General features: G+C 33.8%; 56 protein-coding genes (1 of these 56 running past the window's edge). 20 read left to right on the top strand and 36 right to left on the bottom strand.

Going from position 1 to position 57671, the window contains the following annotated elements:
• The 15 genes from MHH71_RS30125 to MHH71_RS30055 form a co-directional block, all read right to left on the bottom strand.
• A protein-coding gene (locus MHH71_RS30125; protein WP_340725698.1) for a VirB4 family type IV secretion system protein crosses the window boundary here: on the bottom strand, window positions 1-948 show its 5' portion. The gene continues 993 nt to the left of window position 1, outside the view; the window shows 948 of its 1941 coding nt (coding positions 1-948); the start codon lies at window positions 946-948; its stop codon lies off the left edge, out of view.
• A 9-nt stretch (window positions 949-957) separates the two neighbouring features.
• Complete coding sequence (locus tag MHH71_RS30120; protein ID WP_078212174.1) at window positions 958-1815, bottom strand: hypothetical protein; 858 nt, start codon at window positions 1813-1815, stop codon at window positions 958-960.
• A gap of 13 nt (window positions 1816-1828) precedes the next feature.
• Window positions 1829-2119: a DUF5592 family protein gene (locus MHH71_RS30115; protein ID WP_078212175.1), complete on the bottom strand. Its 291-nt coding sequence runs from the start codon at window positions 2117-2119 to the stop codon at window positions 1829-1831.
• Window positions 2120-2182: 63 nt separating this feature from the next.
• Complete coding sequence (locus MHH71_RS30110) at window positions 2183-4315, bottom strand: pLS20_p028 family conjugation system transmembrane protein (RefSeq protein WP_078212176.1); 2133 nt, start codon at window positions 4313-4315, stop codon at window positions 2183-2185.
• An 18-nt stretch (window positions 4316-4333) separates the two neighbouring features.
• Complete coding sequence (locus MHH71_RS30105) at window positions 4334-4534, bottom strand: hypothetical protein (RefSeq protein ID WP_003203030.1); 201 nt, start codon at window positions 4532-4534, stop codon at window positions 4334-4336.
• Window positions 4534-7191 (bottom strand): VirD4-like conjugal transfer protein, CD1115 family, encoded by a 2658-nt coding sequence (locus MHH71_RS30100; protein ID WP_367946543.1) that lies wholly within the window; start codon window positions 7189-7191, stop codon window positions 4534-4536. The genes MHH71_RS30105 and MHH71_RS30100 overlap by 1 nt, the downstream gene beginning before the upstream one ends.
• Before the next feature lie 125 nt (window positions 7192-7316).
• Window positions 7317-8573 (bottom strand): hypothetical protein, encoded by a 1257-nt coding sequence (locus MHH71_RS30095; protein ID WP_340725697.1) that lies wholly within the window; start codon window positions 8571-8573, stop codon window positions 7317-7319.
• Window positions 8574-8589: 16 nt separating this feature from the next.
• Window positions 8590-9675: a hypothetical protein gene (locus MHH71_RS30090; RefSeq protein WP_078212078.1), complete on the bottom strand. Its 1086-nt coding sequence runs from the start codon at window positions 9673-9675 to the stop codon at window positions 8590-8592.
• Between the two features lie 100 nt (window positions 9676-9775).
• On the bottom strand, window positions 9776-10069 hold the full coding sequence (locus MHH71_RS30085; protein ID WP_078212076.1) for a hypothetical protein: 294 nt from the start codon (window positions 10067-10069) through the stop codon (window positions 9776-9778).
• Window positions 10070-10094: 25 nt separating this feature from the next.
• A complete protein-coding gene (locus tag MHH71_RS30080; RefSeq protein ID WP_078212074.1) occupies window positions 10095-10334 on the bottom strand; it encodes a hypothetical protein in 240 nt (79 codons plus the stop codon).
• Between the two features lie 25 nt (window positions 10335-10359).
• Entirely contained in the window at window positions 10360-10809 is a 450-nt protein-coding gene (locus MHH71_RS30075) for a hypothetical protein (RefSeq protein ID WP_078212072.1), read from the bottom strand.
• A gap of 583 nt (window positions 10810-11392) precedes the next feature.
• Window positions 11393-11641, bottom strand: coding sequence for a hypothetical protein (locus MHH71_RS30070; protein ID WP_078212070.1), 249 nt, complete (start codon window positions 11639-11641; stop codon window positions 11393-11395).
• Between the two features lie 137 nt (window positions 11642-11778).
• Entirely contained in the window at window positions 11779-12354 is a 576-nt protein-coding gene (locus tag MHH71_RS30065) for a TraM recognition domain-containing protein (RefSeq protein ID WP_078212068.1), read from the bottom strand.
• 26 nt (window positions 12355-12380) lie between these two features.
• Complete coding sequence (locus tag MHH71_RS30060; RefSeq protein ID WP_078212066.1) at window positions 12381-14621, bottom strand: SpaA isopeptide-forming pilin-related protein; 2241 nt, start codon at window positions 14619-14621, stop codon at window positions 12381-12383.
• A 144-nt stretch (window positions 14622-14765) separates the two neighbouring features.
• Window positions 14766-14966, bottom strand: a complete 201-nt coding sequence (locus tag MHH71_RS30055; RefSeq protein ID WP_078212064.1) for a helix-turn-helix transcriptional regulator — start codon at window positions 14964-14966, stop codon at window positions 14766-14768.
• Between the two features lie 165 nt (window positions 14967-15131).
• Here MHH71_RS30055 and MHH71_RS30050 point away from each other — a divergent pair, with 165 nt between their 5' ends.
• The 6 genes from MHH71_RS30050 to MHH71_RS30025 all read left to right on the top strand — a co-directional run bounded on the left by MHH71_RS30050 (window position 15132) and on the right by MHH71_RS30025 (window position 20400).
• The gene (locus tag MHH71_RS30050) at window positions 15132-15629 is read left to right on the top strand and encodes a helix-turn-helix domain-containing protein (RefSeq protein ID WP_078212062.1); all 498 of its coding nucleotides are present in this window, start codon (window positions 15132-15134) and stop codon (window positions 15627-15629) included.
• A 346-nt stretch (window positions 15630-15975) separates the two neighbouring features.
• On the top strand, window positions 15976-16941 hold the full coding sequence (locus MHH71_RS30045) for a Replicase RepFR55 (RefSeq protein ID WP_078212060.1): 966 nt from the start codon (window positions 15976-15978) through the stop codon (window positions 16939-16941).
• Between the two features lie 647 nt (window positions 16942-17588).
• Window positions 17589-18140 (top strand): DUF3967 domain-containing protein, encoded by a 552-nt coding sequence (locus MHH71_RS30040; RefSeq protein ID WP_078212058.1) that lies wholly within the window; start codon window positions 17589-17591, stop codon window positions 18138-18140.
• Window positions 18141-18368: 228 nt separating this feature from the next.
• A complete protein-coding gene (locus MHH71_RS30035; RefSeq protein WP_078212056.1) occupies window positions 18369-19559 on the top strand; it encodes a ParM/StbA family protein in 1191 nt (396 codons plus the stop codon).
• Window positions 19560-19568: 9 nt separating this feature from the next.
• Window positions 19569-19997 carry a hypothetical protein gene (locus tag MHH71_RS30030; RefSeq protein ID WP_254853745.1) on the top strand — a complete coding sequence of 143 codons (429 nt, stop codon included), beginning with the start codon at window positions 19569-19571 and terminating at the stop codon, window positions 19995-19997.
• 139 nt (window positions 19998-20136) lie between these two features.
• Window positions 20137-20400, top strand: a complete 264-nt coding sequence (locus MHH71_RS30025) for a hypothetical protein (RefSeq protein ID WP_078212053.1) — start codon at window positions 20137-20139, stop codon at window positions 20398-20400.
• A gap of 91 nt (window positions 20401-20491) precedes the next feature.
• On the opposite strand, the gene MHH71_RS30020 is transcribed toward MHH71_RS30025, so the two are convergent.
• Complete coding sequence (locus MHH71_RS30020; RefSeq protein WP_139358616.1) at window positions 20492-20626, bottom strand: Phr family secreted Rap phosphatase inhibitor; 135 nt, start codon at window positions 20624-20626, stop codon at window positions 20492-20494.
• Window positions 20623-21720, bottom strand: a complete 1098-nt coding sequence (locus MHH71_RS30015) for a Rap family tetratricopeptide repeat protein (protein WP_078212051.1) — start codon at window positions 21718-21720, stop codon at window positions 20623-20625. Before MHH71_RS30015 ends, MHH71_RS30020 begins: the two co-directional genes overlap by 4 nt.
• 307 nt (window positions 21721-22027) lie before the next feature.
• On the opposite strand from MHH71_RS30015, the gene MHH71_RS30010 reads away from it, so the two are divergent.
• Entirely contained in the window at window positions 22028-22276 is a 249-nt protein-coding gene (locus MHH71_RS30010) for a hypothetical protein (protein ID WP_139358615.1), read from the top strand.
• Window positions 22277-22519: 243 nt separating this feature from the next.
• Here MHH71_RS30010 and MHH71_RS30005 read toward each other — a convergent pair whose 3' ends face one another.
• Window positions 22520-24217, bottom strand: coding sequence for a helix-turn-helix domain-containing protein (locus MHH71_RS30005; RefSeq protein WP_078212049.1), 1698 nt, complete (start codon window positions 24215-24217; stop codon window positions 22520-22522).
• Between the two features lie 1060 nt (window positions 24218-25277).
• On the opposite strand from MHH71_RS30005, the gene MHH71_RS30000 reads away from it, so the two are divergent.
• From MHH71_RS30000 to MHH71_RS29980, 5 genes are all read left to right on the top strand, one after another.
• Window positions 25278-26978, top strand: a complete 1701-nt coding sequence (locus MHH71_RS30000) for a hypothetical protein (protein WP_078212048.1) — start codon at window positions 25278-25280, stop codon at window positions 26976-26978.
• A gap of 909 nt (window positions 26979-27887) precedes the next feature.
• Entirely contained in the window at window positions 27888-28184 is a 297-nt protein-coding gene (locus tag MHH71_RS29995) for a hypothetical protein (RefSeq protein WP_078212192.1), read from the top strand.
• Window position 28185: 1 nt separating this feature from the next.
• Complete coding sequence (locus tag MHH71_RS29990; RefSeq protein WP_078212191.1) at window positions 28186-28371, top strand: hypothetical protein; 186 nt, start codon at window positions 28186-28188, stop codon at window positions 28369-28371.
• Between the two features lie 104 nt (window positions 28372-28475).
• Complete coding sequence (locus tag MHH71_RS29985) at window positions 28476-29660, top strand: FtsK/SpoIIIE domain-containing protein (RefSeq protein ID WP_078212190.1); 1185 nt, start codon at window positions 28476-28478, stop codon at window positions 29658-29660.
• The gene (locus MHH71_RS29980) at window positions 29599-30216 is read left to right on the top strand and encodes a replication-relaxation family protein (RefSeq protein WP_078212188.1); all 618 of its coding nucleotides are present in this window, start codon (window positions 29599-29601) and stop codon (window positions 30214-30216) included. Before MHH71_RS29985 ends, MHH71_RS29980 begins: the two co-directional genes overlap by 62 nt.
• A gap of 39 nt (window positions 30217-30255) precedes the next feature.
• Here the strand turns inward: MHH71_RS29980 and MHH71_RS29975 are convergent, their stop codons facing one another.
• Window positions 30256-30480, bottom strand: coding sequence for a helix-turn-helix domain-containing protein (locus MHH71_RS29975; RefSeq protein WP_078212186.1), 225 nt, complete (start codon window positions 30478-30480; stop codon window positions 30256-30258).
• 377 nt (window positions 30481-30857) lie between these two features.
• On the bottom strand, window positions 30858-32180 hold the full coding sequence (locus MHH71_RS29970) for a hypothetical protein (RefSeq protein WP_078212184.1): 1323 nt from the start codon (window positions 32178-32180) through the stop codon (window positions 30858-30860).
• A 191-nt stretch (window positions 32181-32371) separates the two neighbouring features.
• On the opposite strand from MHH71_RS29970, the gene MHH71_RS29965 reads away from it, so the two are divergent.
• Together MHH71_RS29965 and MHH71_RS29960 are read left to right on the top strand one after the other, a co-directional pair.
• Window positions 32372-33643 (top strand): Y-family DNA polymerase, encoded by a 1272-nt coding sequence (locus MHH71_RS29965; RefSeq protein WP_340725696.1) that lies wholly within the window; start codon window positions 32372-32374, stop codon window positions 33641-33643.
• Between the two features lie 12 nt (window positions 33644-33655).
• Entirely contained in the window at window positions 33656-33985 is a 330-nt protein-coding gene (locus MHH71_RS29960; protein WP_170927973.1) for a YolD-like family protein, read from the top strand.
• A gap of 117 nt (window positions 33986-34102) precedes the next feature.
• Here the strand turns inward: MHH71_RS29960 and MHH71_RS29955 are convergent, their stop codons facing one another.
• The 14 genes from MHH71_RS29955 to MHH71_RS29890 all read right to left on the bottom strand — a co-directional run bounded on the left by MHH71_RS29955 (window position 34103) and on the right by MHH71_RS29890 (window position 48976).
• A complete protein-coding gene (locus MHH71_RS29955; RefSeq protein ID WP_170927972.1) occupies window positions 34103-34399 on the bottom strand; it encodes a hypothetical protein in 297 nt (98 codons plus the stop codon).
• 73 nt (window positions 34400-34472) lie between these two features.
• On the bottom strand, window positions 34473-34772 hold the full coding sequence (locus MHH71_RS29950) for a hypothetical protein (protein WP_078211989.1): 300 nt from the start codon (window positions 34770-34772) through the stop codon (window positions 34473-34475).
• Window positions 34773-34848: 76 nt separating this feature from the next.
• Entirely contained in the window at window positions 34849-35085 is a 237-nt protein-coding gene (locus tag MHH71_RS29945) for a DUF2187 family protein (RefSeq protein ID WP_078211987.1), read from the bottom strand.
• Window positions 35086-35109: 24 nt separating this feature from the next.
• Window positions 35110-35349, bottom strand: coding sequence for a hypothetical protein (locus MHH71_RS29940; RefSeq protein WP_078211985.1), 240 nt, complete (start codon window positions 35347-35349; stop codon window positions 35110-35112).
• 22 nt (window positions 35350-35371) lie between these two features.
• Window positions 35372-35611 (bottom strand): hypothetical protein, encoded by a 240-nt coding sequence (locus MHH71_RS29935; RefSeq protein ID WP_078211983.1) that lies wholly within the window; start codon window positions 35609-35611, stop codon window positions 35372-35374.
• Between the two features lie 82 nt (window positions 35612-35693).
• Complete coding sequence (locus MHH71_RS29930) at window positions 35694-35942, bottom strand: hypothetical protein (protein WP_078211981.1); 249 nt, start codon at window positions 35940-35942, stop codon at window positions 35694-35696.
• A 601-nt stretch (window positions 35943-36543) separates the two neighbouring features.
• The gene (locus MHH71_RS29925; protein WP_078211979.1) at window positions 36544-37533 is read right to left on the bottom strand and encodes an excinuclease ABC subunit C; all 990 of its coding nucleotides are present in this window, start codon (window positions 37531-37533) and stop codon (window positions 36544-36546) included.
• A gap of 338 nt (window positions 37534-37871) precedes the next feature.
• Window positions 37872-39413, bottom strand: coding sequence for an SIR2 family protein (locus MHH71_RS29920; RefSeq protein ID WP_078211977.1), 1542 nt, complete (start codon window positions 39411-39413; stop codon window positions 37872-37874).
• Window positions 39414-40993: 1580 nt separating this feature from the next.
• Entirely contained in the window at window positions 40994-43189 is a 2196-nt protein-coding gene (locus tag MHH71_RS29915; RefSeq protein ID WP_078211975.1) for a CRISPR-associated helicase/endonuclease Cas3, read from the bottom strand.
• Window positions 43190-43220: 31 nt separating this feature from the next.
• Window positions 43221-43892, bottom strand: a complete 672-nt coding sequence (cas5b, locus tag MHH71_RS29910; RefSeq protein ID WP_078211973.1) for a type I-B CRISPR-associated protein Cas5b — start codon at window positions 43890-43892, stop codon at window positions 43221-43223.
• A complete protein-coding gene (cas7i, locus tag MHH71_RS29905) occupies window positions 43882-44799 on the bottom strand; it encodes a type I-B CRISPR-associated protein Cas7/Cst2/DevR (protein ID WP_078211971.1) in 918 nt (305 codons plus the stop codon). Before cas7i ends, cas5b begins: the two co-directional genes overlap by 11 nt.
• Entirely contained in the window at window positions 44799-46505 is a 1707-nt protein-coding gene (gene cas8a1 / locus MHH71_RS29900; protein ID WP_078211969.1) for a type I-B CRISPR-associated protein Cas8b1/Cst1, read from the bottom strand. The genes cas7i and cas8a1 overlap by 1 nt, the downstream gene beginning before the upstream one ends.
• On the bottom strand, window positions 46502-47221 hold the full coding sequence (gene cas6 / locus MHH71_RS29895) for a CRISPR-associated endoribonuclease Cas6 (protein WP_078211967.1): 720 nt from the start codon (window positions 47219-47221) through the stop codon (window positions 46502-46504). Before cas6 ends, cas8a1 begins: the two co-directional genes overlap by 4 nt.
• A gap of 1134 nt (window positions 47222-48355) precedes the next feature.
• Window positions 48356-48976 carry a recombinase family protein gene (locus tag MHH71_RS29890; RefSeq protein WP_078211965.1) on the bottom strand — a complete coding sequence of 207 codons (621 nt, stop codon included), beginning with the start codon at window positions 48974-48976 and terminating at the stop codon, window positions 48356-48358.
• A gap of 361 nt (window positions 48977-49337) precedes the next feature.
• On the opposite strand from MHH71_RS29890, the gene MHH71_RS29885 reads away from it, so the two are divergent.
• The 3 genes from MHH71_RS29885 to MHH71_RS29875 all read left to right on the top strand — a co-directional run bounded on the left by MHH71_RS29885 (window position 49338) and on the right by MHH71_RS29875 (window position 51578).
• Entirely contained in the window at window positions 49338-49751 is a 414-nt protein-coding gene (locus MHH71_RS29885; protein WP_078211963.1) for a hypothetical protein, read from the top strand.
• A 470-nt stretch (window positions 49752-50221) separates the two neighbouring features.
• Window positions 50222-51172 (top strand): tyrosine-type recombinase/integrase, encoded by a 951-nt coding sequence (locus MHH71_RS29880; RefSeq protein ID WP_078211959.1) that lies wholly within the window; start codon window positions 50222-50224, stop codon window positions 51170-51172.
• Between the two features lie 211 nt (window positions 51173-51383).
• A complete protein-coding gene (locus MHH71_RS29875) occupies window positions 51384-51578 on the top strand; it encodes a hypothetical protein (protein ID WP_003205237.1) in 195 nt (64 codons plus the stop codon).
• A 583-nt stretch (window positions 51579-52161) separates the two neighbouring features.
• Here MHH71_RS29875 and MHH71_RS29870 read toward each other — a convergent pair.
• Window positions 52162-52710 carry a GNAT family N-acetyltransferase gene (locus MHH71_RS29870; RefSeq protein ID WP_078211957.1) on the bottom strand — a complete coding sequence of 183 codons (549 nt, stop codon included), beginning with the start codon at window positions 52708-52710 and terminating at the stop codon, window positions 52162-52164.
• 255 nt (window positions 52711-52965) lie between these two features.
• Here MHH71_RS29870 and MHH71_RS29865 point away from each other — a divergent pair, with 255 nt between their 5' ends.
• Window positions 52966-53559: a DUF4030 domain-containing protein gene (locus MHH71_RS29865; RefSeq protein WP_078211953.1), complete on the top strand. Its 594-nt coding sequence runs from the start codon at window positions 52966-52968 to the stop codon at window positions 53557-53559.
• Between the two features lie 915 nt (window positions 53560-54474).
• On the opposite strand, the gene MHH71_RS29860 is transcribed toward MHH71_RS29865, so the two are convergent.
• On the bottom strand, window positions 54475-55902 hold the full coding sequence (locus MHH71_RS29860; protein WP_000720967.1) for a serine hydrolase domain-containing protein: 1428 nt from the start codon (window positions 55900-55902) through the stop codon (window positions 54475-54477).
• Window positions 55903-56278: 376 nt separating this feature from the next.
• On the opposite strand from MHH71_RS29860, the gene MHH71_RS29855 reads away from it, so the two are divergent.
• Window positions 56279-56839: a recombinase family protein gene (locus tag MHH71_RS29855; protein ID WP_078211951.1), complete on the top strand. Its 561-nt coding sequence runs from the start codon at window positions 56279-56281 to the stop codon at window positions 56837-56839.
• A gap of 239 nt (window positions 56840-57078) precedes the next feature.
• Window positions 57079-57573: a hypothetical protein gene (locus MHH71_RS29850; protein ID WP_078211949.1), complete on the top strand. Its 495-nt coding sequence runs from the start codon at window positions 57079-57081 to the stop codon at window positions 57571-57573.
• The last annotated feature ends 98 nt before the right edge of the window (window positions 57574-57671 follow it).

Here is a 57671-nt window from a genome sequence, read left to right as displayed (position 1 = left end):
TGGATTGATTTGTCCTTGTGATCCATCTAATGCAATTTGCTTCCCGTTATACTCTTGCACAATATCTTCAAACTCACCTGTAATATCAAAGCCTCGAATCTTATACCCCTTCATTGCATTATCACTCATGATTTTTTTCAGTAAAGTAGATTTACCCGCACCCATCTTTCCGATAACCACGCCATTGTAACTTTTACGTTGTTTATCTTTATGGAACAAATCAAAAATGACACTCCCCTTTGTCTTGGTTGTGCCATAGTAAATACCATATGGGTCATTTAGAAATGTAAAGTGAAATGGGAATCCCCCTGCTAAAGCAAGAGCTGGTATTTCTTTCCCATTTCGTTTATTAATATATTTCTTCTGCATCTCAAAACTTGATGTTAAAGAAGCCCATTCATGTTCTTGTTCATTTAGGAATATGGCACCTCTAAAATTATAAGATTCTAGTGTTTCCATGACTTCTTTTGCTTGTTTTTCTAGCTCTGCCATCGTTCGTGCTGAAATATAAATGCGTAAATGTACTCGCTTCAGCACCTCGCCTTTTGATACTTGCTGATATAACGTTTCTAACTCACTAAACTGTTGTTCCGCTTCAATTCGCTCAATATTATCTTTAGCGTTCGCATGGCGAACGCTTTGTTCTGCCATTGATTTATTAATCGATTCAACCACAATTTTTCGGCTATCACTGATAATATCAAGCGTTGTAATAACATTTGGCATATTCATGATTGGTTCTAACCAAAAATCATTTACCGTTGTTTGATACCCATATACATGAATGCAGGTTTGTAATCCATCTCCACCTTGAACATATACTTCTTGGAATTTAATCCCCCCTTGTGGTTGAACCTTGGCAACCAATTCCTTATTGATTTGTTTCTTTTCTTTTTTCTCTTCGTTCTTTTGTTTTCTCTTAAAAAACTGAAATACAGACACGTTCATCACCTCTTCTTATTTTTTCGTACCAATTTTTGAATTTTGATTATGCAATTTATATAAAATTTCTATCTTCTTTTCCTCTTCCATCTCTAACAATGGGATGCATCGTTGCAAGTACCGTTTTGACGATTCCACCCGCTCTTTCACAACAAATTCGTTCTCACCATACACGAATAAAAAGTACTCCCGGTTTGTACGCCCCCATTCTAAATACTGAAGTTCTTTCAATTTTTGTACGAGGAAACGTTCATATAACGGATTCTGGCACGTTTCAATCTTCTTGAGTAAAAAACGTTGTTGCGGTTCCGTAGAAACTGGAAAATTCATAGATACAATTTTGATAGACTCTTGGTATGATTGATAATAGTGTGCAAGGTGATAAATCGCATATTCTGCTTCTTCTTCGTTCATGGAATAAATATCTGTACCCTGGATCTGTAAGATATCTACAAAACCTTGTTCTTCTCGAAATTCAAAAACACCCGATTCCGTCATATCAATAATCGGTATCACCTCAGCAATACTCTTTTTGATATGAGGTGGCTTCTCTTTCTTTTTGGATTTTTTTCTTTTTTTCTCTTTTTCCGTCTTCCCTTTGCTTCCCGAATCCTCGTCAATCTTCGCTGTTTTTTTCACAACATCTTTCTTCTTTCCAAGATGTTGCATCAAGTTTTTCTTCTTTTTCTTTACTGGCATCTCTTTTTCTCTCAGAGGTGCAACCGTTGGTTGTGCATCTTTCTTTTCCTGAAATCCTTTTATTTTTACGACTCCCCCTGGCTTTTTTTCTTGCTTTGGCAACTCCAGGGACGGTTTGGCTTCGCTCTTTTTTTCTACTCCTCTATTCATTTCTTTTTCATTGAATAATGCCATGCCATTTCCTCCTTTAATCTTGTTCCTGGTCAATTGCACAATACGTAGAACGTTTTCTAGCTAACATAATAAACAGCACCTCAAACATTCGTTTTTGTGGGTTTGTATTGGGACGAACTATTAAAAGGACACCTACAATCAACATGAAAATATAAAAGGGAATTTGTAACATCGGATGAACCAAGGGCTTAGTCGTCATAGTGAAAACCACAAGCCCTATAATGAACAAGAGATCAAAAAGATATAACACTTTGTTAATTTTCAATTCCGTTCGTATTTCTTTTGGAATTCGATAGTTTGCCATTTTCATTTCCTCCTTTTCAAGCGAAAAAAATAAGCATTCCATGTATGCTTACTGTGTTGTAACCTATGCATCTTTTCTACGATTTTTGGGTGGATTTTGATTTGTATTTTGCCCTTCATTCTTATTTTGGCGTTTGTTTCGGAAACTCTCCCCTGTATTTTGTCCAAGCTGATAAGAACGTCTTGTCTTTTGAACCGTTGGAGAATTATGAAATGCGTTAGAGAGACGATCCTTCGCATATTGACCAATGGTACGGTTTTCTCTTTGCGGTGCTGGAATATCCTCTGTAGAAGTTGGTGCCGTATCTACAGGACGAGATGAACCAGACGAGCTTTCACCACTTGAAGTTGTTCCGCTATGACTTGATTGTGACGGTTCTGATACGCTTGATGACGCTCCGCTACTGCTTGGTTGAGTTCCGCCTGTTGTACTTGATGGTACTCCACTACTACTTGATTTAGAGCCGCCTGTTGTACTTGATGGTGCTCCGCTACTACCTGATTTAGAACCGCCTGTTGTACTTGATGGTGCTCCGCTACTACCTGATTTAGAACCGCCTGTTGTACTTGATGGTGCTCCGCTACTACCTGGTTGAGATTTTCCTGATGCGCCTGATGCACTTGTTGATGTTCCACCACCTCCAGATTGCGTTCCGCCGGATACATTCGCTGAAGAACCCTGCCCTTCATTTTTAGCCTCTTTATCAAAACCAGACGATTTTATTTCATCTTGCAAAGACGTAGCGCCACCGCCTGCCTCGCCTTGGGACGCTTGACTTTTTTCTGTTCCAGAACCTGATTGACCCATTTCATCTTGTATAGATGAATGACCGGTTCCATTTGCCCCGCCATCGGCATCGCTTTGCTTTTCTTTCCCTTCTTTTCCATTCTCTTTACCTTGTTGTTCTTTTCCTTGCTTTTGCTCCTTTTGTTCACCACCATTTGTTTTCCCTGCATTCTTATATCCACTTGCCATACCCGCGGCACCTGCACCTGCTTGTAATGCACCATTACCTGCACTTTTTAACATGTTTCCAGCTTTGGATGCAATATTACTAGTTGCTTTACTAAGCCCTTTTCCAAGTGCGTATCCACCAGCAACGACTCCCCAACCATTTTTAAGACCTGCATCAATTCCAAATAGACGCTCACAAATAACGGGACCATCTACAACCGCAAGGCTCAAACAAATTAAAGCCACGATATAAGCAATTCCATTTACATTTTCATGAATATAGTTCATACCAATGAGATAGAGCTTTAATGAAAGAAAAATCATAATCATGATAAGAAACGCATTTAAAATATTCATCAAGATATGCTTTGTTTTTTGCCCATTTGCCACATCTGCCGGTGCAACTAAGTTTGCTAGAATGTAGCTGAAGGCTAGTTCAAAGCACAATTTCCCAAGTTTGATTGCTGTAAACAATAGCGTCATCCCAATTACAAATAAAGAAGAAGCGATTTTCCAAAACTCCCAGTCCCAGCGGTAATATTTATCTGGCCAAAAATCAAACCAACCATTTTTTAAATCTATCAGTACTTCTTTTCCATCTGGTGCAACGCTCAGTTTCTTTTCTACTATTTTTTGTCCATTCTCTGAAAGCTTGGTATCTTTATCAATTTTAAAATCTTTATCAATTTTTTCTAGGATATCAATCCGTCTGATATTCTCTTGCGGAATTTTATTTGGTTCTTTTAATTTGCTAGTTTTCCACTTTTCTATATCAAACTGTGCTACATCCGTGAGACCATCTTTTATAATCTTTTCACTTGTTGTTCCACTTCCTTTGAGATCCACTGCCTTAATTGCCTTATCTGTAAATTTATCCGCTTGCATCATCGCTGTACTTAATAACACAATTACACCCATACTGATAAAAATATTCACCGCAATCTGTTCACGATTTGTTTTCCGATTGAATATTAAAGTGTATCCAATATAAATGAGCGAAAACGCAAATAACACATAAAAGAGAGGCTGAAAGTCTCGCACAAAAGATTGTACTTCTTCTGATGCAAACAATGTTTTGACTAACAAAATTTTATCTGTAATTCCTTCTAACGCATCTACCAAATACGATAACCCTAAAATAATCATCCAACCAATCGAACGGAGGATATAATTCGTAAACCCACCAATTTCTAAGTACTCACTAAATGTTTTTAGTATTTCTAACACTTTCTCATCATTCATGGTTTCACCCGCTTTCTCTTAAGCTTCAAATACTTCTTGTATCGTCATATCAAGATACTCATCCACTTCGTCTACTCGTATAACAATCGGCGCTTCACCGGTTCCTCCTGGTTGTAACACCACAACGCCATTTCTAAGTCCAATCATTACTTCTCTCCCCGCCATTACTTGATTCCCGTAAACTTGTAAAATTTGTTGTAAGGAATTGGTTACTTGCATCATACTTCCTCCTTTACGCCTTCTTTTTCTAATAAACCATCCATAATTTCACCGTATTTCCCATTAATCAAACGATACGTATTCTTATCAATTTGTCCTGTCGTCACTAATATTTTCAAATCGTCAATAAAGCTTTCCATTGTACTTGCCTGAATATCCGCTAATGGTCTATTCCATTGCTTCACACATTTCTTTTCAATCACACTCCAAATGGAACGATGTGTTTCAAAGAATTCTTCTGCTGTTTTTTGTTTCCAATTTTCTAAGGTTAGTGGTTCAAATACATGAACTGATTCTGCTACTACAACAGGTTCTGATGAATGTGCTTCTTCAGGAATTTCAATCTCTTCATCAATATCCGCAAATTGTGGTTCCTCTGGCTCTTCCTCCGATGGAATTGGTACAGGCTCTGGTTCAGATTCTGGTACAATTTGTTTTGGCTCTTCTGGTTGCCCAGTTGGCTCCTCTTCTTGTTTTGGGAAGAAATCAATTATGAGATCCCTTGGATTCACATATTCATGTAAAGAACGAATGTCGATATCTAAAATGGATTGATCCGTATCAAAGTCATCTCCTAAGTACTCCCAACGGTATTTCATGACCGTTTTCCCTCGGTTCAGAATGGGAAACGGCTCTATCTTTTCAAACTTATTATCCCGACGCTTCATAAAGCGTATTACTGCACTTTCTCCTTCTTGGAACCTCATTAACTCAGTTGGCGTTAATAATGGTTTCGTATCAATCCCTTCTGTCTTACTCTTATCAATTGATAATCCTTTTCCACTCCGAGATAATGAATTGATTGTTTGATTCCCTAACTTTTCAGATATTTCTTTTGCGGTTTCTTTATTACCCGATTGAATATAAATTTGATTCCCGCAATTGTCTTGAATGGTGGTACTTGCATCTCCATATTTCATTTTCAACTGCGGAAGAGCTTGCACAATGAGGTTAAATCGGATGTTTCGTCCTAAACATACCGTTACAATATTCCCCATATCATCAATTGCAGGCATATTTCCAAATTCATCCAATAAATACACTACTTCTCTATGACACTTCCCACCACGAGCTAAACCAGCATACTTGGAGAGCACAAAATATAACTGTCTAATAAAGATTGAGGCAATGACATGATTACTAGAATCATAGTCTGGAACGATCATAAAGACCGCAATTGGTTTTTCAAAAATGACAATGCTATCAATTTGTAATCCATCTTGTTTCTCGACAACTTTGAATGTTGTTTCACCTGTATCCTTGTTGATTGTTTGGATCTCTACAATCATTTTCTTCTTCGTTTTACTCTCCATCACATGAATACGCTGACCTTTTTTTACATTTTGCTGGAAATTCAGTTCAAAACGACCTGCTGTATCTGTTTTGATACTTTCTTTCGAACCATCAGGGAAGATAATCTGTACACGTACCCTTGGTGTTCCTTTTCCTTGCAAGCTCTTCCCAAAGCCTATTCGTTTTAAATCGATACTATTACGAGATGTCATTTTCGCAATGCCATCAAAAGTAAAGATGGATAGTTTACTCATTGTAGTACTAAAGATACTCCCTCGTGTGGTACCACCTTTTGCAAAGCTAGAAGTTGCAAATTGCATCTTCGCAACACTCTCAGCAGGAAGCATTTCAAAATATATATCTAATGCATTTTGGGTATTTCCTTTTGCATCAATTACAATTTCTTTTGAACCAAGCTCGGATAACATGTTTGCGACTGCATACATCGAAATTTTATCTTCTGTTTTTTCTGTAATACATATATCTATAACCGCTAAGATTAATGCATTACATAAGCTCATCGCACTGTTATTCCAGAAAGGATCCTTTACATTTGGATTGTAATAAAGTGAAAAGGATAATGTATTACAAAGTGTCTGAGCTGTTGCTGTATCCCCTTGTTTGTAGGCGTCTTTGATGAGCTGAAGCAAGTTGTAACTCATCGACTCTAACGGGTTAATTAAATTTAAAACTTCAATATGGAAGCCCCGTTTTTCCAGCGTTTTTTTCGATGCCGCTAGCAACTCGCCTTTGGGATCATTTACGATTAAAGACGGCTGAATTTCAGCACGAGAATATGCATCAATTGTTGGAAATACATAGGTTTCCCCTTTACCAGACCTTGTTGTCCCGATGATTAAATTACTAACAGCCCCATCATCTATGAGTAGCCTTCCTGCCTTGGCACTATCTTTTAAATTTTTAATTTCTTGCCACTTTTCCATACCTTTTGCTTCCATCACTTTTTTCGCTTGCTGTAAAATGGATTTCAATGAAATCTCATCATACCTAGAGATGACCACACCACCTTTTCCTTCATATCGTTCCGTTTTTTCAGGAATTGCTCGATATTGCCTTTTCACCTCATCAAGTGTTGCAAAACGAGAAGAATCTTTTTGATTCTGATTTAAATCTTTAAAACTCGAACGAATCTTGTAGGTGAATTGCATGGTACATACACTCGCAATCAGGAATAATACCAAATAAAGTAACAACGGATGTTGAAAGGTATATAGATCCTCTATCCCAATATGAAAGGGCTTTGGATGTAATAAGTCTGAAAATGTTGTCTTCACCAGTTCTACGATGACGTTCCCCAGAAAATTTATGATAAGAAAGATTCCACCAAATAAAAAAGCACACATTGGGATGAGTACTTTCCATTCAGCTAATTTGTATTTCAATGGTGCTTTTTGATGCACATTATCCCCTCCTTTTTAGAAAATAAAAGAGCTGGTTGAAGGTTCAACCAGCTTGTTACCTTTTACTATTAAACTAAAACAGATGATTTGGGCTTATCTCCTCCGTCCTTTGGTGGATCCACTGGCGGTTTTGGTTTATCTCCTCCATCCTTTGGTGGATCCACTGGCGGTTTTGGCTTATCTCCTCCGTCCTTTGGTGGATCCACTGGCGGTTTTGGTTTATCTCCTCCGTCCTTTGGTGGATCCACTGGTGGCTTCGGCTTATCTGGATCCGTTGGCGGATCTACTGGTGGTTTTGGCTTATCTGGATCCGTTGGCGGATCTACTGGTGGTTTTGGCTTATCTGGATCCGTTGGCGGATCTACTGGCGGTTTTGGCTTATCTGGATCCGTTGGTGGATCTACTGGCGGTTTTGGCTTATCTGGATCCGTTGGCGGATCTACTGGTGGTTTTGGCTTATCTGGATCCGTTGGCGGATCTACTGGTGGTTTTGGCTTATCTGGATCCGTTGGTGGATCTACTGGCGGTTTTGGCTTATCTGGATCCGTTGGCGGATCTACTGGCGGTTTTGGCTTATCTGGATCCGTTGGTGGATCTACTGGCGGTTTTGGCTTATCTGGATCCGTTGGCGGATCTACTGGCGGTTTTGGCTTATCTGGATCCGTTGGCGGATCTACTGGTGGTTTTGGCTTATCTGGATCCGTTGGTGGATCTACTGGTGGCTTCGGCTTATCTGGATCCGTTGGCGGATCCACTGGCGGTTTTGGTTTCTCTGGCTCTGTTGGTGGTTCTACAATCGCATCTGGTTGTTTCTCCGTTGGAGCCACATCTACAATGCTTGCTAGTGATAAGTCTGTATTTTGATCACCAAATGCAAATTGGTCACCTTTAACTGTTACTTGCGGACTTCCATCTGTAATAACTGCAACCACATTGTCCTTCGCTGTATCATGAATCGTTTTATCTGAAGTTTCGTTGTCAAATAGAGCTAGAACACGAGAAGTTGTTTCATCACCATTTTGAAGATTACTTGCAATTGTCTTATCCTTATAATTTACTTTGTTTTTATCAATGTCTAGGACGTATGCAACATCTTTATCCTGACTTTGTATCGCATTTTCTGTCATTGTTTCAAAGTCTTTTTTATTTATATCTTCTTTCTTTTCTTCTGGTTTATTTTTATCAACTTTTTTGGTTATAGCTGGCTTACTTTTTGCTGTTTCCTTACTTCCAAACCAACTACAACCAGCACTACCTAATAACAATGAACCACCTACAGCTACAATTCCCATCTGTCTAAAAAATTTCTGATAATTTAATGGCATAGCGTTTCTTCCCCCTTTAGATCTCGCTTAATTCCTTATCAATTTTTTCGATTTTCGCTTTCTTTTCTTCTTCGCTAAGAGTGGATTGCCCCACATCCTTTTTTTGTAACTCTTTTACCTCTTTCATAAGAGTTTTATTTCCTTGTGTTTTTGCAAAAGTAAAGCAATCATCAAATTTCTTCTGATTCACATAAGCTTCAGCTACAAGTTTTTCACGTCTACCATCCATATTGACTTTGGCTTTTAATCGAATTACATCCTCATATTTCTTATTGAGTGCCGCCTTTTCAAAATCAATCACATCATTTTTAATATTTATCTCATTTATTTTTTTCATATTGTCGATACCGATATAGTAAGCTACTACACTCTCAGCAAATTTTGCTTCATACTGTATGGCCTTATTTGCTTTTCCACTTAATAAGTAAGAAAAAAGGACTGCTTTTTGACTCTCTTTATCTAGTTGTTTATAATCCAACTTTTCAAACTCTTGAATTGCCTTGGGATATTGCTGAATAGAAGCTTGTTGAAGTCCTTTCACTAAATGCGTATCTGGCTGATTCGTTCTTGCCTCAACTGAATTCGTTGGGACAGTATACAAGGAAAAAACACTTACAGCTCCTACTACAATCCCTCCAACTGCTCCTCCAATAATTTGAAACAGATGTTTTTTGTTCCTGTTTCCTTTTTCTAAAGGAAGCTCTTCATTAGCATGCTGTTCCTTTTTAACTCTGGTTTTCTCTTCTGACTTTTTTATTTCTTCAGGTGGAGCAATTTCCTTTAAAAACTCTTCAATATCTTGTCGCATTAGTTCTAACAGTTCTTCTTTTTGTTCCTCTTGTTCTTCATCCATTTCCATGGCAGACAGTTTGTTTTCTACATGTTCATACAAATGTGAAGCATAACCAGCCCCTAGAGACAATGTCCCTGCATACAACTCATTGTCTTGATCTAAAATATGAAAATCTACATGGACAATATTTTCTTGCTCCTGTAACGTTTGTTCGAGTTGGTACGAAATCTTACAAGCATTCTGTAACGACATCTTCTGAAAACTTTTAATCTCTGGTATTGTGCTTTTGGTAAACATGACTTCTAACATAAATTGTGTCCTCCTCCCCTTTCTACCGCTCTACATTGGCATATAAAAAGAAGCTATACAATTGCATAGCTTCTTTACCAAAACGTATTTTGTTGTATCTTCACATCCAAAAGAACAAAATAGATCCAAACTTGATATTACTATTAATGCCTTCTGCCAATCCTTTTGCACCCATTACAATGATTAATCCTACTGCTGAACCAATGAACCACCCTTTACTCTGATGTCTCCCTCGTTCTCCCCCCCAGATTAAGTAATAACCACCAATACAAAATGCGATAGCCGCACTGATGATTCCTAAACGTTGTGCCCAGGTTAATACCGATTCACCTGTGCTAACTAGGCTAGACATTCCATCGCCAGCACCTAAAATCAAATGGTTTAATTTAAACATAACCTACACTCTCCTTATATTTGTGTTATACAACTTTACTTGACTGCGAAAGATCCGCCGGACGTTCAGGTGCTCTACCGGAACCTTTTTCTTCTTCTACAAATAGAGTGAGTGCTTCTAATATTAATTCTTGATTTCCTTCAATGAACTGTTGATGTTGTACGTGTAACCAATTTTGATAGCTTTCTCCTTTGACTTTCAGCAACTTTTCTACCAAGTCCCTGGACTTCTTTAAATCACGTTGAGTAACAGTTGGATTAGACAATTTATTACACCGCCTCTCTATCCACTTATTTATCGATATACATTTCCTTCATATTACGTACAAACACATCTAATTCTTTTTCTAACTCTGATGGTTTGTATTTATCTAATGCAATTTGTTTTTTTAGCTTCCCTTTTTCATAATAAGCTAATGTTTCTCCATTTTGTTCTAAACCATAATCTGCTTGACTTTTCTCACCATCAAAAGTGGAGTGATTACTATCTAATTCCTTACCACCTACATTATTATTCTTTAATGCTCTTTGAACTTGATTTATATACCCCTCGCGATCTTCTTTGCGGAAAGAATACATGACAAATCCGGTTCCATCCTGTGACATGAATTTTTTCATCTCTTGAGGGCTTAGTTCTTCAAGTTCTCCTTTCTTGCTATTAGAAAATACCAGTGTAGAACCAATCCCTAAAACGGCAACCAATGCAACTATAACGGCAATGAGTTTTGATTTCCGAGTCATAATTTGACCTCCCTATTATTATTAAACAAGCGATTTTGGAGTCTACTGAGAGTTCAGATCGTTTCTCCACATCTGGATATTATTATAGCAAGAATTTTGGGAAAATAATGAAATATTACCATTTATGGCGGATATGGTAAACCCTATATTGGTATGCATAGGAGAGTCCATCCCGACCTGACTCCCATAAGCCCAATACTGCACAACGTTTTGGCATGTACGTAGAACCTTGTGTATCTACTGTCCTTTGTTTTCACCGCTTCTTCAGAATGTCACACTGGGATATTCCTCACGAGTACTTACTCCTACAGATGATGGATACACCGTATTTTTCCCGTGGTCACAGGTGTGTTTTACGTACGCACACACCGAACAATGAATCAATCGTATACCCAACCCTTCTAGTGACCATTTCAAAAGGGGGCACGCATGTGAAATTGTCAAAGGACAGTTGTGCATCGAACAGGAAAAACTTTCGTTTGGAACGACTATAAAAATAGTTACGAAATTGTTTGTTTTTCCAATATCGGATAAACCTATCTCAGCACACTCCAAAACCGCTTGTTTTTTCTCGAAAATCATCTTATTTCCGTCGTTGGCACACAGTCGTCAATTCATCATCCTGGTTTCTTCTCTTGGCAATTACTTTTTGTTTTTCATCCATGACTGAACGAACACGGTAATAGATCTCTGCAATCCTTTCAATATTTCCTGTTGTATTTTCTACCGCTACCGCTCCTTTTAACTGATACACTTTGCCATCGAATGTTTTGACACTTTGTGCACGTGACGACGATATATCATAGAATGCAAGTCTCTGCTCTTTTCCCATGTGTATCGCCTCCTTCGAAAAGGGGAAGGACTTAAAATCCCCCCTTTCATCTTGTATAGTTTTCTAGCCATCTATATATCATGAATGGCTGTGAAATCCCTAAAATCCTGATAAAAGCCTGTATTTGAAAGGTAAGACTATGCTAGAACCGTTGTCTGACATGAGGTAGCAATTCGGTTTGCTCCGTGTTTTCCGTATATACGCTGTAAAACGGAATGAGATTCTACAACAATAGAAGTTCGAATATCATAAGTAGCATTCTTCTCTAAAAACTGCTCCATATGAGGGATGGGGTAAAGATTGAATTGATAAAACACCAGGTGAATCGGTCGGATCTTCTTCTTCTCTGTTAGGAAATGAAGAAAATGAGATAACGCTTCTCCTCGATCTTCATAGGTGCTATTACTTGTATCTATGCTGATATACGTGACAACCTTTTGATGATCTTCATAATCTAAAGAAACTGTTTCGCTTAACAAATCATACTTTACAATGCGATAGCCTTGTTTTAATTTCTGTTGATGTGTATCTTCGTAAAATTGACCCGTTGGATCAAAAATGAAGATAAATCTTTGCTCTGCTTTTCTTACCCCCTCTATCACTGTTTGATACGCCTCTTGGGAAGCTCTGATTACATCTACACCCTTTTCCTCTTGATTCGAACTCTTCATTGCCTGTAGAAGCCCTGAGCACCTTCGAATGACTCCTAGCATGTCTTTCTCTCCTTTCATACTTTGAATTATTGAGCTTTTTTTCGGTTCCTTACTGCAAATACAGCTCCAATTGCGCCAAGTACGACACATGCAAGCCCAATCCATTTTATGTACGGATTTTCAGCTTTACCGCCTGTTGTAGGAAGGTTTGCATCTACTTTTTCTACTTTCTTTGGTGTTTGTTCTAGTTGTGGTTGTGTAGCGATTTGTTGTGGTTTCTCTGGTTGTGGTGTAACAGGTTTTTCTGCTACTTTTGGTTGTTCTGGTGTCTGTGGTTGTGGTGTTTCTGGCTGTTCTGGTTGATGTGGTGTCTCTGGTGTTGGTTTCTTTTCATCCTTTACTGTATGTTTGATAATCTGGCCGTCCTCTTTTATTTCGAAACGGAATGTTTCTTCGTTAATTAAATATCCGTCTGGTGCAAATGTTTCTTTATATGTGTACTTTCCATATGGAAGCTTAAATTTTGCAATACCATTTTTATCAGTTTTTCCTTTTACAACTTCTTCGCCTTTTTCATTAAAGATAGTAAACTCAGCATTTGAAAGTTTGTTATTTCCATTAGCTATATCTACCTTGGTAATTTCGAGGTCCCCTTTGATTTGTTTATTCTTCGCTGTTAGCATGATTGTTTTGCCTTGCTCTGTGATACTAAAAGGAATAGCGTCTTTTGTTAACACATATCCGGTTGGTGCCTCTTTTTCAACAAATGAGTATGCCCCAAATGGTAAGTCTTTTACTTCAATCAAGCCGTTTTTATCTGTTTTATGTTCACTAATCTTTTTACCTTTACTGTCCTGTAGAATGAATGTTGCTCCTTCTAATTTCTTATCTGGATTCTCTCCATCTACTTTAAGTAGTTGCACATTCCCTTTTACCTCTTTGTTTTCAACAGTAAATGTGAGCGTTTTTCCTTGTTCTTTGATCTCGAATGGGTATTTTGTCTGGTTAAGAAGATATCCTTCTACCCCTTTTGTTTCTACAAAATAGTACTTCCCATATGGAAGATCTTTTACTTGAACAATCCCTTGCTCATTTGTAGTGGCTTTAGAAACTTCTTTTCCATCCGCTGTATATACCGTGAACTCTACTTTCGGAAGAACTTTTCCACTGTCACTTAGCTTTTTAATCTCGATGTTTCCTTTTACTTTAGTGTTCGCTACAGTGATTGTTGCGACCTCACCCGTTTTCACTTCAATCTTTTGCGGTTGGTTATTCAGTACATAACCAGTAGGAGATTTCACTTCTTTCAAAGTGTACTGTCCACTCTCTATACCGGAAAGGCTTGCTGTACCTTGCTCATTTGTAGTCATTGTGCCTACTTTTTCGTTTGCACTGTTGAAGACTTCAAATACAGCACCTTGTAACACTTCTTTTTGCTCTCCTACTTTTATAACCTTCAATCCACCAAGGGACTTCCAGTGTACTCGTAGATCAGTACTTACTTGTTCCTCATTTCTTTCTAATAAGACCGTTGCATCTTGCACCTTATCAGTACCTTTATAAGCTACTGCATGCAACTTAGAAAGGTTAGAGGATACTTTCAAGGAAAAAGTACCACTTGGAGAGGATTTCGGTACAAGGATACGGAATTGTTCTCCTAGGTTGAACTGTTGTTTCTCTTCTCCGTTTGTTGAAACAACTTTTGTTCCAGTTGGTGCATGAGTTAGTTGGACTGCAAATACACCGTTCTTTGCGTTACTTTCTACTTGATAGGTTGTCGTCTCAAAGTACTCACCGTTTAATTTTGCTTCTTGATTGTCAGTTGGTGTTACATTCATGTACAGTTCTTGTGTTTCTTGACTCGCATCTGCCCCAGCAATAATTGCCTTTACAGCTTTGGCAACATTCGCATTCTTATGCTGAACTTCATTAATGTCAATTTGCCCTAATGCCGCCCAAACAGACATCTGCGTTGCATAGTGTGCTTCTTTCCAGTTAGAAACACCTAGTTCTTCTGGACTCTTTTGTGGATATCCATTTAGAAGAACACGATACACAACATTATCTGTGCGCCCCATCTCTGGAAGGTCATTGCCATTTGGACTGAGTTTTCCATACGTTAAGCAATACGCAATTTGACCATTTGTATCCTTCAGTAATTCTGTCCGTAGTTCTTTCCCGTACATAGGACTATAACTCCATTTCATTTCATATCTCTCACGATTAATGACTTCAGCACTCGCTTTCGTCAGCGGAAATACAAAATTCAGAACAACTAGAAGCATACTCATAGCAATGAGTAACGTTTGATACGATCGTTTCAACATGACTAACAGCTCCCTCATATTATGCAGTTTTCAAAGATCAGTTTTTGAATCATTAATTCTATTTAAATTACTAATATTTTTTACTATAATTAATCTTATATAGTTACTTTGTACCTTTATTAAAACAAAGTAACTCTTTTTAAATTATGCTCGAACCCTGTAATACGTTGGTACAAAAATGTATTCTACTGGTTGATTAAAAATAGCGGAGATCTTTTCTGCTCGTTCTGCATTCACTCCAGATTTCCCTTTTTCAATAGCGTGTAATACTTGGGGTTTAATGTGTAACTTTTGGGAAAGTTTTTCTAAAGAAAGCGATTTATTCACCCTTTCTCGGTATAACATAGTTAACTCAACCTCCTTTCTTTCGATTTAACTACATTGTACATCACTTAAAAAGTGAAATCAACTACTTTTTAGTAATTTTTCAGAAATTAAATCTAAAGTAGTTAAAAATAAACTACTTTAGACTATATCTTCATAAGATATTAATTAGAAAGGAATTGAAATATGAGTATTTTTGGTGCCCGTGTAAAAACTTTACGCTTAGATCGCGGATGGAGTATGAAACAATTGGGAGAGGAAGTTAGTAAATTATCTGGATCTCCCTTACCACAAACAACTATATCTAACTGGGAGAACAAAGGCTCAGAACCTCCATATAATATCCTAGTTTTTACTGCTACAGCATTAGAGGTAAGTACAGATTATTTACTTGGAAAAACAGAAGAATTACAATTTGAACAACATACTTTAAAACATGCTGAACCAGTACATCCAAACTACACAGAAAATGTTATCAACATAGATAACGATATTAATTCATCTTTACAATCCTTAATACAAGAATTAAAACAAGAAATAAATAATTTACCCATAACAAAAAAAGATTCTATAGATGGTGATTTAAAGGAATACTTAGAGTTCTTAGAGTATAAACAAGAGAAATTGTTAACTGATTTTAAAACATTTTCAAAATACATTAAATATCAAATAAAAAATCTCTAGTAATAACTAGAGATTTTTTAAATTCATATGGTATTTGCTGTAAATAAAACCATAACTATTATTGATATCCGTCAATAATAGTTATACAATAGAACATATACATAAAAACAACTATAATATAGTAAAAAAACAAAAAAATAAACCCTACCGCACACATTTTTAATTGGCATATCACTTTGGCCGGTGAACCAATTAAAAATCAGATTAAAGTAGGGGATTTATCTTTTATAATTATACATGTTACATATCCATTATAGCATGTGAAAATTATAATGTGAATAAAAACCTCTACTTTTCCAGCGTTTTTCTGTTTATTCGCGGTGGAAAAAAATAGGAGGTTTTTTCTGTGTTATTGAACAACTTTTTGCTTAGTCGAGCAAAAACTGAATTAAGTCCTCGAATTAAACACTTGTCCAAAACACCAGGGACTATTAATCAAGCAATCAAGAAAGTTACTACTTATATTGATAATATTGTCCTTGAAGATGAAGGTGTTACCACAAAAGATTACCTTACCAAAAGACAATATGAAGCCTTAGAGACTGTTTTATCTTATTTGGTACAAGAAGGGTATGCCCAAGTAAGGCAAGTTCGTATTAGCAAAAAATCTGGTATTTCTAAACCTATTATTAATTACGTGTTAAATTGGTTGCAAGATTTGGGAGTATGCCAACAGATTAAGGTACGAAGACATGGTAAAATTGCCCCTTCGATTTACATTTTAACCATACATAACAATTACTTAAAGATTATAGAATACTTCAAGGTAAAATGGGCTGTAGCAATTGATGTTTGCTCTACTTTCACTGGAATTTTAAAGGAAAACCTCTTTAAGAAGGCGGTTGTATCTAAGCATGAGGAAAAGAACATAGTTTCTAACGGCATAAATATTTTGAATTTTGAAGAACAAGAAAAAGAAAATACAAATGTACATGACTCTACTGATAGATCACAGGATTTAAATGATTATTTAAGTGAAGATCAGAAAAGAGCATATCATCATATAATGTGTCAACGTTTAACAAATTTAACAGAAAAAGATGCTTACATAGTCGCTTTAAGGTTGCCACCAAATCTTGAAAGTATGGGAACATCTGCGAAGTGGGCTTTCGAGGAATCTGTAGATTGGTTTAATGAAAATAAAGCTGATCTTAGCAATCCGGCTCATTTCATGAATATGTTTACTCAAAAACTCAATAATTATCAAGAACGTAGAAATCGTGAAGCAAAAGCAATCTTATCCAATATACCATACGACCAAACGTTCAAAAGCACAATCCAATTTTATGACTGGGTAACGATTAAAAAGTGAGAATTGTTTAGCTTTGATTTTTAAAAATTCATAGTATAGTAGCCTTGCTCAAAAAAACATATATAGCAAGGCTATTTGTCATGTCTTAATATAAACCCTTCAAAAAATCTTCTCCTTCCTTCAGCTTTTTTATTATTTTCTTAACTATTTCTCTATAAAATTTTCACTTTATGCAAACTGAAAATTCTACTATTTACTCTCAGTTTAACTTTGAATTTTACTAAGAAGAAATCTTTGAATGCTTATCAGAGTAAGAGTCACGGTTAAAAAATGAAGCCTAATGTTTTTATTGAGTTTAATTTTTTAAAAACAAGAATTAATAAATAAGATGATCTTAAATCAGCCTTAAATTTTAAAAGGAAATTCTGTCTCTTTTTAGGGAGAACCTACATACCTTGTCTAAAATGTATATAAGAACTTGAAATAGACATGATGGTTCCCTAAACAACTACAATATTAATAGGTATATTGTAAATTTAATATTTTAACCTTATCAATATTTGTAGAAATTAAGTTGCCTTATATTTAATATAGCAACTTATAACGAGGCATGGGGAATCTTTTCATTTAAAAAATGACTATAAAGTGTAGGAATTTTACCAATTAATGTGGAAGCGTTCTATATAAAAACTAAGGAGGTAGAACAGTTGCAAGAACGCTCGTTTTGGACGAAGGAAGTTGCCGAACGCTTAGAAATAGGAACCAGTACACTTAGAAAGTGGTGTATTACCTTGGAGCAAGAGAACTACTCTTTTGTTAAAGGTGCAAAAAATAGTCGTGCTTTTGTTCAAAAAGATATTCAAGTACTAGAACAGATGAAAAAGCTGATTCAAGAAGCTGGGATGAGCATTGAAAGTGCTGTGAAGGTTGTTTTATCTGTTCCGTTTGTTGAAAATGAAGAAGACAAAATTTCTGAAAAAAATAGTAGAACGCCTAGCGTTCTTCCTGAGAACACAATAATTATTAATCAAGAGTTTATAGAAAAATTACTACAAGAGCAAATATTACTGAAAGAAAAAATCCAACAACTCGAACGCATAGAATTAATGAATGCAGAACGCCTAGAACGCATGGAGAACAGATATGATGAACGTGATTCGTTACTATTAACGCATGTTAGAGAAATTCAAGAAACAAAAAGGCTTATTGCAGCATCACAAAATAAAGAAGAAAAAAAATGGTGGAAGTTTTGGGAATGAGGTAAATGATTTTGAGTTAAAATTAATAATAATAAATTATTAAAAATTGTTTTGAATTAAAAAATACCACAAGCTCTCTATAGAATATATATAATAAATCATTTTAAATTAAAATGATTTATTTTTATTTATTTTATTGTGCTTGATGGTAATTTGTGATAAAATATAATTAAGATAAATTAAAATGATTTAAAATAAATTATTTTCAATCAGAAAGGGGTATTATAAATGAAAATAAATTACTTTGTTGAAGATGATAACGGAAATTCAGAAAAAAAAATCACGATTAATGGAGAAATGTTAAAATTCCCAAATACATATAGTTATGTTTACAAAGAACCAGTTCCAATGGAAAAGAAAATTGAGGAGTTAGTACATGGTTTATTTCACAATATGGATGTGACTGTGAATTCTTCAGCACTAAAGGGTCAAGTAGCTCAAAGAATCTTTGTTGGTGAACGTGCGATTCGATCAGGTGCAGATCTTCAAAACCTTAACATTAGATCAAACCGAGGTAAACATAAACAAGATACTACAATTATGACGACAGTTAGTGCAATTGCTTGTCGTGCGGTTCAAGATATGTTTAAAAAAGAGAACTCCTTAGAAGAAGGTACAAATGTAGAAGTGAATGTTTTAATGGTTACAGCTTTACCAGCCAGTGAATGGACGAAAGAAAAAGCAAAACAACTATCTGAAAGATTTACAAAAAGTAGTCATCATGTGACAGTTACTGTTGGTGATGTAAGAATTTATGTAACTTTAAAATTTGAAAAAGTTATCGTTGTACAAGAAGGAACGGTCGCACTATTTGCACTGATTGAAGATGGAAAAGGTAACTATAGAAATGACGACTTATTTGATGAATTTAAAGAAATGTATGATATGAAGGATATAACAGGTGAATATTTCAGTGAAAAGCGTCTTCTTCATATAGATATAGGCGACGGAACTACAGAATATGTAGTTACTAAAGGATATGATTATGATAATGACCACTCTTCTGGGGAAAGACATGGTATAGGTCATGCTATTGAACGTGCTAAAAAAGACTTTGAAGATGAATGGGGATTCTCTGTAGAAAGACAAGAATTTGCGGGATATCTAAAAGAAGAGCATCCTAAATATTATGAGGATGCTAAGAAATTTCTAGCAAGAGCAAAGTTTAATTTAGCTGATGAAGTGTTAGATACTGCGGAAACTAAATTACAAGATTTGAAATATGATGTAGATGTTGTTTGTGTTTACGGTGGTGGAAGTATTCAGTTAAAAGAGAATCTTTTTAAAGAACTAAGAGAAATTTGTGATTCCAAAAAGATTAAAATATTATGGATCAACCCTAAAAATGCTACAGAAATGAATGTAAAAGGTATGACAGTATTCAGTTCGATTGCACTTCAAAAAGAACAAGTAAAATAGGTGATTATGATGGCGAAACCAAAAGCGATTCAAATTCCTTTATCAGAAAAAATGCGTCAAAGATGTCCGGAATTATTCGTTTGGATAGAGTCACAAGAAAATCCAAACGAGGCAACAAGAAAAGTTTTGGAGCATTTCATTTCGCTGTACGGAACGCAAAGTGTAGATAGCGAAAAAGTAAAACTTGCAATGGCAAAAGACTTATTAAGCGCAAAAGGGATGCTACAGGGAGATATACCAAGAGGTGTATCTTCCCTAGCACCTTTAACATACAGAAAACAAGAAGAAGGTAGTTCAATTAAAGAAAACGAAATATCAAATAAAGTTACAAAAGATGAAGGTAAACCGGAAGATGTTGAAAAATCGAAAGAAAAGATTGAAGAAGAGACAGTAGGTAAACCTATAGAAAGAAATATGGATATAAATAAATGGCTCTAAGTATAATCTACAATATAGTATTTATATGAGAAGAAGCAAAAGACATAATATGCATAAAGACAAAAAGGAGTGCTTACTTTTTAGAGAAAGCACTCCTTTTTATATTTTTCATAAAAAGCGTAAAACGAGGTGATTATTGATGATTTCAGTAGCAAATGGAAGTCGATGGTTGAAGACTTTAAAATCATTAGGACATTATACAATAGTATTGGGAGTAAGTTTAAGTATATTGTATGTTTTAAAAACCGTTATTTTACAAACTTTAGGGATTTTGTTAATCGGAGTATTTGTAGCAATTGGATGTTATTTTTCATTCTATTTACTATTAGGTGTTTTTAGTCTACTACTGATTGTGGGAAGTGTTATAAGTGTTATAGGGTTATTAGCATACTATCTATTTTAATATAAAAAATAAGTGAATATAATTTGTATACAGAACAAAATAAAAGCATTGTCTAAAAATTTCAGGACAATGCTTTTTATTTTGTTGATTGTCAACCAGTATCTCCATGTGCATTTTGAACAGCCGCATTTATCTGTTTAGAATCTGTTGTTGGTGTTGTATGTGCACCAAACATCATTGTTAGAACTGCTATAGTTCCCATTAAGCTAAGTGCTATTTTCTTCATTTTAAAGCCTCCTTCTCTAAAATTTTTTCATTTGATTTACTGGCTAAGTAAAAATATTTACTCGCTTTTAAATGATTGTCTTCTTGGTAAAATTTATGTGCTAATTTTTCAGTATACTCTTGAGTATACTCAAATAAATTTTCTTTTTCAAAATAAGTAATTCCTGCTAAAATAAAATTTTCTAATTCTGTAGTAGGAATATTATTATTGAATGCTTGTAAAATATAGAAATGATGCAAGTATTCATTGTTTTGTAGATCTTCACAGATATTTAACCCTCTATTAGTAAGTTTGGATACAATATCTGTATTTTTTAGTTTATAATGTTCCCTCGCTTCAACAAAAATAGCTTTGTAATGAGTAGGATTATTTGTAGAGACTTCTGAAAGGTGTTTGATTGCTAGACTAGATTGGTTTTGGCTTGCATACAATAGACCTAAATTATGTCGTACAGTGAAGATAGCTCTTTTTTCTTCTGTTTTTTGAAATATATCCATTGCAGAAATAAAATATTCTTCTGCTAAAGCATAGTCCTTTAAATGAGTACAAATAAGACCTAACAGATTATTACAATAAGCTAACTTTAGTTTGTATTCTTCATTGTTTGAGAATATATCTTTAGCTCTAGAAACATGTTTAAGAGCTAAAATAGCTTGATAACTATGATAACAAAATGTCGCTAAATTATAATAAAATTCCGCTTTCTCAAGGTCATCACCATCAGGGATATGTACAAGTAAAGATTCAGCTTTATCATAATGTTCTTCAGCTAAACTATAGTTACCAATTGCATTAGAATGGATAGCTTTAAAAAAGTGAAAATAATATGATAAAATGTCTTCTTTTGGTGTATCAAATGATTCAATGTCATCAAAGCTATTTTTAGAAACAGCTAGGTTATTAATTAGATATTTATGTCGGAAATTAAGAAGTGAGTAATAAAATAATAAATTTTGATTATTTTTTATATTACTGATTTGGCTTTCAATCTCTTCTTTTAAACGATTAGCATTGTCACTATTCCTGGAACGAATTTGTAAATACCATTCATTAAGTAATTCAAGTTGTTCATTTCCCTTTAGTTGAACGTTCATATAATCCTCCCCCATCATCCCATAATAAAGAGAATATTCTTATAATACATAATATCAGATAACAAAATTACCCATCTTGTTAAGTTGTATTTTTCAATATTTTTCCGAATATTCAGGTTTTTTATGGATTATGGTGGCTTGTTTAGTGAATGTGAACAAAATAATATGAATATGAATATGAATATGAATTTGTATTTTTATCCTTTTATAGTGTAACACTGCCAATCATTTAATAACTCATGCAATTTTGCATTCTCTGATATATGAGAAGGTGATATATTTGTCTAAGAAGAGAGGGGAGTCAGCTATGGACTTAATGTACTTACTAACTGATGAGAAAGGTTTAGGAACTTTCAAAATTACAAACTCTATCTCAGATACTTGGATAGAAACAATTGTAAGTGTAGGGGAAAGATTAATAAAGAAAGACGCTAAATTTAGGTATATTAAAGTTTTATCTGTGGGAGATAGACGTATAAAATCTTATGTAGACAAACCTTTACCCTTAATTGGCGCGGTAACTACAGCAAATTTCGAAAGAATGGAAGAGGTATAAACCTCTTCCTATTTCAAATTCACAGTCGGCTTTGTATAAAGTTTGATTAAAAGTCATTTAGAATTCTTTAATTAAGGATTAAGGCGATAAAGCATCGCGATTTTTTTAGAAAAGTCGTAACTTTCTTCAAAACATCGTGCCTTTTTTATGAACATCACAACTTTATTTAGAAGCCACATATATCAAAAATGATGAACATTATAAGAAAGCAGGAAACCAAAAAAAGGGTTCCTGCTTCTTTTCTTACATAGACTCAATTATGATTTGCCTTTCATACCATTTGGTTAATTTATTATTGACGCTATTTGAGATGCGCTTCATTTTCTTATTACAAAATCTTGATAACGTAGCAGGAGATAACCCTATCTCATCTGCAATTTCGCGCATTGTTCTATTTTTGCGCATATGTTGGTGCATAATTTTCTCTCTAATCATATCCTCTGAACCATTAATACTATGCTTTACGGTATCGATGGTTAAATTATTTTCTTGCTTATCCGGAGCTTCAATCACCTTTTTCTTTACCAAACTACCGATATTATCCATTAACTCTTTAGGAGGCAAGATGGTGATTCCTAATTTAGAGTAGTAATTTTTAAACCAATTACGTTCTCCAATCCTGGATTCATCAAGTTCCTCACTGTATGCCCAATGTGAAATAACTTTTTCTTTTTCTAAATCTATTAATACATTTTCTAATTGCTCACGAATACGATGTGGACGTCCCTTCGCAATATTAATCCCCATTACAGACAATAGTCCTTTTTCTCCACCAATTGAATAGGGTCTTTGTAAATTACTGTACTGTTGGCGAATTCTCCACTGCCAGGATAAGTACCGAATTAGTCGCTTATGGAATTTGTGTCGATAACTATTGTACTCCAATGCTTTTTTAGATAATAACGCTGTTGTACTATTAGAACCGTATAAATACATCGATAAAAAGCTACCTGGTTTTATTCTACAAGATTCAATACCTACGTAATCATTGGTATTTTTATCTCTCCAAAGAACTACAGAATCTAAAACGAAGAGTCTTTTAATTACTTCACGTTTCATTTCAAATTGCTTACCAGTTTCTGCACGATCATTTAAAACAACTACTTCATTATCATCATTTAAATAAATAAAGATACTTGCTAAAGCAGCAATTCGTTGAGCAATTTTGATTTTATCTTCTGCACGATAATACTCTATACCGTTTGCTCTTGCTTTTGGCATATTACACATATCCAACACATTCTCGTAGCTGAAATCAATAAACTCATCTGGAGACTTCGCTTGATTAAGCCACTGTATCGTAATTGTATCTAGACAATCAGCTGTAAGATCATCCATATTACTGATAACACCATCTACTAGTATTGACCATCTTTCTGCTTCATTAGTGTTTACTAATCTTAGATCTTCATCCTTATGTGATGAAAGTTGAGCAACCCCACTTGTACTTTTAGTTTCTAGTGGTAATACAGGTACTGCTCCTAATTCATCTTCTTCAAATTGATTTTTTGCTATACCATCACGTAGTTGATAATATACCGCGTCATTACTAACAGGATAGTAATCATCAGTAATGTCCGTTTCTTGTTCTTTTACCTTCTTATCTTTTGTATTAGATAAGATAGTCGTTTCAACTGTTTCTGACATTCCTTCAAACTCTTGCTCTATTATCTTATCAAGTACACTTCGAAGCTCATTTTTATATTTATCTAAATTTGCATATATGTGCAATAACGAAATTCCTTGTTCTTGTTTCTGGCCTAACCAAGAAACAAGTGCTGAAAATGAGGGAGAAATATTAGCTGAAGTTACTAATTTGTCATGATTTCCTTGTACTTCATCATAATATTTATTCCACTTTGTCCATAGCTGCTTGTTCTCTTTATACATTTGAGCAGCAAGAAAAAGGGCATCACTAAACAACACCAATACTTTCTCCAAATAAAAAACCTCCTAACAAAATAACTACCGGATATATATACTATAAAACTTGAAATATCCTAGCTATATAGTGGCAACACAGCTCAAAATCTAAAACGTTACCAGAATCTTCTGCATATAATAACGATTCATCGTACGATGCTTGGAATACTACTTAATCAGTCGTGTTCTTGTCTTTAATTATATAAGACTGTGTCTATTTGTAAAATTACTACTTTACACTATACTCCCCATTCAAGAAAGTCATTAGGCAATCAAAAATGAAGGCTATTCTTTTTAGGTTATATCTGCTTGTCTCTTATATCACAAATCAATTGCCATCATACAGCTATATGATGGCAACTACAGGCCAAAAATATTAGGTTTCATCTAAAAAGCATGAAATTCTTTATACACAACAATTTCAAAACCTTTGCTATTATAGCAACATTATAGTTACATGGTGGCTATATCTATATATAAAACTTGAAATATTATAGCTATATGATGGCAACATCTTTTCATAAAAGATACCCTCTAAATCTATATCTACCAAGGGATTAAGTGTATTTTAAGTGAAGTGGGAACCTGATTTTAAACATGAAACGCTTTAGCGGTATGGTGGCAACTAATTTTAAAAAACATGAAACGAATATAGCTATATGATGGCAACACTTTTTTGTTGAAAAGTAACCCAAAACCCCATATATAACAACACTTATATGGGGTTTTCACACGTTTGATAAACATATCAAAACATGAAACGTTATAGCTATATGATGGCAACAACTCTTACATTAAGAACATAAAAAACCGTATAGAATCAATGCTTATGGGCTTTTTTACAAATTCGATACGCGTTTCATATTTGAAATCTCTTATAGCGATATGGTGGCCAAAAACTTTTTTTTGTAAAATGTCAAATCCCTTGGGCGCCAAGGGATTCAGGCACGTTTCATATTTTTATTTTTTCTCTTAAAGGGGCACATTTCATCAAATTTCGATTTGATATAATCATAATTGGTATATTTTATAGTGTTTTGGCATATATTTCTTGATTTATGTGTAGGAGGTGAAAAAGATGGGACAATCATTTATTATTCGTAATCAACGTAGTCTAAATGGACAAGATACAAATGCAGTTCTAGTAACATTGAAATCTTGGCAAAAACTTGTTGAAGCATTTGAAGAAAAATACTATAGCTATAAAGATACATACCTTGAAGATCTACTGGATCAAATGACATATGAAGAACGTATTGCTGATGTAGACGGATTTGTGGCTCAGGCGAAACCATCTTTTTCACGTCGTACACTATCTGCTATTTCAGAAACAATGGGACGAAAACATAAATTATATGGCATTACAAATGCAGATTTAGAAGTCTTCTTATATCTACACAAGAAATGTTACACGAATGGGGTCATTCCAAATGTAACAGTACATATGATGTGGGAAGATTACAAGCAGTATAAAGAGGAATTTGCTTATATACAGCATTCTCAATTCTATATTGCATTAAAGAAATTAAGTTTACATAACATTATTACAATAGAAAATGAATTAGATGGCCGCTATACCATTAAGCTAACTCATTTTATGAACGCAGAAACTGAAAAGGCAAATTCCTATGTGTATATTAGCTCAGTCGTATTTACCAAAGCTTTCTTTGAGCTTTCAGTCGCGGCTAAGAAACTATTCTTGGACATTGCTATGCAACAGCACAGCGAAACGACGCTTAAACGTTCCTTAGATAAACAGGATGAAAGAGGAAATACAACTCATTTTGGCGGAATGTACCGCTTTTTACATAAGAAATACCCACATCAAATCCGTGCGGTTATGACAGAATTAACAACTGCATTGCCATGTACAGGGACTCCCCTATTCAAAATTTGCAAATTACAAAAAGGGGTTAAAAATACAAAAAGATATACAACGTTATATCTATCCTTACATACAGATTTCTTATGTACAAAAGAAGCTGGAGAAGTACAGTATCGCGATCCATTCACACCAAAGGTTACGTATGCACGGAAAGCTCGTTTTATTGAATCTGTGCTACAAGAACTGAATATCGGTGAATTTGCACAAGACATGAATAAATTTATTCATGTACTTAAGTATACTTGTCATCGACAAATTCGAAGTGTCATTCGCAGCTTACGTGACATGATAGATCGTAATGAAGAATATCCAAGTAAGTTAGTGTATACGCTGAAAAAAATATTAAATCAAACATCACAATATCAAATTCTTGATACAGCGGCAAAAGAAGGCATTTACCCTCTTATTACACAACATGTTTCAAAAGAACAAAAGGAACAAGCTGTATTTGATTTTGGATTGCATTTCTCTATGTACTCTCTACGAAACATCAAAAAGTTGTTCCGTAAAACATATGAGTTACTAAAATCCAAATTTGCTGTACCTGTTACAGAGGAATCGTATCACCGCAACTATCTAAAGTATCAAGAAGAAACGTTGTTTAGAAAGTACGCCTATGAACAAGGTACAAATCTAAATGCTTATATGGCTTTAGAAATAGAAATACGTGAACTTCTAAAAACAAGGGGACATAAAGATCGCTTTATTCCGAGTGATGTTCGCGAATTGTTCATTGAAAAGATAGATAGATTACCTAAAGAAACACTTCGCGTTATTGAAGTGCCGAATGAGTTCAACTTGATTACGTTTATTCGTGCATTTGAACAATTAGTACGCGCTGGTATTCAAGTAACGACAGCTGAACAAGTACTTGAGGTGATAGAAACAAATTAACGATACTCCGCTCTCTATTTTTGAAAAAAATATAAATAGAGGGCTATTCGTGTTGGTTCCATTATTTAAAAACCCTACACTGATTTCTCCTTATAGACACCTTTACTCGATTCTATTCATAATAGAGTCTTTTTTTATACATTCCTATACAAAACTGTACTGCAATTAACTAATTTTCCACATCTATGTTTAAATAAACACATTATTTTTATCTAAAATACATTCAAATACCTACAAAAAATAATAAGAAAAATATTAAATTTTGTGGGTAAGTAGATAATTAGAGCCTAATGTGAATAATATGATGCAATTATTATTGAAATAAATGGATTTTAGTACTTCACCTATCAAAAATCATCAATATTTATGTGAGTAATGTGACAAATTCTAATTATGTTGATTAGTTAGCCTAGATTGTGAATGTTTTGTGAGTAAATATTAAGAAATTGTGGACATACGGTGGATAAATTGAAAATTTATTACTTGAATAAATATATTTAACAATGCATCAATTTGTTTCATTTTTTATGTAGAAATATATGATATTATTTATGATTATTTGTAGGTTTTATACCTTACTAATAGCTAATTTTGTGTTGTTAGATTCTGCTATTTATGATTTTTTGTGCTATGGTATGCTCAAATCCCTTGTTACAGTAGGAGTAAAATCATAGTTACTAGCCCTATATAAGTTTTATCTTTATATTTTTAATATATATAAGATATATATTTATATAAGATTTTATTAATTAATAAAAATATGATTAAAAAAGGGTAATTTATTATCGAACGTCATTCTAAAATGGGAATGGCGTATTTTTGTATTTTTTTGAGGTACAAATTCGAAAAAATGAATCCTCATCATATGTATTTAGTGTATCTAGAAATCTATATGGATGGTGAGACAACATGAGTTATTATCAGATGTTATATAGTACCCCTTATCTGTATTCTTCAAAATCATTACGTCAGATGTACCGGGATACTAAAAGAGAAGAAGATATTTCAGCAATACGAGAGCACATGGTACGTCATGAAGTGTATTTAGACCGACAATACAAAGGTTATTATTATTTGAGTCAAAAAATCGAAGAGGATTTGTACGGTGATGAGTATCTGGTCTCATGGAATGAATTGTTGGATGATTATCAATTGTATTCAGACAGCAATGGCAAGCTATCTATAAAGAGAAAAGGGAGGGAATAGCATGACGATCATCGGAGAATTAGGGGTTGTTTATAGTGTTACAGGTGTCTCAGTTTTAGGGATTAAATTATTGAAAAAGAAAGGGTTTCATCTGCCAGATTGGGTGCTACGTGCTGGTCTGAAATGTTTGGTTATTGGGAGTGTTTGGTACCTGCTACTTGATATGCTAGATGTATTTCTACGTTAGACACCTATCTGGTAGTTAAGGATCTTTACTGTTATGTATATTATTCAAACATTATTTTACTTCCACTTTTCCTCAACTACCTCCATATAAGGAGGTATAGAAATATGTTAGAACTTTTAACAATTCCTTTTGTTATGTTCACTACTGCAATTCTTCATAAAAACTACAAACAAAGTGATAAAAAAAAGATTGCAAGGTTTTTTGAAATCGCAAATATTTGTGTGAAAGAAAAAAATAAGTTAGAGTACCCCAGGTTTAAAAGACAAGAAGAAAGGACCTCAAGTATTATGTATATTTACGAGCTGCCATTGGGTATCCCCTCACAACTTATCAAGAAATTAGATGAAGTTATTGCTGAAGGATTAAATAAACCTGTCAAAATTCATTATGAATCCCCTTTTCTTTATGTTCAGGTATTTGAAGAGAATATTCCAAAGATATGGGAGTGGTCTGAAGATCTAATACGTCCTGGTACTTGGAAGGTTGCAATTGGAAAAACGTTAGATAAAACTTTATATCATGATTTCGATCAAACGCCTCATTTACTTATGGGTGGTTTAACACGAATGGGAAAAACAGTGTTTCTGAAAGTACTCGTCACTACCCTTATCAAGTCAAATCCAAATCATACTCATTTTTTTATTATCGACCTTAAAGAAGAAGGATTAGAATTTACCGAATACCAGGATTTAAAGCAAGTTATAGAAGTCGCCGATAGCCCTGAGAAGGCGCATGAAGTATTAGCTAAGGTTATGGCATTGATGCATCAGAGAGGCAAATTTATGAAGGAAAACAGAATGAAGAATATTGTCCAAACAAAAGAAAAAAATCGTTTTTTTGTTATTGTGGATGAAGGGGCTGTTTTGGCACCAGCTAAAGGGTTACCTAAAAACGTGAATAGAATGCTTGAAGAGTGTCAGTATATGCTCAGTCACATCTCAAGAATTGGTGGAGCATTAGGTGTACGCTTAATATTGGCTACTCAATATCCAACTGTAACGTCAGTACCTTCCGTTGTAAAACAAATGAGTGATGCAAAGTTAGGGTTTCGTTTACCAACTACAGTAGCTTCACAAGTTGTTTTAGATGAGCCGGGATTGGAGGATTTACCCTCTTTGCCAGGAAGAGCATTATTCAAAACTGATCGGATTCATGAACTACAAGTTCCTTACCTTTCTGATGAAATGATGAGAAAGCTTTTAAGAGAATATGAGGTGGTTAAACAACATGAGGCACCAGAGGCTCAAACGGAAAGCCAGACAAATCGAGATTTTATCGAGTTTAAATAAGCTGGAATTTGCCTCTAGAAGGCAATTACAAGCTATCCATAGTCTAGGTAGTATAAGGAACGCAAATCGTGTTCTGAAGGATCTACGGCAATATTGTCATGTCACTTCTCATAATCGGGAGTATGTATATTATCTCAATAAGAAAGGTCTTGCTCTTTTAGGATTAAATCCAGAGGAACGCAAAAAGAAACATCAGCTAGAACATATTCTTCTCAGAAATGAAGCTTGGATGTGGCTTGGATTTCCCGATTGGAAAACAGAGCAAGTTATACAATTTAGGTACCAGAATGAAGAAAAAACAATTGTGCCAGACGCTTATTATATAGTAGATCAAGTACCGTATTTTGTTGAGATTGATAGGCTTCAACACATGAAGGTAAATGAAGAAAAGATACAATATTATAGTTTGATTGCAAAGATATATAAAAGACAAAGAGATATAATACCTAACATTTTATTTTTTACTATTTCTGATTACCGTGAAAAAAAATTAGAAAGCTATGGAATGAAATACAATGTATACGTTCGTACATTCTTATTAAAAGAAGTGTTATGAAAGTAAAAAGCACAAGGTGAATTATCGTCCTTGTGCTTTTTACATGTCCCAGAAATTGTGTACATTCACTTTAGAATCAAAACGTTTAATAGCTTTCATGATCTTTTGTACTACTGAAAGAGTTGGAACGTGGTTTTTATCATTACAAAGTCTTGTAATAGTGCTACGGCTAACCTTCGCTGCTATTTCTAATTCCTTTTGTTCAATTCCATTTTGATCTAACCATGTTCCTAATTTTGTACGTTTTCGTTTATTCCCTTTCATCTGTTTAACGCTCCCTTTTCCTCTATGTATCTGTAAGTCTGGACACAATTTTTTAAACTTATACATACATAGATGAGTCAAAAAAGAAGCATATGGCTCAAAAAAGAAGCATACTATAAAAATAGATAAAAAGAATAAGAGATTTTTTGTAATTATTTTGTGGAATATAGCATACATAATAATAGCTACAAGATGCGAATACGCTGAAATATAATTGCATCTTGTTGCAAAGGATATTCCTATAAAATAAAAAGCTTAAACCCGTTGACACAAAAGGGTTTAAGCTTTCTTACATTGTACAACTATGAAACACACTTTTATAACAGAAGAGGGAGTGTAAATTGTTTTTAGTCGAAATTTGAAATACTGAATACAAATTATTTATTTAGCCAACTCTCATATGCTCTTTTATTCTTGATCGGTACAGCGTCAGCATTTAAAAGTTTAACTAAGCTTTTGAATTGCTTTTTACATCTTGTATTACCCTCTATGCGATATTTTAAATAATTGTCTTCTGTAATAAGTATAAATAATTGTTCAACCTCTTTTAATGAGAAGTTCTTTATCATTTTCTCATAAAATGGAGAAGCCGAATCTGATGTTCCATAAGGATTTCCTACATAACAAAGAGCTACTACGTATACATATCTTTTCAAAATTGGGTTAGGAATTTTCTTATCAAACGATACTGCTAACCTTTCAGCAAAAGGCTTTTCATTATAGAAATTATCCATATTATGATGTGCGTCCTCTAAATCATTTATGGCAGTTAATACAATTGAAGCAACTTTATCATTTGGAAGTAAATTTAAAGCTCCAACTTTTTCAAAAAATCTTTCTGAATATGCTTTTTTAGTATTAGAGTTTTTCATCATATATGATGAATATAGACCTAAAATCTCCGCAATTGCATTTTCATTGTATGTATTCCATGTATCTTGAGAAATTAAAAGACAATTGAGCCTAACATTCTCATTATTTTTTTCATCAACATAATTTGCGAAAAGCATTTTTAGTATTGCTGATTTTTGCAAGTCATTTGCTTTCAAAATCTTCTCTACAAATGTGTCTTTAGTCTGTTCACTAATTTTGTCTTGTTTAATAACTGACATAAAGTTTGAAACAGGGAATCCTACATATTGAGTATCATTACTTAGGATATGTTTAGTACATTGATGCATAAAATAATTAAGTTCCACACCATCTAACATTGAATCGGAAGGATGTGCGGAGGAATAATTGTTTCTCATCTCCCTACAGGTATTTATGAAGAAATATGAATCATCATCCAAGAATCCTAATTCAACACAAATATCTATCAAGTCTTTATCTCGAATTTCTTCCTTTAATTTCTTCTCATTAATCTCTCTTTCTAAAAATGAAGATGCTTCCGAATAACCAAAATTTTTAACTTTTTGACGCAAGGCTAAAATTGCCGTATTCCACATATCGTTTACAGCCGCACTAAATAGTCCCATTCTAACAGAAACAACCATTCTGGCTAGTAATTCATGTCTGTATTCAAGTTTTACATTCTCTAAAGTTCTTCGTAGGTTTGTCCATACTATTTCAATATCTTCCTGATTAGCTAAAACTGTTCTGGGAATACCTAAAGCTGATGTTAAACTACTAATAATTGGTTCTGTATCGCATTCATCAAACTTAGGTAGCCTTGTTTCAACGACTTCTAAATATGACACATAGACCACTCCTTTTAAGTTTAATTATACGTATAAATGCATTTAAGAGTAAAAAATTGTGAACTATGATAAAAACCATATATAATTTCACGTACCATATTTGTACTAAAAATTATTCACAAAAAGATTGTATAGTACAAACCATTCGGTTTATAATAAGAACAAACGTTCTGTTTTTGGAGGGTGAAACAATGTTTGATTACTCGAAATGCATGAATCGAATGATTTTCTGCATAGACCTTTGTTCATTTTTTGCCAGTTGTGCGTGTGTAATGAGAGGATTAGATCCTTTAAAAGTAAAATTAGCTGTCGTTGGGGATGTAAATAGAAATGGATCAATAGTGCTTGCCGCCACTCCCGAACTTAAAAAAATGGGCATTTCTACGGCAACTAGATTGCACCAACTGCCAAAAGATCCAGAAATCATTGTAGTTAATGCGACAATGCAAAGGTTTGTTGAAATTTCAAATCAAATCACAGAAATTTATACCAAGTATGTAGCGTTAGAGGATCTCCACGTTTATTCAATAGACGAGTGCTTTCTAGACATGCAACAAACAGCGCACCTTTTCGGACGTGATCCAATTGTAATTGCTAAAAGAATTCAAAAAGAGATATATGATACAACGGGTATAACGGCATCTATAGGAATTGCACCTAACCTATTTCTCTCAAAGGTTGCTCTAGATGTGGAAAGTAAATATTCAAACTCTAGGATTGTCATGTGGACATACGAAGATGTTCCAAAGAAACTCTGGAATATCAAGCCACTCAAAAATGTATGGGGAATCGGATCAGCGACTCAGGACGCTTTACATGGTATGGGACTGTTTTCCTTGAAGGATGTTGCAAATACACCGAAAGAGCGTTTAATAAAGCGATTTGGAAAGGTAAAAGGTGAAGAGTTACATCGTTTTTCATTTGGTATAGATGAAAGCCGTATTGCTAATAAATACGTTCCTAAAAGTACTTCTATAACGAAAGGACAAATCTTATTAGAAGATTGCTTTAGTCTTAATAAATTAAAATTGCTACTTCTAGAACAAATTGAGGAGACTTGTTTTCGCCTACGATCTATGGATAAATGTTGTAGGACGGTTGAACTTGCTATAGGTTACAGTAAGTACATCGGTGGAGGGTTTAAGCGAGCAATTACTTTGGAACAACCAACCTGTTTAACTGAAGAGGTTTATGAAGCGTGTTTACAGATATTAAAAAAGTTTCATTCTGGTCATCCAGTACGACAAATACATATAACTTTAAAGAATTTGACCAGGGATGATGCAATTCAAATGTCTTTGTTTGAAGATACTTCAAGAAAAGATACTCAAAGGAAATTAGCAAAAACAATGGATAGTATCCGGAATAGGTATGGTAAAAACTCGATTATGAGAGGCATCAGTTACATTCAAGGAGCTACGCAACGTGAGAGAAACAATAAAATTGGTGGGCATAAAGCCTAAGGGGGAATACACATCATGGATAGAGGTATGATGCGATGGATGCCATTCTCAGCAATAAAAGAACAATCTGAAGGATTAAATGAATTGTATGAAAAACAAAGCCATATTCCAATGCCGATTTTAGATGAACAGCAATTAGATACTATAAATGATACTGTTTGCGAGGCAATGGCTACAAATAATCAAGTAAACATCTTATATCATAAACAGAATAAGTTTTATCGTATCTCTGGTTATATTCATTATTATGATATGTCTTGTAATGAATTAAGAATAATGGGTGAAAATGAGAGAGTTAAATATATAAAATCTATGTGTATTGTGGATATAAAAATGCTTTAAAAAAGTTACATTGTAAATTAGTTGGACAGAAAAAAGTCTACAATGTTTTGTAGACTTTTTTCTGTCCAATCGAATTAAATTCCTATACCTATATGAGTAGAGTCTTAACGGACATTTTTAAAGCTCTAAATTTTCTTTACTTACTTTTGCAATATATTTCAAACAATCTATTACCGGATAATGAATCAATGCTTTAGGTTGGGAAAATTTGACGCCCTCTTTTTCAAGCAAATTGACAAGTTGTTCAACGGTCATCTCTTTGCGTTGTATCTTATTGAAGTGTTGTATCACAATGCTTTTCCAATTATAAGACGGACTCTGGAAGTAGCCTTCTCCTTGTACAGTATGATTATAAATCATATCCAGTTTTTCTTGTCTCTTTTTCTTTTGTAGATGTTTTTCCATTTGGCTCATCTTCATTCACCTCATTTTTTAGTGAGAATCTGTATTCCGCCCCCTCTTTAATAAAATAACGTGATTCTATTTGTTACACATTAATTTCAGCAACAATTAATTTTCTTCCCATTTTGCTATAACCTGTTTCGAGAGAGAGTATCCAATTGTGAAGGTCATTCCAATCATATCCCAGATTTAATAATTCGGCAGGGAATTTATTTTCAAAGTCATCTCGCCAAGCATACATTCTTTCTAATGCATTATCTTGCCTTCCAAATTTGTATAATGTAATGTTTTTCTTTTTCCCGTTATCTCTAAGTGCTTTTGTTAAATATACATAAAGCTTTCCTTTCGTTCGGTTAAATGTAAGAAATCCAATACTTCCTTTCAAACCGTCTCCTCCTATTCAGGTTCCGACCACAACGCCAAAAAGTGAATTGTGGTCGGAACTACATTTTAAGTATCTATTATGAAACTTGTCTTTTACGAACACGAACATTTTTATAGCGACCATGTTTTACAACATGGCGAGTATCTATTTCTTTATATTTCTTAGTTTTAAGCATTTCCGAAATATCTACGATAATTGTATTCGTTAAAATATTTACTACATAACCAGTTAATTTGATTGAAGGATTCTTGCGATGCGGAAATTGAACAAAGTCACCAATTTTAATTGTTGGAACTGAAATAGTCTTTTCCATAAAAAAGCCTCCTAAACTGAAATGTTATAGATTAACTTTTACTTTACTAATTATTTCTTTATCCTTTGAAAACTTATATGCTTTTATATATAGAACAAACAAATCTGCACTTAATGTGACAGTCATTCCATCTTTCATACGCTTTAAAATAATGAGATCTTGATTTTCTTGTTCAAACATCTTTGCATATCCTAATACCTGATACACTCGACCATCTTTCCTATGAATATAGAATTCACCACGTTTAGGTTTTGGTGCTATCACATCTATTCCTCCTCAAAGTTTTTTAAAATCCATAGAGAAATCCAGCGATTAAATATGTAGCAACAATCATAAAAGTAGATAGTCCAAATGTACCGAAGAACCAAATTTGTGAGGAAACACAATTATCTATACCAAACCATTCACAAATGGCGTCATATCGCTTTTTTAAAGTGCTTTTTATAGTAAGGTTCATTTTTTCTTTTATCGTTAAATGTGTTAAAATATACTTGCTGTTAGGAGTTTTTAGATAGGTATTTGCCATCTAGAATCAACCTTTCTTTTATAGTAGTGTATCTGGAAAAGCCCTTTTCTACTTGGCGGTGGTGGGGGCTTTTTCATTTGTATTAATTTTTCTTAGGAAACCATTCTTGCATTGCTTCATCTGTCACTAGCCAAGACCGTTGTACTCGTTGATATGTTTTATCTGGATCTCGAGGTGGTTCAAAATAGCGAATAATACCCCGTTCAATCATATTGTTTAATTGATCTTGATTAGCACGAGATGGCTTGACACGACTTTTTAAAGTTTCATATGATACTTCATATTTCAAAGCGGCTTCCATCAAAAACATGTACTTTTCAATTTCTTTCATTGGTGTACTCCTCATAATGCACATTTAAGAAATAAGCATTTCCTTTTTCAAAACCTTATTTATCCTCATTTGTTCATTCCTTTAATTCTCCTCACTCCTTACATTTATTGTATTTACTTTCTAATTACATTGTACCTAAATAGGTGCAATAATGCAATTGGAAATCAGAAAATTAAATTAATTAACTTTCGACAAATAATCAAAAAAACATCTAAGTTAGATGCTAAATATATGTTGCTACCTAAAAAAATTTATATATAAAATCATCCTATTTTAAAGTGAGCTTCAGGTGTGGGTTTGAAATAAAGTTTGATTAAAAGCACCTCGCAAATCTGTATTGCACGATAAATAAAAAGAATCCATTTTGAAAAAAGATTGATCAAAATAGATTCTTATCTAGCATATTTAAGATTAGTTTTTATAAAAAAGTTTGATCAAAATCCACTTAAAGTTCCTTGCTTGAAGGGATAACCCCTCACTTCTTTTTTATAAACTTTGTATCTTTCTTACAAACATCATGATTTTATTTCAAATCCATAATTGAAATCAGTCAATCTTCTTTTTTATTGGATGTAAATTAATTCTTGTATAAGCTATTCGTTTATAGTTCAAAAGTACCATTTCGGATTGATAGAAATAGTTCGGTTAATTCCTTATCAGAAAGTTTGTTGAATTTCTCGAATCCTTCCTGAACATCATTCAATTCTTCTTGTGTTCTGATTTCATTAAAATCAATTTTTTTTTCAGGAATAATATATTTTCCGATTACATACTTCAGTTGTCTATCTTGTAATTTATCTTCTTGTTTTCCCTTGTTCAAGTTACTTTTTTTATTATCCTTTTGATACGCTTTTATCAAGCCAGAGAGGTTATTTGCAAAAACTGAATTTTTTGTTGGCAATCCAAGTTCTGATAATAAATTTATTGAGTACTGGAACCTCTTGCGATCATTGGTAAGAGTTAAAAAAATCTCCGTTCCTTTTATCTTATCTAATATTAAGTTCGCGGCTTTTTCAAAGTCATCATTTTCGAAAATAGGTTTATCCATTACATTACCTGTGTTCTTATTGTAACCATTTGGAACTAATGAATCATAAGCTCTTATTGCATTATCCTCTAATTCGTTTAGCGTTGAAAGTGTTGTATACCCTAAAGGTATCAAACTAATACTAAATTTATCTCCGAAATTATAATCATGATATATTTCAGGAAGATTAAATTGAACGTTCAGTTCATACCTGCCTCTTTGTAATTCTGAATTTTTAACAAAGTGCATATAAGCCCTGTCGAATACCTTTTCTGCTTGTCCGATGTAATACAAATCTTTTACACAATTATGTATGATATAAATACCAGAGAAATTATTAATATCCCAGCTCTCTCTGACTTTTTTACTTTTAAGTACAAGCAACTCTTGTGGAGTATATTTTATCATTTTCTTTCTTAGAATATCTAATTCTTTTCTAACAATCCCTTTATTATTATTTCGTTCAATTATTGTGTTCCTTCTATAAAAATACGATGCCGATATATCAGGTTCATAATCATTCAAAACGTGTCTTACCCAATTTAGTTCATCTTCTGTTAACATTTAATCACCTTTTTAGATATTAATTGTCTGTCACCATTTCCAATCTAACCCAAAAGGGCAATACAGTGCAACTTTTTTAAAAACAGTACATCTTTTTTATAAACGGTACGACTTTATTACAAATCCACAATACCCCGCAATCCCAAGTTATACGATAAATAAAAAGAACCCATTTTGAAAAAGATTAATCAAAATGGATTCTTATCCAACAGAGTTTAACTTGGTTTTTCTAAAAAAGATTGATCATTTTCTATCTTGTTTTTCAACAATCATGCTCTATAACGTATAACGAAATAAAACTTAAACTTCTAATAAGATACCTATTACCTAGAGTGCCATTAGCTTACAATTGAACCTCCAGAACTAGCTAGATTTATCATCTCATGTTCATCTGCATACTTTTTATAATCATAAACACATAAAATTTTTCGATAATCCGTAGACTTCTTGTCCGAATAAGTCCTTAAGTGTTCTTCAACCGTATCTAGTTGGATTCTATCATTTATTATCCCTAATACTATAGCTAGGTTCTTTTTTGATTGTACTATATTATCATCTTGTAAAATCCCACTAATACTTGTATGCTCTTGGGCAAAATCCGTTGCATTATTAATTATGTTAGTTATTTTCTCATTTTGATTACCTTTTAATTCAACGGAGCTTTCCAGTTCTGATTGAATCTTACTAAATGCGTATATAGGGAAATATTGGTTTTTTTGGAATTTATGTTTGTCGATCAACTTTAATAATTGATGGTTAGATTCATCAATTATCTTAAAGTAATTTTCCATTAACTCCGATTTTGTTTGAAATTCATAAGTGATTGTTTTTAATGATCCGATGGCTAATACCTTTTCTTCATTTTTTAATGCGTCTACATCCTCTGTAACGCTAACTTCTATATTACCTCCTGCATAAATCTCTTTAACTATATTTTGTACTTTTCTAATATCCATTGCAGATACGGGCAAGTTTAAATCTGCTAAGTGTTTATAAATTTCTAAAAAATTATCAGTTTTGATTTTATTAATACGGATTGTAGAAAATCCACTCATGTCAATATCATGATCCGTAACTTCAGTATTCTGTGATCCTTTATCATGTTCTACGAGCAAAAAATTCTTTCTGATTTTTTCTGCTTGTGGGGTATTAGGATTTATATATGTAAAAATGGTTTTAAGAATTCCTTTAATGTTATTATCGCCTATATTATAACCTAAAAATATTATTGGGTTATGAATAAATAACGATAACAATTGTGCCCTAATAAGTTCATATTTTTCATCAAAAACCCCATAGTCATCATCTGTAATAATAATCTTACTGGGATCTTTAACACAGCCATGTATTTTGTAGACAGAACCATAGGGATTACTTAACAAAATTTCGTTACCTATTAGTTCTTTAAATTCAAATATATCCTCTATAAAACTGTCATAGTTTGTTGTAATCACCGAGCCAATATTCTTCCTTACTTTCTTTAGCTCAGAAATTTCACGTTGTTGGCTATCCTTAATTATATAATTAGATAATAATTGCGAAATATATAATTTAAAGCGACTAATATTAATATGATTTTTCATATTTTCGTAAAATTGATCATTAATTTCTTTAAACTGACCATTACGATCACTCATTAATACGTCGTTAAATTCTTTTTCAAGATCCTTCGCGATTTTAGAGTAGTCATACTCACCGTTTTTTTCATGTTTTGACTTCAAATCATAATAAAATTCATCTGATCCTTTAATCTTATTTGAAATATATGAAAGTAAACCATCCCATGTAAAAGAATTTTCTAAATACCTAAGACTCATTCCAGTACCTACAAAAAGTACTGGATGATTAGTAAAATTTCTAATGAAATTACTAATATGCATCTAATCCCTCTTTCTTTTTGATAGATTCAAAATAAAATCCCAAACTCAATATGTATAACTTTGATTTTAAAAATTTAAGTGATTTTTAAATGATTAAGTAAATTATACCATTTAATATAAAAACTAAATGTTCTAGTGTTCAAATTTTTCCAAACGTCGCGACATTATTCAAAACATCGCATCTTTTTTATAAACATCGCGACTTTATTTCAAATCAACATCAGGAACACCTAGAACCTATAATGTTGGTAAATAAAAATATTTCAGAAACTTTACTTTTTGGGACATTTCATTTACAAAAAGTAAAATAAGTTGATCTCATTTTATAATTTGTAAAACTGCATACGAAAAGTCTATATAAAAAACCAGTGATATGAGTACGCATATCACTGGTTTTATGAGTTTAACATTTTGTATGTTTTGTAAAACTTAGCTTCGGTTTGCAAACTTCATGTGTACCAGGTGTATAATTTACATCCCATTCGGTTCAGATAAAACCACGTTTTGTGAATTCATTGCCTAATTCTATTGCATATTTTATATCCCAAATAGTTTAGATAAAGCAAAAATACTAAATCTCCGGGTGCCGGGTTATCGACCTTTATATCCCGCATAGTTCAGATAAAACAAATTGCAGGGGATGAGCCAGTTTATGTCCGGTGCCTTTATATCCCACATAGTTCAGATAATACTTCGGAAGAATTAAACATTCCATACAGCACTTATGCCTTTATATCCCACTTAGTTCAGATAATACTAGTCCGCATATTGCTATCACAGGACAGACAGGAAACTTTATATCCCACTTAGTTCAGATAAAACGTAAAGATCGCTAATCTTTATAAGCATAGATATGTCATTTATATCCCATATAGTGCAGATAAAACGGAATCTATATTGGAAACAACAAAATGTTTAATGCATTTATATCCCACATAGTTCAAGATAAACCTTTACGTTTAACAGATATGCAAAGTGCTACACAAGAATTTATATCCCACATAGTGCAGATAAAACTATTTTCTCTGTAACTATTTTATGTGTATTAGGAACCTTTATATCCCGCATAGTTCAAATAAAACGTTTCTTCTAAGTTCATACCGAAAGTATCAGCGATCTTTATATCCCATATAGTTCTGATAAAACTATATTGTATAAGCAACAATTACCCATCTTTTGCATCTTTATATCCCACTTAGTTCAGATAATACTACAGTGAGGAACTTGATGAATCCAGGATTGGAGAACTTTATACCCCACATAGTGGAGATAAAACGAGTACAAGAGACTTACAAAGGTTCATCATCCTGATTGATTTATATCCCACATAGTGGAGATAAAACGATATAAAGTATTACAGGAAACTTTGATCTTAAGTATTTATATCCCACATAGTGGAGATAAAACCCTATCTATATACGGATGATACACCTTATCATAGCAACATTTTGCCATGGGTATCAATCAGTATTTTGCAATGAACCATTGATTGTGTTTTTGTATTCTCTTCAAACATGCTGATAGACGTTGTCATATCAAGGTTTTCAGCATGTTTGGAAAAAACGAGATTCACTGCAAAATTACGGAAGTACAATTCCTGTTCCTGTAATCCTTTCTTTATCAAAATCGTACTCACAATTTAAAGTGTGAATGTATTGAAGTCCAGTAATATCAATTTCCTTTGTTTCGATTCCGTATCGTTGAACCTGTTGTCTAGAAATAGAGGTTGTAAGCTTTTCGATTTGCATTCGTAATACTTTTCGCTGTTTCGAATCTTTTTCCAGTTTAAATGTATTAAATAACTCACGATTCTCTACATATATAGAACAGGGAATAACTTGATAATTATCAATATCACGCAACAACTTTTGTGCTTCTGTATTTCTCATATCGTTTAGTGGAAGTGTATCCAGTACCTTTAAAGCTTGGTAGAATTCATCTAAGTATTTTTTGCTTAGATTTTCTGTTTTATATAATGTTTCGACAAGCTCCATTTTTGTTTTCTCATGTAGTTTTTTTCCGTTAAAGGATTCTAAAAGTTTTAAACCGTTATGAACAATATCTTCATCGTAAACGAACCCTATCCCTTGTGCTTCTGTATAAACAAAGACATTAGGTTCTGTCCCTTCATAGGCTCTTCCACGATAACAACGACCTAAACGCTGAAATAAGCTATCTAATGTAGAGATTTCAGTAAATAACAAATCAAAATCAATATCTAATGAAGCTTCTACAAGCTGTGTGGCAATCCAAATTCCACTTTGTTCTTCGCGATTTTTATCATTTGGTGCGAATTTCTTAATTTCCTCTTCTAAAACGGCACGATCCTTTTGAATAAATTGCGTGTGTAATAGCCTTACATTTTCTTTATTAAACAACCCATATATACGTTTTGCCTCTTTTACGGTATTAGCAATAATCAATACACGTTTATTTCGTCCAGCTTCACGAATATGTTCTAAATCCTCGTCGATCTTTGTTTTGCGTATAGATATGCGGTGACGAATTAAGTCATTATAGAATTCCTCTTTTACAAAATCACTTCCCTTGATTTTGCCTCGTTTCTTCATTGTTTCCATAAAAACAGTAGGAAGTGTAGCGGTCATAATCATAAATTTGCCGCCTATCTGGTGAATCATTTCCAATGCTTTGAGTAAAACAGCTAAGATTTTCGGAGAATAACCTTGTATTTCATCTAAAACTATCTTAGAGTACGCCATTGTGGCCAAGTATTTCTCATATCCTCGAAATAAAAATGGAAACTTCAAAATTTGATCAATTGTGCTAAATGTTAACTTTTTACTCAATAAACGGGACTGTTCATAGATAAGCTCATTGGTTTCGTAATCATTATTTAATGTCTGTAGAAAATCCACACTACCACTGTGTAGCAAACCAGCAATCGCTTGCCCCTCTTCATCTACATATCCCATTCCATTTGTTATACGCTCATACAAGGCATTTAAACTTACACGGATAGGGAGTGTAATAAAACCTTTAGCTTCATCAATCCAAAATAAAGAAGCTTCTGTTTTTCCCATACCAGTTTGTGCAACAGCCACAATATTCTTATTTCGATTCTCGTAAGAAAAGAGTTGTAGATTGCGTGGTTTATGACCATTCTTTTTTAGGAATTCATCGACATAAGTCCCAACTCCTTTGTCCGCATGATATTCCACAAGTTCTCCTGCAGAAGCCGCATGATCTACACGATTTAAAAGTCCCTTTACAAGCACAAGAAGAGGATATTCTTTATCTTTTTTCTTAATTGGCTTCCAACCTATAGTTGTAGTATCAAGATCTTTATTAACAGAACAGCACAATTCTTTCTCCAAACGGTCTATTTTCCCTTTTAAATCTGGTAAAACTGTATTCAGTATTTGGGCATCAAACATTACGTTTCGTACATGATGATGTGCAATTGCCTCTTTCACAACCCGTTCTGTACTTTTGGAATAATGTAATTCTAAAAATGGAACACAAAGTAAGGAAATAAAAGCATGAGGAACATTAGGATATTTTTTTTCAATTTCTTGCTTTGTTAAAGGAGATAACCCCATATTAAGTTTAATAAATTGTTGAAATCCCTCATAAATCTTTCCCGCATCGTGATACTGGGCAGCTACTTGTGCAAGTTGCCAAATCTCTTCTGACAACAGAGATCCATACGAGTGTTTTAGTAAAGATAAATTTTCTAATACCCGTCCTGTGTGTTCTTGTAATGTTTCAAATTCCCCTGTTTGCTGATCCCACTTTGCGTAAATGAAATCTTCCATGTTTCTCCTCCTGAAAAAAATCCATGCCTACTCATAAGGCATGGAAAAATACAATATGGCCATCTTCATCTTCTATATACTGAGGTGAATTTAATCCTTCTCCTTTGCGGAAGTATTGAGTTTGAACCGTCTCCCAAGTACGAATTCCTTGTTTCACTTGATATACTGTATTTAAACGATATGAAATCCCTTTATAATTCATATAGTCAAGGCGATCAACAATACAATGACGTGGTATATAGAGATCCCTTTTTAGTGTAATGATTTCTTTTGTATGTCTTTCGTTCAACGTTACCAATTTCACGTCTTCAATGACCGCTAAATCTTCACGTCGACCAAGGTTTGGTGCTTCATTGATATTTTCTAATGCTGTTTGTAATTGTTCCAATACACCTTGTTCGGCACGTACATGGAAAATAAGAGAGATTTCTTTCAACATATGAACATGCATAGGCATTGTTGTAACTTCTTTTGATTTGTAAAAATGGTGTGTTTGCAAATCAAACAGCTTTCCCTCGTGAGTACCTTGGATGCTAATTTCCATTGGAATTAATTCATTTGCACCTAATACATAGTGAAGGAACCCCTTCACCGTACTATACGGTGGAAGAGGATAGGTTTCCTTTGCTTTTTGTGCCATTGGTTTCTTGTAACAAGCAGTTTGTTGGTACAACTTTACTCGTAACGCTGTATTAGCCGACATAATAATTCTCCACTTGTTGTAATAGATAATCTAGCATACCTTGAATTGTATGGGTTGAGTCGCTTGAAACAAGATTTCGTAGCTCCCCTTCATTCACGAAAACACCAGATAACAGACCAACGTGCGTTTGTTCTTGTACAGTCCGTCCCATACTGCGACGTTCTAAAATTTCTTGTAGCATAATAGAATTTAAACGGTATTCACGTTTTGTCGGAACTAATTGTGTACGTCCTAAGAAATATGGTTGATTTATAGCATACAGACCACCAATTACAAACAAAGGGGATAAATCTTCTTGTCGCCCTCGGATATTACGATTTAAGGAAAATACAATTTCTAAGAATTCTTTGATTCGTCTTGCCTTTTCTTCACGTGGTAATTCAATTTCTCCATCTACACCAATTCTATCTAAATCAATAGTAATGGTATATGAATATAAACTTGTATGTCGCTCAAGTGTTGCGATATTTGGGTTTTCTTTGATACGTGAAGCATGTCCTAAATTTGTTAAGAATTCTAAGTCTCCCCGGTACGGTTCAAGAGAAACAGCATGAGACAAACGAACGCTAGCTGGACGTTTGTTCCCCATATCACCTTTTACAGTTTTCATGTAACCAAATAAATCCATTTCTTCTGACTCTTGAATGGTAGCACTAGGAGAATACTGAACTACGCTTTTGCTTTTTCCTTCCGCTTCCCCTTTGTCACGGCCAACTGTATCTAAGTTCCAACCATAACGCTCGGCGCCTAAACGAACCATATCGTATCGAATAGCTTGCCGTGAAGCAAATGTATGAATATCTCCATTTCCACGATTAAATTTCTTTAATTCGGAGACGTTACCGATTCCTTCTCCATAATTTAATGAATCTCCTTGAAACACGATCGTTAATGTTAATCCAGCCATTAGTTCGTTTCCTCCCCTTCTTTTTTATAGGGTTTGTCATTTAATCCGGATAGTAAAGCACTTGCAATACCTTCAAATTCATTACTATGTTCCCTTGTAGCATCCACATACATAGAAGTGTTCTTTTCCACTAATAAAAAGGTGCGGAATAATGTTTCAAAGAATTGTTGACGGTTATTAGTAGTTAAGGCATTTAATAGACGGTAAGTAATGCCTGGAATCTTATTCTCCATTCCACGTTCAGTCAGTCTTCTACGTACTTCGCGTCCATCCATTAGCGCGTAATGGATTCTCTTTTGCATAGATTCATATTGCGCTTCTCGTGTTTCGTTAGACATGCCATAACACTCCTTTATTCTATTTAAATGAAACATAGCCAAAGTGGCTGCATATGTATCATAACTGGAATAATTGTTATCTACGTTATTCCTCAATTGGTTAGTGATATTACGAAAAAAATGCTCCCCATTTAATAATTTACGTAGGATTACGTTCCGAAATGGTGGATATTTAATATGATCGAGCTCTTTTCCTCCACGCTCTTGAAGGTATTGAATGGCATGTTCTGATAAAAAATTCTGTGTAAGAGTCGTCTTTTTCCCACTATTTTGGAATTCAACAATTAACATATTTTTAGAGATCCAATTGGCTTTATCTTTGGCTTCTTTTAATGTGTCGTATAAAAACACTTCAAAAGGGTTATTTTGTTTTTTGTTGGTGTCAAATAAATCATTTATTTCCGCCAGTGTATCAAACTCCTCATCAGTTTGAATAAAGGAATAAACTACTGTATCTTTGTCTATTTGATCTCTATAGAGCCCAAAAGCAGAACAAAACATGATTAACCGATAAAGACTAGATATAGGAAATGCTTTTTGATTATTCCATGTGTAATTCGTTGCATTTGCTATACTGACTGCATTCGGAAGAAATACCGCCTCTGTGTAATCCGTAAGAGCAAATTGCCCCTCGATAACAGGACAATACAGTAATTCATCCTTCTTTAGTTTCGTAACTGTTTTTTTCGCTAACTTTATAAAATTTTTATCATCAGATTGCTGTATCACTTTGTTTAAGTTTTCTATTGCTTCGTTTGTACTTTTAGAAGAATGAAGAACAGCAAGAACCTCTTGTTCTAGTAAAATAGGTTGAACGAAGTCTCTTGCAAGGAACTCTTCATGTTCTAAACGATTCAGGGTACTGCGTGACCTTTGTAAAAAACTTGTTTGACCATGCAGTTCTCCTAAATGAAACCGAATCATATTTAGTGTTAGCACTTCATTTACTTGATCTTGCTTTAACAATTTCAGGTAATCTTTAGTGATTGCTTTTAATTCTTCAATGGTTGATACATCTTTTTTTCTGCTAAACAGCTCTTTTAAGGTTCCACCTTCAATTGGCAAACGTTTATTCAACTTATTTTCTGTACTTTTAATATCAGCAAAGATAGATTCTTTAGAACGTTTAAAGTTGGATGTAGCGTTTGTTAGAAAAGCATTCATCTTATTCTCTTTTTCATTTGCAACAGAAAATATATCAAAAGCATAATTGAAAAACCATTTCGGAAAGTCGTGAAGTAATTTTGGATCAAAATCTAGATAGGTCTCTTCGGTTTCAAATAAATCTGTTTCAGCATGCTCTAAAATACGATAAAACCCCAAAATACCAGTGTTCGTAGCCCAATCTTCTAAATATAATCGAATCATTGGTACTCCACGGACACGCAGCCGTACCCTTGTGACTTTTTGAAGGATGTACCAATTTGACGAAGGATTTCTAAATCTTCTTGGTCTCCTTTTAGCAAGAATGTTCCTTTATAAGCTTCAAAGTGCTGGTGATTGGGGGTATTATCAAATTTTTCTTTTACAACTTGTTTTGTTAAATTCATAGGTATAAATTGCAAAGGTTTTTTCAAGCCTTCTCCATGATAATTACGCAAAGTCATATCACAAATATAATTGAAACTCTCTTCATAACCTTCTTCTGTTGGAGCAAGAGGTTTCCCATCTTGGTCTTTAATAAAAATAGGGGAAAGGGTGCGGAATACTACCGTATCACTTTTCACTCTGACTTCCGGTAGTATAGATATGTTCTTCTTCTGTAGTTTGTATCCTTTGTACTGAAATTCTTTAATTTCGTTTAAACCATCTACTAAGTAAGAAATGAATTCAGGATCAGGTGAACTAATAATCCAGTCCAATCCGTTCTGAAGGAGGAATTCATCATTTTTTAAAACATAGTCTTTAAGATAAACAGAAAACGTAAAATTTTTGCTTTTCTTATTCGGTTTATTCTCAAAGACATATAGGTTCTCTGCATATACTGTGTTTGATGCTTTTAGAGCTTCTTTGATAAAACTCACAAACATAAAACGATACGAGAGAGGAATTACTTTGCAAGTAAAGCTTACTTTCAATTTCATCATCTTCCTCCTTGATCTTCAATATAAAACTATTATAATTTATTTGAAAATTAGGATTCAATAAATATGTAGAAATAAATGGAAAAACTTTTCTTTTCAAAGAAAGGTTTTTTCTTGATCTCATATAGTAAAGATAAAAACTATGCGGTACTTCTATAATTTTGCAGTGAGCCTCGTTTTTGCCAAGCATGCAGAAAACCTTGCTATGACAAGGTCTTTCAGCATGTTGTAAGAGAATACAAAAACATGATCGATGATTCGCTGCAAAATGTTGGTTGCTACAAGTAGTAAAATGTTGCTATCATTAGGTATATCATCTGTATATAGATAGGGTTTTATCTGAACTAAGTGGGATATAAAGTTTTTCCAAATCAATTAAATAGTTCATTTCCACACCGTTTTATCTGAACTATGTGGGATATAAAGTGTTGAAATCGCGCTGCTGCTGTTACAACCTCATCTACGTTTTATCTGAACTATGTGGGATATAAAGGTATCCTGTTGCGGACTTTCTATAGTACTTGTAGTTGTTTTATCTGAACCAAGTGGGATATAAACGTGTATAAACCATTACTATCCAAATATGAAATTTTTGTTTTATTTGAACTATATGGGATATAAAGTGAATCGTTGTATCGGTAAAAGCAATCAGTGTATTTGTTTTATCTAAACTATGTGGGATATAAAGATTCCTGTTTCTTTAAACGAGCTTGACCCAGTCGGTTTTTATCTTAACGTAGTGGGATATAAACGCCCATACATATGGATAACCATCGTAAGGTGATACGTTTTTATCTAACCGAAGTGGGATATAAACTTTGCCACGTTTATCACCGTTTTATCTAAACTATGTGGGATTTAAATTACGGTAAAGTTAAATTAGAAGGAAATGCACCATTTTGTTTTATCTGAACTGTATGGGATATAAAATAACCTTTACCTACAATAACTGCTGCTTTGTTAAGTGCTTTATCTAAACTATATGGGATGTAAAAATCGGAGCATATTTTGGACCAATTGTTTCAAGAGTAGTTTTCTCTGAACTATGCGGGATTTAAAGCAACAAAAGTATAACCAAAAGGAACATGTAGCAATCACTACAAGTTCCTTTTAAGATAATGTTAATAAGACAAACTATTCTTTTATTTTTTCCTCATATTGTTTAGCAAGCTTATAAAACGAAGAACGTTTGATGCCATACTTTTTCATGGCCCCTACTGCTGTAATTGAACCGGATTTCCATTCTTTATAAGCTTTAATAAATTCTTCTGTTATTTCGACAGGAGGACGTCCTAAATGTTTCCCTCGTTTTCTGGCAAGAGCAATCCCTTCAGCTTGACGTTGTTTAATATCGATGCGCTCTTTTTCTGCAAAGGCAGATAATATTGTCAGTGTTGCTTTTTGAATTGCGCTCTGAATAACATCATTTGTACTTTCTCCAGTGTAATTGACGTTAATGTATGGTTCCTTTATAAATTGTAAATTTACTTTATGTTTTTCGTAATATCTAAATTCTTCTAATGTATCATTCATATTTCTTCCAAGTCTTGTCAAGGAGTCGAACACAATGGTATCTCCTGTACGAACAAGACGTTTTAGCATTTGATAATTCTCTCGCTCCATATTTTTTCCAGATTCTTTATCTATGAAAATATCTCGTTCTTCTATCCCTAAATCCTTCATATTCTGAATTTGCCGTTCTTCGTTTTGATCTTTACTCGAAACTCGCACATATCCAAATTTTTTATGTTTCATAAGCTACACCTCACTGTTAATTATACCAATAATGTCTGTAAAGGTATATGTAATAAAAAGATGTCTGTAAAATTAGAACCGGACATTTATAGACGTGGATTTATATAGGTTTCTATGAGTCTGTAAAGGTATACTTTTACAGATACGTCAAGCATTCTTCACGTCTTTGAATACGTATTAATAAAAAACGAACCAAAAGGTGTACCTTTACAAACGAAACTCTATAGTATTTTTTGACATAAAAACCATATTTTTATTTCGTGCCTAATATAATAAATACGTGTTATCTAGCATGCGTCTCTGCTCATTAAATGTAAATGTACTGATTAACACATATTTATTAAAAAAGGAGGCGAAACAAATGAATAAAATGAGAAAGTGGTTGTCTAAAATTAGTGTTATCCTAGTGCTGGTATCAACGTTTGTGATAGCTATACCTTCTTCTTCTCAAGCTGATAATAGATGGTATTGTTTGAGTCGTTGTGGTGATGGCATAATACAACCGGGCGATACAAGAGATGTCACTCCTAAAGTGTTTTTAACTAAAGATCAGTTAGTAGGATTTAGAACTTGGCAGGATGGATATAGATATTTTTACTACAGGATATACAATATTAATACTGGTGCAGTAGTTTGGAGTGGATATACAAATGGCAATGGTGAAGGTGCCAGAATTGCGCCCCAATCAGGCACTTACGTAATGGAACTTAAATGCACAACAGGTAGTTCCATTTGGACAGATTGTAGAGGATCAGGACAGTTTTTTGGATATTGATTTTCGATACTAATCATGTTCCTTTTTTTAGAATAATAGTATAAGTATGTCCAAGATATAGGGGTTAATAATAAAAAAGTATAATGTCACACAATGATATTGATATGGATATATAAGGATTTATCCAACATGTCTCGATTTATCCCTTGACAGAGTCGAGGGATAAATCGGACATATCTCATGTTCAGTTTCGTTAAAGTGTACCTTTTGATACTATACAAACAAATTAGTAATAAATTTCTCAATGTGGATATTGTCATTATTTTTAGCTATAATATTCAAAATTAACAGTTAATGTAATATGATAAAAAAGTGATGGTTATCTCCCTATTTGTTTCTCCTTATGCCATAGATAAGACCGAGTTTCTGGTCTTATCTTTTTTATTTATATATTTTCTTTGGGGATGAATGGGTAGGTGGAATATGTGTAAAATTTGATATACTAAAAGAAAAATTAGGATGATAAGCTTATGCCAACAAAAGAATTTCAAGATACTGTACAACATTTTTCTTCTTTCTTATTAAATAAAGGACGCAAGCCTTCTACAATTAAACGATATGTTTATGATATTGAAGACTTTGGTCATTGGTTGCAAAAGTCTAAAAAACTCCCTACACGCAATATATGGACGACGCTTGGTACAAAGGATTATGAAGCGTATTTTTATGATTTAAAACAGCAACGACAGTACTCTGAAAAAACAATGCATCGTGTCTATATTGTCTTAAATAGACTATATCAGTATTTACAACGGCCAAATCCGTTAGAAGACATGCAATTTAGCATTCAACCGAATCGTGCATTACGTGATGAAGATTTTATTACAAAAGAGGAAGAGAAAACGTTAAAGTCCATTTTAGGTTCATTAGAAGGATTAACAGAAAAACAACGTTCTGTTCGCCCAGTACTTATGGATCGTAACATTTCAATTGTGCATTTGCTCATTCATAATGGATTATCCTTACAAGAACTTGTCGGTTTACAGATGAAGCACGTCCATTTTGAAAACAATACGATCTTAGTACCAGGAATAGTGGGTATAGAAAGAACGATTCTTTTAACTGAAGAAGATAAAAAGCGTTTATTTAACTATTACAAAATCATTCCTGAACCTGTTCGTCCAAGTTACCATAGTAATGATCCATTGTTTGTAGCCTTTGATTTTACTCGGAAAACTTATCATTGGTCATATGAAAATGATGCACCGAAAGCTCTAACAGAAATTGCTGTTCAAAAGATGATTCGACTTGAAGTTGCTCGAGCAAATTTACGTAAAGGGATCTCAGCGCAACACTTACGGAACGCGTTCATTTTGCGACTTATTGAGCATCATGTTTCAGAGGAAGAAATTATAAAACAAGTAGGCTTTAAATCTAAACTTTCGTTAAAAAGATATTATGATTACATCAATCAAAAATAACGGAGGAAGACAACGTGGAAAGAAATGAGAAACAGGAAATACAGTACATAAGAGTGTACACATTAAGGGATAAAAGTACAAAATCCATTAAAGTTGTGTCCTGGCGAACTTTTAAAGATGAAATGAGAGTTCTAGGTATAAAGGAATCAGATATTTTTCAAATTCAGTTAATAAAAAAGCAATAAGAGAAAAATGAAGGGAGTATGTTGCAATGAATAAAGGAGATGCTATTTTACGGTTACTTATGGAAATGAAGTTTGAAATAAAAGAAGTAAAAGAACAAATGGAACAGATGCAAAAATCTCTGGAAAACATAGAGAAACAAAGCCTAACTAAACAAAGTGAAACCTCTTCGACTGTTTCTAAAGGAAATCGTGATTGGAAATATCCTTCTAAAATGAAATAAGAAAAAGACCACCGATTTCCGTAAGTGGTCTTTTTTTCGTAAGAGATCCAAACTAAATGGAACAAAAAAAGAACCCTTATGTAAGGATTCTGTAACCGGAAACAACAAATATATAGAAGTAAAATAAAGAGAATTACTTATTATTATATCGCATATATGTATAATATAATGTTGAGAAAACGTTAAGAAACTGTTAAATCATTCTCATATGGCGTACCCCATGCCCATCAAGCTAAGAATAAGGGATACCCCCAGAACGAAAAATTTGTGCAAATTTCTCATTTTTATCGTTTTGGGGGGAGTTTGTTTTTTTAAGTTGATGGCAATGGGGCGGGACCCCTATATATAAAGGGCCTTTGAAAATCGCAAATTCAGCTCATAAAAAAACAGCAACAAGAGGCTTTAAATATACATTAAGCTCGTAAGGGCTTGATAAGAAAAGCCCTTATCTTAAATTACTAAGTAATAAAAGATATAGGCTCTTTTTTTATTAGGGCTCTGTTAAACCACAATGTTGATTTTTGAGAAATGCAAAAGGAAACCCAGTTCTGAAGGGTTTCCTTTTGTCATCATACTACCAATCTTATCTGATATTCAAAACGTTGTATTCTGTCTTTAAAAGTCCATAAACATCAACGTCTTCATATGTATCTAATAAAAGTCTATTCTGTCTCAATGTTCCTTCTTTACGTAAGCCAGACTTCTCTAACACCTTAATTGATGATCTGTTTCTGGAAATGGCAGATGCCCAAATTTTGTTTAGACCTAGTTCGATAAAGCCAAAATGAATCATTCTGTTTACAGCTTCGGTTGCAAAACCCTTCCCCCAATAGTCCTGACCAATCCAATAACCAAGCTCACCTCTATTGTTATTCTTGTCAATTCTTAGAGTAATTGTACCTACAATTTCTCTTGATTCTTTAGAAACGATTCCTAAAGGGTATTCGATTCCTTGCCTTATAAGTTCTGGTTGCATATCAACCCAATCTTGTGCGAACTTCAATTCATATGGGTGCGGAAGCCCAAGAATATCTGCTAATTCCTTGTCATTAGCCAATTCTTTGATTCTGAATGCATCATCATTGGTAAAAGGTTCTATACATAAACGCTCAGATTCTAATTTTATAGCCATATTTTCTCCCCCTTGTACTGAAATTAATTAGCTCCCCTTATTTTCAAGATTATACCAAAAAAATCACAAAAAGGTTTCAAATATCAACAATAACTTTATTACAAATCCACACCTGTAACAATTAAGTGAAGGTTTTTCGTTTGCTTTGAAGAATACCTAACCAAATATGAAAATTAGATCGATTACACTTTTATTATGTTTTTACCATCTAGGACTCAAATATATAACAAAGCATTTACGAGAAAGGAGATTGAAATGAAAAAAAGAAAAGGGGTAATTCTCCCTCTTGTATTAGCTATTTTATTAGGTGCATGTCAACAGAACGATAAAGAAGAAGCAAAAAGTGAAGAAGAAAAAGTTATAGACACTATTGTGGAAACGGTAGATGAAAAGGACTTCCTTAGTGCCTCCATGAGCGATACACCAAGAACAGTAGACTTAGAAATAGCTGATACTGTAAATACAAGTAAGTTAAAAAAAGCGATTAACACTCAATTAAAGAATCAAGATATTAGACCATATACAATTAATGTGAGTCAGAGAAATATGGACATTATAAAGAAAGAGAGGCGATGGAGCGAAGTTTACAGTTCTATTTTTGATGAAGTGTTTACCAAAAATGGATACAAAGGTTTTGGAATTAAGCCAGTTAATTTCGAATCGAACCAACCATTTACCCTTGCTATACATACTACAATAAATAATTCTGATCCAGGAGCCAAAGAGTTTGGAAAGAAAATAGAAAAAGAGGTTGATGATTTACTTAAAGTAAAGAAAGTAAATAAATGGATTGAAAATGATTTGTATACTATTGAAGTTTATAGTCAAGAGAAGCAAAGAATTAACTAGCAAATAATCGTTTTTGCAAAGGAAAAGGAATCCACATAGTAGGGATTCCTTTTATAAAGCAGAGAGTTTAGTTGTTTGATGCTCAATAATTTCACCATTATCAATGGTATACAAATCATCACACAATAACTGTAATTCATGTTGATCGTGGCTAGCTATAATAATTGTTTTACCTTGCTGTTTTAAATCTAATAAGGGGTACGGAAACGATTCGAAGAATAACCCGCCGCATCTGAAATTTTTTCCATTTAAGGAAGGAACCTATCAGGAAATATGATAGGTTCCTATTTTATTATATAAATAATTTAGAAATATAAAATTTTATATAAGGGGTCACCATATCATTACGGGAAAATTGTACGCTAAGGGATACAAAACCTTATCCTGGCAGCATCTTTAAAAGATAAATACATGTTCAGAAAGATAAAATTCAAAGATTAATTGAACATTGAATTATGTACACACTTTATGAACGCGATTATAGCTAGAAAACCTTGATATTATTGAATTCTATGCTCTGTTCATAAACATACGAGTTTTGGAACAAATATTGGGTTTAAGAAATATTGACAGGCTGCTTTTTTGATAAAAAGCGCTTTTTTAATTTTGTTCCGCAATCGGGCCAGATTGTTGAACAACAGTCTTTTAAGAAATGTTATCTAACGACGCTTGTGCAAAAATAATATTGTTGTTTAATTTACAATAAAGTCATTTGAAAAATAATATTAGTTGTTTAAAAATCCTTATTCCACGAACGGAGCAGGTTAGTGGAAGCAATAGTAATTAGGTTTGACTGGGAAAATTGTCGATGATATTAAAAAAGACACCGAAGTGTCTTATGTTTTTCAAATTAAGCATACCGATAAATTGAAATTTAATTACTTAACATTATGCTTATCTTGGGAGCGAGGTATTTTATCGGTGAGTGTATACAAACCATGTAATGCTTGCTGTTAATAATGCTGACGAAATCAAAGCTGTAAGAACACTATATGTTTGCCAAATAAGTATCGTTGACCAATCAAAAGCACAGCACAGTATACCCAGGGCAATCGTAGCGATCAGGAAAATAACTGTTACGATTATTCTCTTTTTTGTCATTGGCTGCCGCTCATTCGTTTTCCTTCTGCGTAATCCTAAGAGAAATAGGAGAACGGCCAATAGGCAAAGAATAATAGTGATAGACGACAAAATGATATCCAAAAGCTGTGTGCCGCTTATTTCATATGACTGAGTTAGATTACCGTCTAATATATCTTTAACTTTTAGTACCAGGTTTATATTGGTATTTGCGCCGTTGCTCAGCAAGCAGACGGCTGTTCGTTCATTTAGCAGTATGACTACTTCGGTTCTGAAATTTGGATTGCCCCCAGTGTGTTCTATAATCGTTTGGTCGGCGTTTACCGACCAGCCTGCCGCATAATACATATCGTTGACAGCCGAAACAGACATATCACCCCTATGTGATTTTTCGATAACCGTGTGAAATATTTCGGGTATGTCCTGCACAATACCCATCTGTATGCCCATCCAACGCGCCATATCTTTTGTATTAGAAATGATGTAGCCTGCGGGCTTATTCCCAGCATAATCCGGAGCTTTAAATGGAGTTGTCATAAAAAAGGAAGAACGGTAGCCCTGTGCCAACTGTCCAGTGGCTTGAGCATCTTCTTTATAAACATACGTCTGGTGAAGACCTAACCGCTGAAATACCTGTTCCCTCATAAAGTCTTCATAGCTTTGTCGCGACACAATCTCAATAACCAAACCCAATACGTCATAATTAACGGTTCCATAGTTATACTGTTCACCGGGAGGGAACGCCAATTCAGCATCTACGAGCATTTCCACAGTCTTTTGCAACATATCCGGTGTATTGCCTTGTGGAATACTTTGAGTATGCCTAATATTTGTTAGACCACTGGTATGGTGAAGAAAGTTATTTAGTGTAAGGCTTTGCATATCAACAGGTTTCCCTTGATACTTTAACGTAAACCAAGGTAAATATTTTTGGACAGGGTCAGTCATTGAGAGCAGCCCTTGCTCTTCCAACAGCATAATACCCATACCGGTAAAAGCTTTACTGACCGAGGCTAACTCATAGAGTGTATTTTCACTTGCAGACAACCCCTTTTCACGGTCAGCATACCCTGAAGAAAAGTAGAACACTTCATCATCAGCAAGTATTGAGATTGACATTCCCGGCACACCTGATATACGAGAGGCATCATCTAGCAACGCTTGTATTGCCGCAGATTTCGAATCAGACAACGCATAACTTTGTGTTGCGAATCCTGAGAATAATATAAATATCGTTAATACAAAAACAATAATCTTTTTCATAAACTCTCCTTTTCGAAAAATTATAATAGAATAATATAAATAACCTACTTTTACAACTACTAAACTAAATTTTAATTTATCTTTCTATTCACCTATATAATATCAAGTAATTGGGAAGAGTTACACTTAACGAACAGATGCGTTAGTTCAATAAGAAAAACGATCTTCAACAATCGGGCGCTTTAATGGAGCAACGAAAAAAGCCTAATTTCTCAATTTTAATGAGAAATTGGGCTTTTTATATTTACTCATAGTGCAAAATAGCGCTTAAAATAGGTGCAAAATAACTCCTAAAGTGACACCTTTTCCTTGATATTATTAGTCTCAGAGACTCTCAATAACACTTATCAAAAATACATTTGAAATGAGGAGAAAAATGGTCTATGGATACGCTCGTGTAAGTGCACAAGATCAAAATTTAGATACACAGATTGAACAGCTCATGAAATATGGAGTAGATGAAATCATAAAAGAGAAAATAAGCGGGGTTACAAAACAAAAACCTGAGCTAGACACTTTACTTTCAAAACTAACAGCTGGCGATACTTTAGTTGTAACTAGAATGGATCGTTTAGGTCGAAATACCATTCAGCTATTACAGTTAGTAGAACAACTTCGGGAAAAGGATGTTCACTTTGCGATTTTAAATTTAGGAATAGATACTAGAACTCCAACCGGTAAATTCTTTTTAACTGTCATGGCTGCCTTTAGTGAATTAGATCGAGAAATGATTAAAGAAAAACAACATGCAGGAATAAAGTTAGCGAAACAAAAAGGAGTGTATAGAGGAAGATTGAAGAAATACACGGATAAGCACCCAGGTATGAATCATGCGATTGAATTACGGAAGCATACCAATAAAACCGTTAAGGAAATATGCCAAATTACAGGAGTGAGTCAAGCCGCTCTGTATCGTAGATTAAAAGAACTTGAATAAAGTTCTTTTTTTATTTGTAATTAAATCCCAGAGTGGCCCCTCATACCCAGAATCGTTTCCGTACCCCATATTGAGTTTTGAGAATCCCTTAACGTGTAAAAAGGTTAAAATGTGCGTGCTACCCCTGTTAAATAAAAAAATACATGAATATACAATATTTGGATGGTAATGATATATATGTAAATAAGACACTTTAGATCGTCATGGTAACGGTCGAAGACCAAAAGGAGGATACAATAATGAACGAAGAATTTAAACCCATCCACATTCCGTTCGATGATGGAATCGCTAGGATTAACGAAGCATTGGCTCAAGCTGGTATCGAATTGGGCGCACGTATTCTAACATCTCGCGATGCTGACGTTGTGAAGGCGTGTAATCTACTTGGTGTCGATGAGATGCCAAAAGGATTCAAAAAATGGCAGCTACCATTCTTTGTGGAGGCTGGGCAATTTTTTATTACATCAGCCGATCCGGGTGCCAGTGTTGGTGAACATACTCATCCTGATGACGGAGTGCGATTTATTATAGCCGGATCTATTGAATATGACGGTATTGAATTAAATGCTGGTGACTGGATGTTTATACCTAAAGAGAAAAGTTACAGCTTCAAGACAGGTCCTGTGGGAGCCTTAATGTGTTATTGTTATTGTTGTAGTTGTGCCGGCAGAGCTTTAAGCCCCAACCCGGTAATCGATCCGCCATATATTCGTGTGAGGGATTCACTTCGTTAACGATTAAATCCTTATTGTTTTAATTAAGTAAAAAACGACTATCATTGATGGTCGTTTTTTATGTAATTTAATTTATATTTGTTTACTTTCAATATCAA

The organism is Bacillus sp. FSL H8-0534, from assembly GCF_038005885.1.
GTDB lineage: Bacteria > Bacillota > Bacilli > Bacillales > Bacillaceae_G > Bacillus_A > Bacillus_A pseudomycoides.
The sequence above is the reverse complement of the archived record's forward strand: the minus strand, read 5'-3'. Positions and strand labels throughout refer to the sequence as shown.

Bases quoted from the DNA above. Each gene is read 5' to 3' on its own strand.
- MHH71_RS30115 (WP_078212175.1), bottom strand. From the start codon at position 2,119: ATGGCAAACTATCGAATTCCAAAAGAAATACGAACGGAATTGAAAATT.
- MHH71_RS29885 (WP_078211963.1), top strand. From the start codon at position 49,338: ATGAATAAAATGAGAAAGTGGTTGTCTAAAATTAGTGTTATCCTAGTG.
- MHH71_RS29930 (WP_078211981.1), bottom strand. From the start codon at position 35,942: ATGAAAGAAATTGAAAAGTACATGTTTTTGATGGAAGCCGCTTTGAAA.
- MHH71_RS29880 (WP_078211959.1), top strand. From the start codon at position 50,222: ATGCCAACAAAAGAATTTCAAGATACTGTACAACATTTTTCTTCTTTC.
- MHH71_RS30085 (WP_078212076.1), bottom strand. From the start codon at position 10,069: ATGTTTAAATTAAACCATTTGATTTTAGGTGCTGGCGATGGAATGTCT.
- MHH71_RS30060 (WP_078212066.1), bottom strand. From the start codon at position 14,621: ATGTTGAAACGATCGTATCAAACGTTACTCATTGCTATGAGTATGCTT.
- MHH71_RS30030 (WP_254853745.1), top strand. From the start codon at position 19,569: ATGGCGAAACCAAAAGCGATTCAAATTCCTTTATCAGAAAAAATGCGT.
- MHH71_RS29975 (WP_078212186.1), bottom strand. From the start codon at position 30,480: ATGAAAGGGAATAAACGAAAACGTACAAAATTAGGAACATGGTTAGAT.
- MHH71_RS30065 (WP_078212068.1), bottom strand. From the start codon at position 12,354: ATGCTAGGAGTCATTCGAAGGTGCTCAGGGCTTCTACAGGCAATGAAG.
- MHH71_RS29980 (WP_078212188.1), top strand. From the start codon at position 29,599: ATGAGGCACCAGAGGCTCAAACGGAAAGCCAGACAAATCGAGATTTTA.
- MHH71_RS30120 (WP_078212174.1), bottom strand. From the start codon at position 1,815: ATGGCATTATTCAATGAAAAAGAAATGAATAGAGGAGTAGAAAAAAAG.
- MHH71_RS29865 (WP_078211953.1), top strand. From the start codon at position 52,966: ATGAAAAAAAGAAAAGGGGTAATTCTCCCTCTTGTATTAGCTATTTTA.
- MHH71_RS29875 (WP_003205237.1), top strand. From the start codon at position 51,384: ATGAATAAAGGAGATGCTATTTTACGGTTACTTATGGAAATGAAGTTT.
- MHH71_RS30090 (WP_078212078.1), bottom strand. From the start codon at position 9,675: ATGTTAGAAGTCATGTTTACCAAAAGCACAATACCAGAGATTAAAAGT.
- cas5b (WP_078211973.1), bottom strand. From the start codon at position 43,892: ATGTCGGCTAATACAGCGTTACGAGTAAAGTTGTACCAACAAACTGCT.
- MHH71_RS30020 (WP_139358616.1), bottom strand. From the start codon at position 20,626: ATGAAGAAAATAGCACTTAGCTTAATGGGAACTATAGCAGTTCTAACA.
- MHH71_RS29855 (WP_078211951.1), top strand. From the start codon at position 56,279: ATGGTCTATGGATACGCTCGTGTAAGTGCACAAGATCAAAATTTAGAT.
- MHH71_RS29990 (WP_078212191.1), top strand. From the start codon at position 28,186: ATGACGATCATCGGAGAATTAGGGGTTGTTTATAGTGTTACAGGTGTC.
- MHH71_RS29870 (WP_078211957.1), bottom strand. From the start codon at position 52,710: ATGGCTATAAAATTAGAATCTGAGCGTTTATGTATAGAACCTTTTACC.
- MHH71_RS30070 (WP_078212070.1), bottom strand. From the start codon at position 11,641: ATGGGAAAAGAGCAGAGACTTGCATTCTATGATATATCGTCGTCACGT.
- MHH71_RS30000 (WP_078212048.1), top strand. From the start codon at position 25,278: ATGGGACAATCATTTATTATTCGTAATCAACGTAGTCTAAATGGACAA.
- MHH71_RS29955 (WP_170927972.1), bottom strand. From the start codon at position 34,399: ATGAGCCAAATGGAAAAACATCTACAAAAGAAAAAGAGACAAGAAAAA.
- MHH71_RS29850 (WP_078211949.1), top strand. From the start codon at position 57,079: ATGAACGAAGAATTTAAACCCATCCACATTCCGTTCGATGATGGAATC.
- MHH71_RS29915 (WP_078211975.1), bottom strand. From the start codon at position 43,189: ATGGAAGATTTCATTTACGCAAAGTGGGATCAGCAAACAGGGGAATTT.
- MHH71_RS29890 (WP_078211965.1), bottom strand. From the start codon at position 48,976: ATGAAACATAAAAAATTTGGATATGTGCGAGTTTCGAGTAAAGATCAA.
- MHH71_RS30075 (WP_078212072.1), bottom strand. From the start codon at position 10,809: ATGACTCGGAAATCAAAACTCATTGCCGTTATAGTTGCATTGGTTGCC.
- MHH71_RS29945 (WP_078211987.1), bottom strand. From the start codon at position 35,085: ATGGAAAAGACTATTTCAGTTCCAACAATTAAAATTGGTGACTTTGTT.
- MHH71_RS29925 (WP_078211979.1), bottom strand. From the start codon at position 37,533: ATGTTAACAGAAGATGAACTAAATTGGGTAAGACACGTTTTGAATGAT.
- MHH71_RS29965 (WP_340725696.1), top strand. From the start codon at position 32,372: ATGTTTGATTACTCGAAATGCATGAATCGAATGATTTTCTGCATAGAC.
- MHH71_RS30015 (WP_078212051.1), bottom strand. From the start codon at position 21,720: ATGAACGTTCAACTAAAGGGAAATGAACAACTTGAATTACTTAATGAA.
- cas6 (WP_078211967.1), bottom strand. From the start codon at position 47,221: ATGAAATTGAAAGTAAGCTTTACTTGCAAAGTAATTCCTCTCTCGTAT.
- MHH71_RS29995 (WP_078212192.1), top strand. From the start codon at position 27,888: ATGAGTTATTATCAGATGTTATATAGTACCCCTTATCTGTATTCTTCA.
- MHH71_RS30105 (WP_003203030.1), bottom strand. From the start codon at position 4,534: ATGCAAGTAACCAATTCCTTACAACAAATTTTACAAGTTTACGGGAAT.
- cas7i (WP_078211971.1), bottom strand. From the start codon at position 44,799: ATGGCTGGATTAACATTAACGATCGTGTTTCAAGGAGATTCATTAAAT.
- MHH71_RS29985 (WP_078212190.1), top strand. From the start codon at position 28,476: ATGTTAGAACTTTTAACAATTCCTTTTGTTATGTTCACTACTGCAATT.
- MHH71_RS30095 (WP_340725697.1), bottom strand. From the start codon at position 8,573: ATGCCATTAAATTATCAGAAATTTTTTAGACAGATGGGAATTGTAGCT.
- MHH71_RS30010 (WP_139358615.1), top strand. From the start codon at position 22,028: ATGGACTTAATGTACTTACTAACTGATGAGAAAGGTTTAGGAACTTTC.
- MHH71_RS30100 (WP_367946543.1), bottom strand. From the start codon at position 7,191: ATGTGTGCTTTTTTATTTGGTGGAATCTTTCTTATCATAAATTTTCTG.
- MHH71_RS29935 (WP_078211983.1), bottom strand. From the start codon at position 35,611: ATGGCAAATACCTATCTAAAAACTCCTAACAGCAAGTATATTTTAACA.
- MHH71_RS29860 (WP_000720967.1), bottom strand. From the start codon at position 55,902: ATGAAAAAGATTATTGTTTTTGTATTAACGATATTTATATTATTCTCA.
- MHH71_RS30055 (WP_078212064.1), bottom strand. From the start codon at position 14,966: ATGTTATACCGAGAAAGGGTGAATAAATCGCTTTCTTTAGAAAAACTT.
- MHH71_RS30050 (WP_078212062.1), top strand. From the start codon at position 15,132: ATGAGTATTTTTGGTGCCCGTGTAAAAACTTTACGCTTAGATCGCGGA.
- MHH71_RS29920 (WP_078211977.1), bottom strand. From the start codon at position 39,413: ATGCATATTAGTAATTTCATTAGAAATTTTACTAATCATCCAGTACTT.
- MHH71_RS30035 (WP_078212056.1), top strand. From the start codon at position 18,369: ATGAAAATAAATTACTTTGTTGAAGATGATAACGGAAATTCAGAAAAA.
- cas8a1 (WP_078211969.1), bottom strand. From the start codon at position 46,505: ATGATTCGATTATATTTAGAAGATTGGGCTACGAACACTGGTATTTTG.
- MHH71_RS30025 (WP_078212053.1), top strand. From the start codon at position 20,137: ATGATTTCAGTAGCAAATGGAAGTCGATGGTTGAAGACTTTAAAATCA.
- MHH71_RS30110 (WP_078212176.1), bottom strand. From the start codon at position 4,315: ATGAATGATGAGAAAGTGTTAGAAATACTAAAAACATTTAGTGAGTAC.